The organism is Streptomyces sp. NPDC058685 (genome assembly GCF_042714725.1).
Classification (GTDB): Bacteria; Actinomycetota; Actinomycetes; order Streptomycetales; family Streptomycetaceae; genus Streptomyces.
Genome location: NZ_JBHXSL010000032.1, coordinates 1 through 57,671, shown reverse-complemented (window position 1 = coordinate 57,671; position 57,671 = coordinate 1). Strand labels below are relative to the sequence as shown.

The following is a 57,671-nucleotide window of genomic DNA, read 5'->3' as shown; positions in this document are numbered from 1 at the left end:
ACTTGTAGGTCTTGCCGTCGGGCGAGATCTCGGCCTTCGCGGTCGCGAGGTCCGGCACGAGCTCGGTGCTGCCCGCACCCGGCGCCGGCTTGAAGCTGACCAGCTGGCGGGTGTAGTAGCGGGCGAAGTCCCACATGAAGCCGTAGTAACCGCGCTGCGGGTCCCACGAGTCGGCGTCCTGGGTGCCGACGAACTTGAGCTCACCGCCCTTCGCGGTGGACGCGTTGGCGACCTTGCCGATGCCGGCGTTGAAGCCGGGCGTCTTGCCGGCTCCGTCCTTGTCGTCGTTCTTGTTGCCGCCACAGGCCGTGGTGGTGAGCAGGGCCGCGAGCACGACAGCCGTGCCTGCGGCAAGCCTGCGCTTCGACGTGCGATGGGTTGTCACGATGCTCGCAACCTCCGTAGTAGTCACGGCCCTTGAGGGCCGCGGGTTCTGGGCTATCGCTCCTGACTGGTGGCAGGGGCTGTGGTCCGCAGGGCTTGCGGTGGTTCAGCGGGATCCCTTGGGATCCAGCGCGTCCCGTACGCCGTCACCGAAGAGGTTGAAGGCGAGCACGGTGATGAAGATCGCCAGACCCGGGATGATCATGAACACCGGGTCGTCCTCGTATGTGCGTACGGCCGTCTGGAGCATCTCGCCCCAGGACGGGGTGGGCGGCTTCACTCCGACGCCCAGGAAGCTCAGCGCTGCCTCGGTGAGGATGTTGGTCGGGATCATCAGCGTCGTGTAGACGGTGATCGGCGCGACCAGGTTCGGCAGCAGCTCACGGAAGAGGATGTAGGACCGGCCGGCTCCCAGGCTGCGCGCCGCCTCGACGTACTCGCGTTCGCGCAGCGACAGGGTCTGGCCGCGCACGATGCGGCCGATGTAGGGCCAGCCGAAGAAGCCGATCACCAGGACCAGGACGGCGATGCGCAGTCCGGAGCCGGAGAACCCGAGCAGTTCGTTCGGGGTGACGGAGATCAGGGCGATGATGAAGAGCAGCTGCGGGAAGGCGAGCAGAAGGTCCATGACCCGGCTGATCGCCGCGTCCACCCAGCCGCCGAAGTAGCCCGCGATGACACCGAAGAGGGTGCCGAGCGAGACGGCCACGAAGGCGGACAGGAAGGCGACCAGCAGCGAGATACGGGCGCCGTAGATGATCCGGCTGAAGACGTCACGGCCGTTGACCGGCTCGACTCCGAGCAGGAAGTCGGAGCTGATGCCGCCCCAGCTTCCGATCGGAGTGCCGAGGAGCGGGTCGATCTGGTCCTCGTGCAGTTCCTCCGGCGGGTGGCCGAACGCGTCCACGATCAGCGGAGCGAGGAGCGCGACCAGGACCAGCAGGAGCACCACGACCCCACCGGCCAGCGCTACCTTGTCCCGCTTGAGGCGGACCCAGGCGATCTTCCAGGGTGAACGCCCCTCGATGTCCTTCTGCGGGACATCGGCGGCGACATCGACGGCCGCGGTCTCGGCCGCGCTCGTGTCGTGCAGTGGTGCCGTCATCGTGGTGGGGACCCCTCTCGGCCGGTGGTGACCGACCCATGCCCGCCGCTGTAGCGGCTTCGTTCACATCAGTGGTGCAGTTGTGTGTGGTGCGAGGAAAGCTTGAAGAAGCAGGTCGTACACGGGACCGAAGGGTCCTTGTTGCGGGGAGTCTTCAACGCTGCCGCGATCACCCGCCAGACCCCTCGGGGAATGTTTGCGTAAACGTGATGAGGGAAGCAGGTTTCCGTTATACGGACGGGACCGCCGACTGAGCGGAACGCCAAACAGCCCATATGGGACGGAAGTTCACCGATGCACCGCCCGTCACGCAGAGGCGGCTCATTCGAATACAAGGTGCTTCACGGGTTGCGCACACACAATCCGACCAGAACATCCGCGCGGGGCATGGAAAGAGGACGAATTCGCCCTCGGGAGCAGCGTGGTGGAAAAACGGCCGGGGCCGGTCGGTTCAGTGGCCGTGGGGCGGCGGATAGCCGTAACCGCCGCCCTGCGGGGCGCCGTGCGCATCACGGTCGTAGAACGGCCGGGAGTTGGCCCGCAGCCACATCGTGACGGGGTCGTACTCGTCGGACATCGCGACGGTGGACACCGGCAGCCCCTCCGGGACGGCCGCGATCGACTGCTGCATCATCGTGCGGACCGCGTCCACCGACTGCCGCCCCGTGTCGTACAGATCGAGACCGATCGCCAGATACGGGGCGCCGAGCGCGGGCTGCACCCAGGCGCGGCGCAACGAGCGGACGGCCGGGGTGCGGTGGGCGTTCTGCGAGAGCAGGGCGTAGAACTGCGGGATCTCGATGGCCGGCTCGGACAGCCGCAGCGGTCCCGCGGGCATCCGGTCGAGGCCCGTGGCGATCCTGCGGAGATCGGGCCAGGGGATGCCCACACCGCCGCCGGGGGCGTGCGGATTGAGCCAGATCCCCCAGCGGTCGGGGTAGAGGGCGCGGGCGATGTCGAGGCCGCCGACGACCTCGTGCGCGCGGTTCCAGCCGGAGACGGCGAGCTCCTGGGCGGAGGTGACGCAGGGGGCGTAGCCGACGCCGTCGACCTCCATGTTCCCGTACTGGGCGTCGGGCGAGCCCGCACGGCCGTGCCAGAGCAGCATCCAGACCTGGCCGCTCGCCGGGTCCGCCAAGGCCTTCAGCAGCGCCTCGTACGCGTCGTAGCGTCCGGGAGTCACCTGGCGCAGCATGTGCTCGACCTGCCCGGCCGCCGCGGTGCCTGACGCACTCACTCTGGGTTCCGCCCCTCTTCGCATCACGATTCAGCAGGCCATGAAACCAGCTTAATCGGCCGTTTCGACACCGACTTGACGACTACACGTGCTCTCGTTGGTAGAACGGCCGCACCCGCGCCAGCATCCAGTCGGCGACGGGGTCCTGGGCGACGTCCAGCAGGACGAGGCTGACCGGCCAGCCGACCTGGACCCTGCCGAGCGCCCGACCGAGGGCGTCCATGGGCGCGTTGCTGCCGACCGCGTCCCAGTCGGACAGCTGCACACCGATGAACAGCGTGGGCGGATCGCCCTCGATGGACGCGAGCGCCCGCCGGGCGGTGACGACGACTCCGGACTCCTGGAACTCCCCGGCCGCGGCGGCCAGGAAGTCGACGGGCTCCTCCTGCCAGTCCGGCTCGAACAGCCGTACCCGCCCGCCGCTCGCCCCGGCCTGCGGCCCGCCCGGTTCGTGCCGTCCGGCCCGGCAGAGTTCGGCCACGGCGGACGGCGGCAGCGGGGTGCCGACGACACCGCCCGGGTTGACGGCGATGCCGAGCTGCGGGGGCAGCCCGCGGGCGAACTCGCGCGCGGGCGCCACGGTGAAGGGCATATGGCTGCCCACACAGGTCAGGAACTGGTGCTCGGAGCTGAAGACCGGCACATACGCCTGCCCGTCGATCTCGGTGGTGGGCAGATCGAGGTTCGGACTGTCCGGGCCGCCGCCGTTGGGCAGCGGCACCCAGAGGAAGCTGCGGCCGAGGACCTCCACGAGCCGGCCCCCGGCGGCCGGGTTGCCGAGCGAGGCGCCGAGCACCTCTTCGAGCTCGTTCGCCGGCCAGCCGCCGGACGGATGCGGATGCGCCTGTCCCGGAATGGTCATGTGCTGGTCTCTCCCCCGGCTCTCCTCTGTGCTTCCCCCGACCCTAGTGCGCGCACCGGCCGGGCCGGGGACGGGGCCGGGCGATCACTCCTCGCCGAAACCGACCCGTGACAGCACGGTCGCCGCGTCCCGGTCGAGCAGCACCGCCGAGGCGCAGCCGACGGGCAGCTTCCCGGCCTCCGCGTCGCCGATCAGCCGGCCCACGGCCCGCTGGTGCCGGGCGAAGGCGTAGCCGGACACCCCGCGGCCCCGCGCGCGCTGTCCCTGCCGGGCGATGCCCGGGGAGACGTCGAGGAGGACGAGGTGGAGCGCGCTGCCGCGGCGCCGCGCCTCCCGGCCCAGCCAGCGCCGCACCCAGGTCTGGGTGCCGCAGTCGTGCACGACCACGCTCTCGCCGGAGCGCAGGGCCCGGCGCAGGCCCGCGTAGTGGGCGAGGCGGACGAAGGGCCGGTAGACGGCGTACGGGAGGAGCCTCGGCATCCTCGCGTCCCACCGGTCCCGCGTGTCCTGGGAGTCGATCCGCCGGCCGCTCGCCGCGCGCCTGATCAGTGTGGACTTCCCGCTGCCGGGCAGGCCCGACACCACCACGACGTCGCCCGCGGCGAACCGCAGGCTGTGCGGGCTGCGGCCCGCGCGGTCCCGCAGGTCACGCAGCACGGGCGCCGCCCTCAGGGCGTCGCCGACCTCTCGGGCGGGTACCTGCGGCGGCGCAGGCACTCCCGCGGCGGTCGCATATGCACCGGACTGCTGCAAAGTCATCACCCTCCCCCTGTCGGGTCACCCCACACACTTGCCCATGGAGCGTAAAGAAATGGTAATGCGACGAGGTCGATTTGCCGCTGAGGAGCGCCGCGCCGTCCGCAGAAAGCTTCGGAGCCGTCCGCTCCGTCCCCGTGGCCTCCGGCCTGGGGGGAAGCCGTTCGGCGCGATGCGTGCAATGATGTGCCCGCCAACTGCATACCGGCCGCTTGAATCCACGCGGGAGAGTCCTGGCCACTGTGTGCGCCGGGCGCCGAAGGAGCAAGTCCCTCCCTTGAATCTCTCAGGCCCCGTACCGCGTGTGATGAGGCAGATCTGAAAAGCGAGCCGCGTTCGAGTGGCTCCACCCAAGGTGCAAGTCACGACCACCAGTACGCGTGGTCGGGACGAACCTCTCAGGTTCCGATGACAGATGGGGAGGATTGTCCTCGCCGGCCATGCCCTGGGAGTCACATCCATGACCAGTTCCCCCCGTCTCACCGCCCTCGATGCCCTGCATCGCTCGCTGGGCGCGACCATGACCGACTTCGCGGGCTGGGACATGCCCCTGCGGTACGCCAGTGAGCGCGACGAGCACACCGCGGTCCGCACCCGCGCCGGTCTCTTCGACCTCTCCCACATGGGCGAGATCACCGTCACCGGCCCGCAGGCCGTGGACCTGCTGAACTACGCGCTCGTCGGCAACATCGGCACCGTGGGCACCGGCCGTGCCCGCTACACGATGATCTGCCAGGAGGACGGCGGCATCGTCGACGACCTGATCGTCTACCGCCTCGCCGACACCGAGTACATGGTCGTCGCCAACGCGGGCAACGCCCAGATCGTGCTGGACGCGCTGACCGAGCGCGCCGCGGGCTTCGACGCCGAGGTCCGTGACGACCGCGACGCGTACGCGCTGATCGCGGTCCAGGGCCCCGAGTCGCCCGGCATCCTGCAGTCGCTCACCGACGCCGACCTCGACGGGCTGAAGTACTACGCGGGCCTGCCCGGCACCGTCGCCGGCGTCCCGGCGCTGATCGCCCGTACCGGCTACACCGGCGAGGACGGCTTCGAGCTCTTCGTCCAGCCGCAGTACGCGGAGAAGCTGTGGCAGGCGCTGACCGAGGCGGGCGCCCCGGCCGGACTGATCCCGTGCGGGCTCTCCTGCCGCGACACGCTGCGCCTGGAGGCGGGCATGCCGCTGTACGGGCACGAGCTGACCACGGCGCTCACCCCCTTCGACGCCGGCCTCGGCCGGGTCGTGAAGTTCGAGAAGGACGGCGACTTCGTCGGCCGTCAGGCGCTTCAGGCCGCCGCCGAGCGGGCCGAGACCGCGCCGCCGCGCAAGCTCGTCGGCCTGATCGCCGAGGGCCGCCGGGTGCCGCGCGCCGGGATGTCCGTGGTCGCCGGCGGCCAGGTCGTCGGCGAGGTCACCTCGGGCGCCCCGAGCCCCACGCTCGGCAAGCCGATCGCGATGGCCTACGTGGACGCGGCCCACGCCGCGCCGGGCACGGAGGGTGTCGGGGTCGACATCCGCGGTACCCATGAGCCGTACGAGGTCGTCGCGCTGCCGTTCTACAAGCGCCAGAAGTGATCGTCCGCACTCCCCCCTCGTTTCCCAGCACTCCCCCGCGTACAGGAGAATTCAGGCCATGAGCAACCCCCAGCAGCTGCGCTACAGCAAGGAGCACGAGTGGCTGACGGCCGCCGAGAACGGCGTGTCGGCGGTCGGCATCACGGAGCACGCGGCCAACGCGCTCGGCGACGTGGTGTACGTACAGCTCCCGGACGTCGGCGACACGGTGACCGCGGGCGAGACCTGCGGTGAGCTGGAGTCGACCAAGTCCGTCAGCGACCTGTACTCCCCGGTCAGCGGTGAGGTCACGGAGACCAACGAGGACGTCGTCAACGACCCGTCGCTGGTGAACACGGCCCCCTTCGAGGGCGGCTGGCTCTTCAAGGTGCGCGTCTCGGAGGAGCCGAAGGATCTGCTCTCCGCGGACGAGTACACCGAGTTCTCCGGCAACTGACCACCCTCACGACAGGGACTGTGATTCCGCGATGTCGATTCTGAACACCCCTCTTCACGAACTGGACCCGGACGTCGCCGCTGCTGTCGACGCCGAGCTCCACCGTCAGCAGTCCACCCTCGAGATGATCGCCTCGGAGAACTTCGCTCCGGTCGCGGTCATGGAGGCCCAGGGCTCGGTCCTCACCAACAAGTACGCCGAGGGCTACCCCGGCCGCCGCTACTACGGCGGCTGTGAGCACGTCGACGTGGTCGAGCAGATCGCCATCGACCGCATCAAGGCGCTCTTCGGCGCCGAGCACGCCAACGTCCAGCCCCACTCGGGCGCCCAGGCGAACGCGGCCGCGATGTTCGCGCTGCTGAAGCCGGGCGACACGATCATGGGTCTGAACCTCGCGCACGGCGGGCACCTGACGCACGGCATGAAGATCAACTTCTCCGGCAAGCTCTACAACGTGGTCCCGTACCACGTCGACGCCACCGGCCAGGTCGACATGGCCGAGGTCGAGAAGCTCGCCAAGGAGTCCAAGCCGCAGCTGATCGTGGCCGGCTGGTCCGCGTACCCGCGTCAGCTGGACTTCGCCGCCTTCCGCCGGATCGCGGACGAGGTCGGCGCCTACCTGATGGTCGACATGGCGCACTTCGCGGGCCTTGTCGCCGCCGGGCTGCACCCCAACCCGGTGCCGCACGCCCATGTGGTCACCACCACCACGCACAAGACGCTCGGCGGCCCCCGCGGCGGTGTGATCCTGTCGACGCAGGAGCTCGCCAAGAAGATCAACTCCGCGGTCTTCCCCGGCCAGCAGGGCGGCCCGCTGGAGCACGTCATCGCGGCGAAGGCGGTCTCCTTCAAGGTCGCGGCCGGTGAGGAGTTCAAGGAGCGCCAGCAGCGCACCCTGGACGGCGCCCGCATCCTGGCCGAGCGTCTCGTCCAGGCCGATGTGACCGAGCACGGCGTCTCGGTCCTGTCCGGTGGCACGGACGTGCACCTGGTCCTGGTGGACCTGCGCAACTCCGAGCTCGACGGCCAGCAGGCCGAGGACCGGCTCCACGAGCTGGGCATCACGGTCAACCGCAACGCGATCCCGAACGACCCGCGGCCGCCCATGGTGACCTCGGGCCTGCGGATCGGCACCCCGGCGCTGGCCACCCGCGGCTTCCAGGACGAGGACTTCCGCGAGGTGGCGGACATCATCGCCGAGGCGCTGAAGCCGTCGTACGACAGCGACGCCCTGCGCGCCCGGGTGTCCGAGCTCGCCGCGAAGCACCCGCTGTACCCCGGTCTGAAGTAATTTCGTACTCTTTTCGACAGGAAACCTCGGGGCACCGCGCACACTGGGCTGTGAGCGCGGTGCCCTCCCCCTTGTTCCGCCTTGTTCCGCGCCTGCTCGCACCACCCCGGCAGACAACGGCGTCTACCAACGTTCTAGGAGTCACCCCGTGGCCATCTCGGTCTTCGACCTGTTCTCGATCGGCATCGGCCCGTCCAGCTCCCACACGGTCGGCCCGATGCGCGCGGCCCGTATGTTCGCCCACCGTCTGAAGAACGAGGGCGTGCTGGACCGGACCGCCACCGTACGGGCGGAGCTGTTCGGCTCGCTCGGCGCCACCGGCCACGGCCACGGCACCCCCAAGGCCGTCCTGCTGGGTCTGGAGGGGCACTCGCCCCGCACCGTCGACGTCGAGTCGGCGGACGGCGAGGTGGAGCGCATCCGCACCGAGAGCCGGCTGCGGCTGCTCGGTGTGCACGAGATCGACTTCGACTTCGACGAGCACCTGGTGCTGCACCGCCGCAAGACGCTGCCGTACCACGCCAACGGCATGACGGTCTTCGCCTACGACAGCGAGGGCGCGAGCCTGCTGGAGAAGACGTACTACTCCGTGGGCGGCGGCTTCGTCGTGGACGAGGACGCCGTCGGCGAGGACCGGATCAAGCTCGACGACACCGTGCTGAAGTACCCCTTCCGCACCGGCGACGAGCTGCTGCGCCTCACCCAGGAGACCGGCCTGTCCATCTCCGCCCTGATGCTGGAGAACGAGAAGGCCTGGCGCACCGAGGAGGAGATCCGCGAGGGTCTGCTGGAGATCTGGCGGGTGATGCAGGCCTGCGTCTCGCGCGGCATGTCCCGCGAGGGCATCCTGCCGGGCGGCCTCAAGGTCCGCCGCCGCGCCGCCAACTCCGCCCGCCAGCTGCGGGCCGAGGGCGACCCGCTGGCCCGCGCGATGGAGTGGATCACGCTGTACGCGATGGCCGTGAACGAGGAGAACGCGGCGGGCGGCCGGGTCGTCACCGCGCCCACCAACGGCGCCGCGGGCATCATCCCCGCCGTGCTGCACTACTACATGAACTTCGTGCCCGGCGCGGACGAGGAGGGCATCGTCCGCTTCATGCTCTCCGCCGGCGCGATCGGCATGCTGTTCAAGGAGAACGCCTCCATCTCCGGCGCCGAGGTCGGCTGCCAGGGCGAGGTCGGCTCCGCCTGCTCGATGGCCGCGGGCGCGCTCGCGGAGGTGCTCGGCGGCAGCCCCGAGCAGGTCGAGAACGCCGCGGAGATCGGCATGGAGCACAACCTCGGTCTGACCTGCGACCCGGTCGGCGGACTGGTGCAGATCCCCTGCATCGAGCGCAACGGCATGGCCGCGGTGAAGGCCGTGACGGCGGCCAAGATGGCGATGCGCGGCGACGGCAGCCACAAGGTGTCCCTCGACAAGGTCATCAAGACCATGAAGGAGACCGGCGCGGACATGTCGGTGAAGTACAAGGAGACCGCGCGCGGCGGACTCGCGGTGAACATTATCGAGTGCTGAGAGCCGCGACCGCGGCACCACAGTACGGCCCCCGGCGCTCCGCCGGGGGCCGCGCGTGTGTCCGCTGCGTCAGGCCTTGTTCAGGTGGGCCCAGAACTCGTCGAACGACAGGAGCTTGTCCTTGTCGGTGTCCTGCGCGGCGATCACGGCCTCGGCCACCGACTCGGTGACGTTCCAGTCACCCATCTGTGCCATGGCCGACTTGTACTCGGCCGCGGTGATGAAGCCGTCGCCGTCCGCGTCGTAGCGATCGAACGCCTTGCGTGCTTCCTCGATGTCCGCCACGGGTCCACCCCTTCTTGGTGCATTACTGACGGGGGTCAGATTATCCGCAGGGCGCCTCACCGGTTCCGGCGGCCGTCCCCGACCATGGACGGATGAGCGACGAGCTGGCACGGATACTGGCGGCGGCCGCGCGCGGGGACTTCCCGCCGCCGGACGGAGCGACCCGGGTGATACGGCAGCCGAGCGCGCGGGACGCCGGGGTGATGGCGTTCACCGCGCACTCGGTGATCTTCACGGACGAGGATCCGGCATGGGTGCGGGCCGAGTTGGCGGCCACCGACGCCGACCGGCTGGCGGCCGCGATGAACCCGTCGTTCCTGGCCGCCCTGATGGCCCGGACGGGCCGCTCCACGAACACGATCGACCTGGTCACGGTGGCGGGCGCGCTGCCGGGCGGACCGGACATCCCCTTGCGGGAGATCGAGGATCCGGACCACCCGCGGGTGGCGCGGGCCCTGAAGGTCCGGGACGGCGTACGGGTGTGGGCCGCGGACGGCGGGGTGCTGGTGCTCGGCCGGGGAGTCGCCGGCCGCTGGGAGTGCGCCGTCGAGGTGGACGAGGAGGTCCGCGGGCGGGGTCTGGGCGTCGCGCTGGCGCGAGCCGCCCGCCATCTGGTGCCGGACTCGGTGGTGTGGTCGCAGCAGTCGCCGGGCAACGCCCGCAGCGTGCGGACGTTCCAGACGGCCGGCTTCCGTCCGGTCGGCTCCGAGGCGCTGCTGACCGCCAACTGACAGGGCATCACATCATATTCCGCAGAGCGGAAGATGTTTTTCGGTCCCACCCGGAGCGGATTCCGCCAAACCCGCGGCCCCCTTCGTCACTCTCCGCCGTCGGCGGCTAACTTCATGGCGTCGCCGCCACACCAGGAGCACAGGGCTCCCAGGGACAAGCGGCGCAAGGGTGATGTCATCAGTGACGATCACAACCGACTCCTTCACGGTCCGCCCCTTCACCCCCAACTGCCGTCTCCTGGTGGACGAGGGCGACCATGTCCTGATCGGGGTCTCCCCCGGCAACAGCTACTTCTCCGCCCGGCGCATCACCGAGCTCGCCCGCTGGGCCGCGCCACGCTTCACCGCGGTGGACTTCGTCTACGCCGATCTGCATGTGGCCTCCGTCTTCGCCGCCCTCGGCCACGCCCCCGAGCAGGCCGTCCGGCGCGCGTCCAAGGAACTCAAGGCGGTACGCCGGCGGATCCTGGGCGGCGTGGAGGCCGCGGGCCCACCGGGGCGGCGGATCGGCGTGCGGGCGCTCTCCGAGTTCGCCGGCGATCCGGTGTACGCGCTGCTGCACCGTCGGGTGCGCCACTTCCTCGCCACCGACGAGGAGTTCCGCAAGAGCTGCGACCGCATGGTGCGGCAGTTCCTGGCCCCCAGGATCGGCGAGGGCGGGGCCGTCACACCCGAGCAGCGCTCCGCGTGCCTGGACTACATCGCCGCCGAGCTCCCCTTCTTCCTCGACACCCCGGGGATCCTCGCCGTCCCCTCCTCCGTCTCCTGCTACCACGCGCTGATGCCGCTCACCGAGCTGCTCTTCGGCAAGGGCGGCGGACTGCGGGCCGCCCGCAACCAGGGCTACGCCGTCGTACGGCCGGACGGACCCGGAAGGAGCGCGGACGATGGACACCGGACAGCTGCAGCTTGACTTCCCGCTCTCCCGGCGGGGCGACGTGCTTCCCGCGGAGTGCGCCGCACTGCGCGAGAAGGCGCCCGTGGCCCGGGTGCGGACCCTCACCGGCGATCAAGCCTGGCTGGTGAGCAGCCATGCCCTGGCCCGCCAGGTCCTGGAGGACGACCGCTTCGGTCTGAAGGAGACGGCCTGCGCGGACGCCCCGCGGCAGTACGCCCTCACCATCCCGCCCGAAGTCGTCAACAACATGGGGAACATCAACAGCGCCGGGCTGCGCGGCGCGGTGATGCGTTCGCTCAACCCGCGTGCGGACGACGGACTGCGCGGCTGGCTGCGCACCCGGGCCGACGAGCTGATCGAGGGGCTGCTCGCCGAGGGGCCGCCGGTCGATCTGCGGGCCGCCTTCGCCGACCCGTTCTCGGCGGCGCTGCACTGCAAGGTGATCGGGGTCCCGTTCCGCGACTGGCGACGGCTGATGTCCGGGCTCGACATCGCGTTCATGACCAGCGCCCGGCCCTTCGACGGGGCCGGACTGAACTGGTACAAGGACCTCGACTACATGGTCGAGCGGCTCAATGTGCCGGAGGCGGAACGCACCGGTCTGCTCGGCCGGCTGGCGGCGCTGCGGGAGGACGAGGAGTCGGCGCATCTGACCGACGAGATGCTCGCGACCGTCGCCGTGTCGCTCTTCGGCGCGGGCGCCGTCTCCACCTCCGCCTTTCTGCTGCTCGCCGTCGTCGCGCTGGTGCAGCGGCCGGAGCTGATCGGGTACCTGCGGGACCATCCGGAGCGGATGGGGCCCGCCGTCGAGGAGTTGCTGCGGTGGAACCTCTCCATCGGCGACGGACTGCCGCGGCTCGCCCTGGAGGACGTGAAGCTCGGTGACGTGCTCGTCCGCAAGGGAGAGCTGGTGCTCGTCCTGGTGGAAGGGGCCAACTTCGACCCGGAGGTCTTCGAGGACCCGGACCGTCTGGATCTGGAGCGCACGCCCAACCCGCATCTCTCCTTCGGCGGCGGACGGCACTTCTGCCCGGCCTCCGCGCTGGGCCGGCTGCACGCGGAGACGGCGCTGACCGCGCTCGTGACCCGGCTGCCGCGGATGCGGCTCGCCGTGCCCGAGGAGCAGTTGGTGTGGCGTACGGGCTTCATCAAGCGGCTGCCGGAGAGGCTGCCCGTGCTGTGGTGACACCCGCGCGCCCCGGTGCCCGGCGAGGTGCCGGGACCGGGGCGCGGCGGCGCCGGGGTGACGGCGTCAGCGGAAGACGCCGGTGTGTCCGAGCGAGTAGCGGCCGGGCTGCGGGTACACGGCGAGCCCGTGCGGCCCGCTGCCGACGGGGATACGGGCGAGCTGCTTGCCGCTCGTGGTGTCGATCGCGTACACCTCGGCGTCGTAACGGCCGGACAGCCACAAGACCTTGCCGTCCGCCGAGACACCGCCCATGTCGGGGCTTCCCCCGCCGGGCAGCCGCCACTTCTTCGTCAGCCGGTTCCGCGCGAAGTCGAAGACCGAGACGGAGCCCTCGCCGCGGTTGGGGATGTACATCTCCCGGGAGTCGCGGCTGATGTAGAGACCGTGGGCGCCCTTGCCGGTGGGCAGCAGCACCGGGGTGGTGAACTTCTCGCCGTCCAGCACCCAGACGCCGTGCGCCACCATGTCGGCGATGTAGAAGGTCCTGCCATCCGGGGAGATCTTCACGTCCTGCGGCATCGCGCCGGTGAACGGCAGCTTCTGCCGGCCGATGACCTCCATCCTCTCCGTGTCCACCTTGAGCAGCTCGGCCGAGAACTCGCAGGAGACGATGAAGTAGCGGCCGTCGGCGGAGAAGTCGGCGTGGTTGACGCCGTAGCAGGGGACGGGCGTGGTCTTCAGCGGGGCCATGGTGTGCGGGTCGCGGAAGACGAGCTGACGGTCCAGCGAGGCCATCACGACGGCGTACTTGCCGTTGGGCGTGAAGTAGAGGTTGTACGGGTCGTGCACCTCCACCGGCTTGCCCGCCGCTCCGGTGGCCGGGTCGATGGGCGTGAGCGTGTGGCCGCGGTTGTTGTTGACCCACAGCGTCTTCAGGTCCCAGGACGGGACGACGTGCTGCGGCTGGTTGCCGACGGGGATCGTGTCGATGACCTTGTAGGTCCTCGGGTCGATGACCGAGACGGTGTTGGAGTTGGTGTTGGGGACGTAGACCCGCGAGGGGAAGCCCTTGACCGCGGGCGAGAACATGCCCGGCCGGTCCGCGGCGTAGACGTCCTTCGGGTTCAGCACCGGCGGCATGCCGGGCAGCGCGGCCGGGACCGCCTTCCTCGGCGGTGCGGGGGGCGGCGGCGCGGTGGTGCTGCTGTCGGCCCGCGTCGGGCCGGCGGGCGAGCCGCAGCCGGCGAGGAGGGCGAGGAGGGCGCCGGCGACGACCGCGCCGGCCCGTCGCGTGGCAGGGAGTCTCGGGTGCATCAGCTCAGCAGCTCCGTGGTGGTGACCGCGTGCAGGCCGCGGCGGTCGAGTTCGGCGAGCAGGGCGGGGAGGGCGGCGACCGTGTCCGGGTAGCCCAGGTGCAGGCTGACCACCGAGCCGGGCCGGATCTGCCCGGCGACGTTGCGGGTCACGGCCGTCGCACCGGGCGAGGTGAAGTCCAGCGAGTCGACGTCGTACGAGAGGACATGCGGATAGCCGGCCCTGCGCGCGAGCCGGACGAGCAGTGGGGTGGCGTACTGGGCCCGGGAGGGGCGGAACCAGGTGCCGATCGATCCGGTGAGCCTGCGCAGCCGCTGTGCGCAGTCGGTGATCTCGGCGTAGGCGTCGGCCTCGGACATCTCCGAGATGCTCAGATGGCGCTGCGTGTGGTTGCCGAGGTCGTGTCCGCCGTCGAGGATCCGCCGGGCCAGCTCCGGGTACTGGTCGAGCCAGCTGCCGACGGCGAGCACCGTGAGCCGGGCCCCTGCCCGCTCGGCCTCGGCGAGCACGGCCCGGGTGACGGCCGGGTCGCCCTGGCCGTGGAAGGTCAGGGCGACCCGGTCACGGTCGCGGGGACCGTTGCGGATCTGCGCGGGCTGCCCGGGAAACCGGCGCGCGGCGGGAACGGGACGCGTGCCGCGTGCCGACGGGGCGGGGGCGGCGGGCGGTACGGGCTTCCGGGCTTCCCCCGGGTTCTCGGGCTTCACCGGCTGCGCCGTGGGAGGACCGTCGTCGGTGCAGCCCGTGGCGAGGGCGCCGGCCACGGCCGCTCCCGCTCCTGCGCGCAGCGCGCCGCGACGGTCGATCAAGGTCACGAAAAGGCACAGTAGGTGCTCATCGGACAAAAGATAACGATTGCATCAGAAAGGCTCACCCGTCCGGCCCGCACCCAAGGGAGGTCCGGGCCAAGGCAACCGGCGAAACACCTGATCCAGCTCCCATTAACTCGATATTTACCAGGTGGGTGGCCCACCTCACCTATGATTCACTTCTCCTTGGTCAATATTTGCCCGATTATGCCGGAGTAGGAGTTTTTGGCATCGAGTCGCCCGTCTGCCATAGTCGGAAACACGACCCCCATTGACCCGGGCCAGGTCGTCTTCGGACGCCGTGGAAACACCCCCCCGTTCCACGGCGCCGTGCAGAAGCCCCCGACGCGCCGCACCCCGGCCCGTACGGGGGTTTCTGCGTGGCGGCACGCAAAAAGGGGGCCGCACCGATGGCGCGGCCCCGCGTCAGGAGGAGAGGCGGTCCGTCACCCGCATCTCGAACCAGGTGGTCTTGCCCCGCGGCAGCAGATCGACGCCCCAGCGATCGGAGAGCTTGTCGACCAGGAAGAGGCCGCGCCCGCTGGTGTCCAGCTCCTGGACGGGCATCAGACAGGGCAGCCCGCGCGAGGGGTCACGGACCTCGATCCGGATCCAGCCGCGGCGGCGCAGCATCCGCAGGCCGAAGACCCGTGCGCCGGTGTGCCGCACGGCGTTCCCCACGAGCTCCGAGACCAGTAAAACGGCGTGCTCCGCGGTCTGGGCGGAGAGCGCCCACTGGCGCAGCACCACGCACTGGGTCAGCCGGCGCGCGGTGGCGGCCGACTCGGGGCGCGAGGGCAGCCGGACCTCTTCCTCGGTGGGGTCACCGAACAACTCGATGACTTCGAGGGTCTGTTCGCCCTCGGCCACAGGCATCCAACGCGCTGCGGTGGCACTGCCGCGCTGCCGCATGTGTTCCACACCTTCGAGGCCCGCCATGCTCCCATCATGGCCGCAACAGGCGGCCCGCGTGGCTGTTCCCGCGGAATAGAACCCCAGGAACGAGGCATTCCGAAAAGACCAACTGGCATATGACTCCGGCGACATACGGGTGCATTCACCCCGCCTGAGCTGCACTGACGCACGGTCGGCGAATGATCACCGAGCGCAGCGGGCGTACGCCGCTTAAGTCTGCCTTAAGGTCCGGTTAAGACCCACACATGGTTGACGGGGCACTCGAAGGTGTCAACTGACCAGAATTCAGAGGAACTTGGCCTTGCCCGGGCCTTCCTCCACAAAACTGCGCATACCGCGCTCGCGGTCCTCCGTCGCGAACAGGCCTGCGAACCAGTTCCGTTCGATCGCGAGGCCCGTCTCGATGTCCGTCTCCAGACCGGCGTCGACGCACTCCTTCGCGGCCCGCAGCGCCAGGGCGGGTCCCTGGGCGAGCTTCGCGGCCCAGGCGTGCGCCTGCTCGTAGACCTCGGCGGCCGGGACCACGCGGTCGACGAGCCCGATCGCGAGCGCCTCCTCGGCCTTCACCTGGCGGCCGGTGAAGATGAGGTCCTTGGCCCGGGACGGGCCGACCAGCCGGGACAGCCGCTGGGTGCCGCCGGCGCCCGGGATCAGCCCCAGCAGGATCTCCGGCTGACCGAGCTTGGCGTTGTCCGCCGCGATCCGGAAGTCGGCGCAGAGCGCCAGCTCGCAGCCGCCGCCGAGCGCATAGCCGGTGACGGCCGCGACGACGGGCTTGGGGATACGGGCGACCGCGGTGAACGACTCCTGGAGCGCACGGGACCGCACGACCATCGCCGCGTGATCCATGACCTGCATCTCCTTGATGTCCGCGCCGGCCGCGAACACCTTCTCGCCGCCGTAGAGGACGACGGCACGCACGTCGTCCCGGCGGCCCGCCTCCTCGGCGAGCTCGCGCAAACGGTTCTGGATGGCGATGTCCAGCGCGTTCATCGGCGGGCGGTCCAGCCGGATCGTGCCGACACCTTCGGAGACCTCGAGATTCACAGTCGTCATGCAGGCAGGTTAACCGGCGCTAACGACAACGGACCCGGTGCTGTCGGTCACAGCACCGGGTCCGCCGCACGGCGTCGAGGAGGTCCGGCCTCCCCGGGGAGGGCCGCTACTTCGTCCAGTCCGCCCAGGACATGTTCCAGCCGTTCAAGCCGTTCTCCGGGGCGATCTGCTTGTCCTTGGAGTTCTTCACGATCACGACGTCGCCGATGATCGAGTTGTTGAAGAACCAGGCGGCCGGCGTGCCCTTGTCGTAGCCGCCGCGCACGTCGCGCAGACCGACGCAGCCGTGGCTGACGTTGGCGGAGCCGAAGGTGCCCGACGAGGCCCAGTAGTTGCCGTGGACGAAGGTGCCGGATGTCGACAGGCGCATCGCGTTCGGGACGTCCTTGATGTCGTACTCACCGCCGAAGCCGACGGTGGCGCCGTTCATCCGGGTCACCTTGTACTTCTCGCTGATGACCATCTGGCCGTTGTACGTCGTCGTGGACGGCGCGCCCGCGGTGATCGCGACGTTCTTGATCTGCTTGCCGTCCCGGACCACCGTCATCCGGTGGGACTTGGCGTCCACCGTGGAGACCTGGCTGCGGCCAATGGTGAACTTCACCGTCTTGACCTGCTTGCCGTACACGCCCGGCCGTCCCTCGACGCCGTCCAGGTTGAGCTTCACCGTCACCTTGGTGCCGGCGGCCCAGTACTTCTCCGGCCGGAAGTCGAGCCGGTCGTTGCCGAACCAGTGACCCTCGATCGGCACCGACGGCTCCGCGGTCACCTTGATGGCCTTCTCGACGGCCTCCGGGCTGGTGATGCCCCGGGTGAAGTTGATGGAGACCGGCATGCCGACGCCGACCGTGGAACCGTCCTCCGGCGTGTACTGCCCGATGAAGGTGTTCTTCGGTACCAGCGTGGTGAACGTGGTGTCCTTCGCGGACTCACGGCCGTCCGAGTCCTTGGCCACGGCGTGCACCTTGTACTTGGTGGAGCCGGCCAGGTGCTGGAGCGGCTGCCAGGAGGCGCCGTCCGCCGCGACCTTGCCCTCGATCGGGGTGCCCTTGTCGTCCTGCACGGTGACCGTGGTCAGCTTGCCCTCGGCCGCGGTGACCTTCAGCGCTCCGCTGGTGGCGACCGACGTGGCGCCGTCCTTGGGCGCGATGGTCACGACCGCCTGGGAGGCGGAGTTCCCGACCTTGCCCCCGTCCTTCTTCCCCTTGTCGGCGTCGCCCTTGCCGGAGCCCCCGCCCCCGCAGGCCGTCACGAGCACCAGCAGTGCCCCGACGACAAGAGCCAGCAACGCGGAGCCTCCACGCCCCCGCCCGGCACCGACCGATGCCCCCGATATCGGCTGCCCGTTCACCACGGTCTCTCCCCTCGCACGGCCTGGCCCCGCCACGGCCCGCACCCCCGCGCACCTCACGCACGCACTTCGCTAGATAATCACACCGCGGGTTGTTGAATCTTCCCGCGATTGTCACCGTTCAGTCCCAACGTGTTGGCCGGGCTCGGGGGATGGCGTGCAGGCCGTGAGGGGTGCGGGCCGTGCAGACCGTGATGGCTGCGCGAGGCCGCGGGGCGCGAGCCGTGGGGGCTGTGCTCGGGCCGCAGGGGTCAGCGCAGTGCGGAACCTTCCTTCCACCGCTTCCAGTCCAGGTTCCAGCCACTGAGCCCGTTGCCGGGATCGACCTGCTTGTCGGGCGAGTTCACCACCTCGACCACGTCGCCGATCAGCGTCCGGTCGAAGAACCAGCCGGCGGGGGTGTCCGAGCTCCCGCCCTTCACGTCCCGCAGACCGACACAGCCGTGGCTGACGTTGGTCGAGCCGAACGTCTCCGGCGCGGCCCAGTAGTTGCCGTGCAGGAAGGTGCCGGAGTCGGTCAGCCGCATCGCGTGCGGCACGTCCTTGATGTCGTACTCCCCGCCGTAGCCGACGGTCCTGCCGTCCATCCGCGTGACGTCGTGGAGCTCGCTGACGACCATCTTGCCGTTGTACGTCGTGGACTTGGGCGCCCCCGCGGTGATCGGCACGGTCGCCAGGACCTCGTCGTCCCGCCGTACCTCCATCGTCTTGGCCTGCGCGTCGACGACGGAGACCTGGGAGCGGCCGATGGTGAAGGAGACCTTCTTCTGCTGGATGCCGTAGGAGTGCGGCGCCGCCTGCACATCGCGCAGCCGCAGATCGATCGTGACCTTCGTGCCCGGCTTCCAGTACTCGCGCGGCCGGAAGTCGAGCCGGTCCTTGCCGAACCAGTGGCCCGCGATCTCGACGGGGGGCTCGGAGGTGACCCTGATGGCCCGTTCCACGGCCTCCCTGTTCCGGATCTCCTTGTTGAAGTCGAAGGAGACGATCATGCCGGTGCCCACCGTCGCCCGGTTCTCCGGTTTGAAGTAGCCGATGAAACGGCGGTCGGGGACCTCGGTGGTGAACGTGGTGTGCCGGGCCGAGCGGCGGCCGTGGCCGTCGAGGGCCAGGACGTCCACGCTGTACTTGGCCGCGAGGCCCAGCCGTGCGCCTCCGTTCGGCTTCCACCGCAGACCGTCGTCCGAGATCCGGCCGGGGATCTCGGTCGGCGCCTCGTCCTCGATCTGCGTCACGGTGACCCGTTCGAGCCGTCCGCTGCGCAGTGTCACTTCGAGCGGCCCCTTCGGATCCACCCCCTTGGCGCCGTCCTCGGGAATCACCCGAATGGCCTCCTCGGGGGACCGCGGCTTGCTGCTGATGTCGAATGCCCCGCCGGTGCAGCCGGAGAGCCCGGCCGTCAGTCCTGCGCATGTCAGGGCAATGGCCATGCCTCGCCCGGCCCGCTTCAGTACGTGTCTCACGACCACCCAACGACCGCCCCCCTCCAGGGGAAACGTGGGCGGGGGTCATGTTGGGACATCAGCAGCGAGGGAAGAACAGGTGGGAGGACCACGCGCGGGGCGTCACGGCCGGGACTCCGTGACCGCCGGGGGACGTGGCCCGACGAGCCGCGGGAGGCCGGCAGGTGACGAGCGCAGCCGAGCAGGAGACAGCGCAGCAGGAGGGGGTGCGGGCCGACGGGCCCGTCCCCCTCCGGGCAGCCGGCGTCAACGGCCGCCGGGCGGAGCCCGGTGCGCCCGGGCCGTCGGTGTGGCCCGGGGCACCGACACCACTCGGTGCCCGCTTCCGGGTGGGGCCGGACGGGGTAGCGGGAACCAACTTCGCACTGTGGGCGGGCGGGGCGGAGGCCGTGGAACTGTGCCTGTTCGACGAGGACGGCGTCGAGACCCGCGCGCCGCTGACCGAGCTGACCCATGAGATATGGCACGGCTTCGTCCCGGGGATCCACCCGGGCCGGCGGTACGGCTACCGGGTCCACGGCCGCTGGGACCCGTGGACCGGAGCACGCTGGAACCCGGCGAAGCTGCTCCTCGACCCCTACGCCCGGGCGGTGGACGCGGGCCGGGGGAACGACTGGGGTGCGCTGCCGCCCGAGGTGTACGGGCATGTCCGCGACTGGCCGCAGCAGCATGTCGCCGACACCGTGCGCGACGACCGGGACTCGGCGCCGTACGTCCCCAAGGGTGTCGTGGTGCACGACGACGACGACTGGGCGGACGACCGCCGGCCCAAGACGCCGTGGGCCGACACGGTCATCTACGAACTGCACGTGAAGGGCTTCACCAAGCTCCACCCGGACATCCCCGAGGAGCTGCGGGGCACCTACGCGGGCCTGGCGCATCCGGCGGCCGTCGACCATCTGGTCCGGCTCGGGGTCACCGCCGTCGAACTGCTGCCGGTGCACCAGTACGCCCACGAGGACCATCTGCTCAAGCGCGACCTGCGCAACTACTGGGGCTACAACTCCATCGGCTACTTCGCCCCCCATGCCGCCTACTCCTCCAGCGGGACGCGGGGCGAGCAGGTCGGCGAGTTCAAACGGATGGTACGCGCGCTGCACGCCGCCGGGATCGAGGTCATCCTCGACGTCGTCTACAACCACACGGCGGAGGCGGGCGAGCTCGGCCCGACGCTGTCGCTGCGCGGGATCGACAACCGCGGCTACTACCGGCTGCATTCGGACCCGCGTGCCTATACGGACTACACCGGCTGCGGCAACACCCTGCACGTGGTGCAGCCCCATGTGCTGCGGCTCATCACCGACTCGCTGCGCTACTGGGTGACCGAGATGGGCGTCGACGGGTTCCGTTTCGACCTGGCGGCGGCGCTCGCCCGGTCGATGCACGACGTCGACATGCTCTCCCCCTTCCTCGCCGTCATCGCCCAGGACCCGGTGCTGCGCCGGGTGAAGCTGATCGCCGAGCCATGGGACGTCGGCAGCGGCGGCTATCAGGTGGGTGCGTTCCCGCCCCTGTGGACGGAGTGGAACGACCGCTACCGGGACGCGGTGCGCGACTTCTGGCGCGGCTCGGTGCCGGACGTACGCGACCTCGGGTACCGGCTGTCGGGCTCCAGTGATCTGTACGCCTGGGGCGGGCGGCGGCCGTACGCCTCGGTCAACTTCATCACCGCGCACGACGGATTCACCCTGCGCGACCTGGTGACGTACGAGCACAAGCGCAACGAGGCCAACGGCGAGGGCAACCGCGACGGCACCAACGACAACCGGGCCTGGAACTGCGGCGCCGAGGGCGAGACGGACGATCCGCTCGTCAACGCGCTGCGCAGGCGCCAGATCCGCAATCTGCTCACCACCCTGCTCGTCTCCACGGGTGTGCCGATGCTGGTCGCGGGCGACGAGATGGGGCGTACGCAGGGCGGCAGCAACAACGCGTACTGCCAGGACAACGAGGTCAGCTGGGTGGACTGGTCGCTCGCCGCAGAGCCCGGCCCGAAGAGCCTGCTGGACCTCACCACCCGGCTGCTGGCGCTGCGCCACGCGCATCCGGTGCTGCGCCGGCGCGCCTTCTTCTCGGGCCGGGCCCATGCCGCCGACGGGCTGCGGGATCTGGCCTGGTTCACGTCCAAGGGCACGGAGATGACCGAGGGCGACTGGTACGCCCCGGCGTCCACGCTGGCGCTCTATCTCTCGGGCCGTGACATCCCCGGTCGTGACGCCCGGGGTGCGGAGGTGACGGACGACAGCTTCCTGGCGATCCTGCACGGGGCGGACCGTCCGACGGACTTCCGTCTGCCGGGCGCGCCCTGGGCGCAGTCCTACGAGGTGGTCGTCGACACCTCCTGGGAGGAGCAGGAGGCGGCGCCGGGAGTCGTGTACCGGGGCGGGGAGACGGTGAGCGTGGGGGCGCGGTCGGTGCTGCTGCTCAGAGCGAGGATGTGAGGGAGTCCCGGGGCGGCGTCCGGAAGATGGGTGCACGGGGCACCGGCCGCCGGTGAGTGGCCGGTAATTCGGGTGAGCGCTGTCAGTGGTGAACCGTAGGCTCACCCCTGATGTCGACACCACATGCAGCCACCGAGGACCGGTCAGCCGTGCGTTCGTTGCTGCGGTTGTGGCCCTATGTACGACCGGTGCGTACGCGCCTGTTCAGCGCGGCTTTCGTCGCCGTCGTCGCCTCCTGTCTCGGCCTGGTCATCCCGCTCGTCCTGAAGTGGATCGTGGACGGCCCGGTGGCGGACCGCGATCCGGGCGGGGTGTGGCTCGGGGCGCTCGCCCTGCTGCTGCTCGGGATCGCCGAGGCCGTGCTGTTCGGCTTCCGGCGGTGGCTGGTGGCCCGGCCGCTGGCCGGGGTCGAGGCGTCGATGCGCGCCGATCTCTACCGGCATCTCCAGCGGCTGCCGGTGGCCTTCCACGACCGCTGGGCGTCGGGGCAGCTGCTCTCCCGGGGCACCACCGACCTGATGCTGCTGCGGATGTTCCTCGCCTTCCCGCTGACCTTCCTGCTCGTCAACGCGACGACGATCCTGGTCGGCTATGTGATCCTGCTGGGCCAGGACTGGACGCTCGGGCTGGTACTGATGGCGCCGATCGTGCCGCTGGTCGTGCTCTGTTCGTACTTCGAGTCCCGCTACGCCGTCGTCGCCCGGCGGGCACAGGACCAGGTCGGCGATCTGACGACGGTGGTCGAGGAGAGCGTTCTCGGCATCCGCATCATCAAGGGCTTCGGCCGCCACCGCAGCCAGGCGCACGCCTTCCGCGAGCTCTCGCAGCGCCTGCGCGGGACCGAGCTGGGCAAGGCCCGCCTGCTGGCCGGGATCTGGGCCCTGATCACCACCATCCCCGAGATCACCATCGGCGCCGCGCTGGTGCTGGGCACGGTCCAGGTCGCGGACGGCGGTCTGTCGGCGGGCACGCTGGTGGCGTTCCTGTCGACGGCACTGGCGCTGCGCTGGCCCGTGGAGTCGATCGGTTTCCTGCTGGCGATGAGCCAGGAGGCGGCCACGGCGACCGAGCGGTACTTCGAGGTGATGGACGCCGGGAGCGAGTCGGACGTGCCCGCGGCGACGGGTCCGCCGGCCGCCGGCGGGGACGGGCTGTGCTTCGAGGCGGTCGAGTTCCGCTACCCGGACGCGGCCGCCGACGCCCCGCCGGTGCTCGCGCGCATCGATCTGCGAGTGAGGCCCGGCGAGACGATGGCCCTGGTCGGCGGGACCGGCAGCGGAAAGACCACGCTGACCGCGCTCGTCCCCCGGCTGCACGAGGTGACGGGCGGCCGGATCACGCTCGACGGCGAGGACATCGCCGCGATGCCGCGCGAACGGCTGCGGGAGCTGGTGTCGGTGGCCTTCGAGGAGCCGACCCTCTTCTCCGCGAGCGTCGGCGAGAACGTCCTGATGGGCACGGACGGCGCGGGCGCACCGGAGCTGGAGCGGGCGCTGGAGGTGGCACAGGCAGGCTTCGTGGCATCCCTCCCGCACGGCTGGGACACCCAGGTCGGGGAACAGGGGCTGAGTCTGTCGGGCGGTCAGCGCCAGCGGCTCGCGCTGGCGCGCGCGGTGGTCGGCCGCCCCCGTTTCCTGGTGCTGGACGATCCGCTGTCGGCGCTGGACGTCCACACGGAGGCGCTGGTCGAGGCGGCACTGCGGCGGGTTCTCCAGGACACGACGGCCCTGGTGGTCGCGCACCGGCCCTCCACGGTGCTGCTGGCCGACCGGGTGGCGTTGCTGTCGCAGGGACGGATCGCCGCGGTGGGCACGCACCAGGAACTGCTGCGTACGAACGCGGAGTACGCCTGGCTGATGTCGGGGGCCGACGGCGCGGATTCCGGCCCCGACGGCGCGCAGACCGTCGCCGGGGCAACGCACGGCGCCCGCGCCTTCGACGACCGGCTCAGTGAGGGGAGCGCGCGATGACCGCGACCACGACGACGACCGCCGCCGGTGCCGGTCCCGCCGGCGGCAGCGGCGCCCCCGTCGAGGGCGATCCCTTCGACCGGGACGACCTCCCGACGGCCAGGGGCGCGACCGGCGTCCTCCTGCGGTCGCTGCTCGCGCCGCACCGGGCGCGCGTCGTGCGCGTCGCCCTGCTCCTGCTGCTCCAGCAGGCCGCGGTGCAGGCCGGGCCGCTGCTCGTGGCGTACGCGATCGACCGCGGTGTGCCGGCGTTCCGGCGCGACGACTACGGCCCGCTGATCCTGGTGGCCGTCGGCTACGCGGTCTGCTCGTTCGGCGCGGGGCTGCTCCAGTACTCCTTCATCCGGGCGTCCGCCCGGGTCAACCAGGACGTCCTGCTCGATCTGCGCGGCCGTATCTTCCGGCACGCGCAGGCCCTCAGCGTCGACTTCCACGAGCGCTACACCTCGGGGCGGCTGATCTCCCGGTCGACCACCGATGTCGAGTCGCTGCGCGAATTGCTCAGCGAAGGGCTCCAGGAGCTCATCAACGTCATCCTCGCCTTCGTCTACATCTCCGTGATGCTGCTGTGGCTGGACCTCGGGCTGGGCGGGGTGGCCGTCGCCTCGTTCGTCCCGCTGTATCTGCTGGTACGGCTCTATCAGCGCCGGGCCAGGGCCGTCTTCGCCCGCCGCTCCACCGCGATCGCCGCCGTCATCGTGAAGTTCGCGGAGACGATGAACGGCATCAGGCCGGTGCGGGCGTTCCGGCGCGAGCAGGCGAACGACGCCGCTTTCCGGCAGCTCAACGACCGCCACGGCAGGATCAACGGCGATGCGCTCCTGGAGATGGCGCGCTATGTCGTCGGCTCGCGGCTCGTCGCCAACACCGCGGTCGCCGGGATTGTGCTGTGGGGCGCGTACCGGGTCGCGGACGGGACGCTCGCGCTCGGGGTGCTGGCGGCGGCCGTGCTGTATCTGCGCCGGCTCTACGACCCGATCGACCGGCTGGGGATGTTCCTCAACTCGTATCAGTCCGCGGCCGCGTCGCTCGAGAAGATCGCGGGCCTGCTGGCCCAGACCCCCTCGGTCCCGCAGGCCGCGGCCCCCCGCCCGCTGCCCGCGCTCGCCGGTGACCGGCCGGGCCGTGAGGTCGTGTTCGACGAGGTGCGCTTCGCCTATCGCACGGGTGGCGAGGTACTGCCCCGCTTCGATCTGACGATCCCCGCCGGCCAGACCGTCGCGGTCGTCGGCACGACGGGTGCCGGCAAGTCCACGCTGGCCAAGCTGCTGGCCCGGTTCTACGACCCGACGGAGGGCCGGGTCCTCCTCGACGGCGTCGATCTGCGCGACCTGGAGACACCCGAACTGCGGCGAGGGGTCGTGATGGTCACCCAGGAGGCGTTCCTCTTCTCCGGCACGGTCGCCGAGAACATCGCCGTGGGACGCCCGGACGCCACCCGCGAGGAGATCGAGCGGGCGGCGCGCGCGATCGGCGCGCACGAGTTCATCAGCGGCCTGCCGGACGGCTACGACACGGACGTACGCAAGCGGGGCGGCCGCATCTCGGCGGGCCAGCGGCAGCTGGTGGCCTTCGCCCGTGCGCTGCTCGCCGACCCGTCGGTACTGATCCTCGACGAGGCGACGAGCTCGCTGGACATCCCGGGCGAGCGCGCGGTGCAGCGGGCGATGGACACGGTGCTGCACGGGCGTACGGCCGTGGTCATCGCCCACCGGCTGTCCACGGTGGAGATCGCGGACCGGGTGCTCGTCATGGAGCACGGCCGGATCGTCGAGGACGGCGCTCCGGCCGATCTCGTCGCGGGCACGGGCCGGTTCGCGGAACTGCACCGGGCGTGGCGGGACAGCCTCGTCTGAGGCGGTGTGCCCCCGGCGGCATCCGGTGGATGCCGCCGGGGGCGGACGCCGCGGAGTCGGTCAGGGAAGCAGCTTGTTGACGGCCGCGGTGCCTTCCTCGGCCATCTTGCGCTCCGCCCACTTCAGGTTCGCGGGGGTGACGTCCCGTCCCGAAGCCAGCACCAGGTCCTCGGGGGTCACCTCGCCCTCGGCGCCGGTGCGCAGTCTCGCGTCGGGCGTCACGTCGCCGGGTGACGGCCGCTGCGACTCGGGTTGTGTGCTCATGTGCTGCCTCCTTGTGTGCTCCATGGGGCTCGCGGCCCCCTGGGGCGTCCCCTCTCGGGGTCGCCGGCCGTCAGCGACGGCCGGCGATGGTCTCCTCGACCCATGTGCGCAGGGTCGCGGCGGGCGCCGCGCCCGCCTGGCGGGCGATCACCTCTCCGTCGTCGAGCAGGAGCAGGGTCGGTACGGCCTGCACCTGGAACCGCTGGGCGATGCGGGGGGCCTGGTCGACGTCGACCTTGACGAGCTTGATCCGGCCGGCGAGTTCGTGGGCGACCTGTTCGAGAGCGGGGCTGACCATGCGGCACGGTCCGCACCAGGTGGCCCACAGATCCACCAGGACGAACGGGGTGGCCTTCTCCGCGACGTCCGCGAAGTCGTCGTCGCCGGCGTCGGTGATCCACGGCAGGTCGGCCCCGCACTTGCCGCACCGGGGGCGCCCGTCGGCGGACGCCGGCACCCGGTTCCTTCCGCCGCACCGGGTGCAGGTGACCGTTGCGCTCGTGACCGCGGCCACCGGACTCACGCGGCCTTTCGCACGTCGGCGGGGTCGGTGCCGCCGTAGGTGACGATCAGTTCGCCGTTCTGCGCGTCGACCCGGATCTCCGATCCGTCCTGCACGTCACCGCGGATGAGGGCCCGGCCGATCAGCGTCTCGACCTCGTGGGAGATGTACCGGCGCAGCGGCCGGGCTCCGTAGACGGGGTCGAAGCCCTGCTGGGCGATGAGTTCGACGGCGGGCTCGGTGAGGTGGACGGTGATCTGCCGTTCGGTCAGGCGCCGGCGCAGGTCGGCGAACTGGAGCTCGACGATGTGTTTGATCTGGTCCATGCCCAGCGGCTTGAACAGCACGACGTCGTCGATACGGTTGAGGAATTCGGGGCGGAAGTGGCTCTGCAGTTCGCCCATCACCAGGGCGCGTGCTTCGGGTTTGATCTCGCCGTCGGCGCTCACTCCGTCCAGCAGATAGGTCGAGCCGAGGTTGGACGTCATGATGACGACCGTGTTGCGGAAGTCGACGGTGCGGCCCTGGGCGTCGGTGATACGGCCGTCGTCGAGGACCTGGAGCAGGGTGTTGAACACATCGGCGTGGGCCTTCTCCACCTCGTCGAACAGGACCACGGAGTACGGCTTGCGGCGCACGGCCTCGGTGAGCTGGCCGCCCTCCTCGTAGCCGACGTATCCGGGCGGCGCTCCGACCAGCCGGCTCACGGTGTGGCGTTCCTGGTACTCGCTCATGTCGAGGCGGATCAGGCTCTCCTCGCTGTCGAACAGGGCGGCGGCGAGTGTTTTGGCCAGCTCGGTCTTCCCGACGCCGGTGGGGCCGAGGAAGACGAACGAGCCGATGGGCCGACGCGGGTCGCGGATGCCGGCGCGCGCCCGGATGATGGCGTCGGTGACGAGTTTGACGGCCTCGTCCTGGCCGACCACACGCTCGCCGAGGATCTCGTCCAGTCGCAGCAGCTTCTCCCGCTCGCCCTCCTGGAGGCGGGTGACGGGGATACCCGTCCAGGCGGCGACGATCTCGGCGATCTCGTCCTCGGTGACGACCTCGCGCAGCAGCCGGCTGTCGCCCTGCTTGGCCGCGAGTGCCTCCTCCTCGGCCGCCAGCCGCCGCTCCAGCTCGGTGAGCCGGCCGTAGCGCAGCTCGGCCGCGCGGTTGAGGTCGTAGACCCGTTCGGCCTCCTCGGCGTCCTGGCGGACCTGTTCCAGTTCCTGCCGCAGTTCCTGCACGCGCCGGATGGCCTGGCGTTCGGCCTCCCACTGGGCGTGCATGGCGTCGGACTCGGAGCGCAGATCGGACAGTTCGCGGCGCAGTTCGTCCAGGCGCTTGGCGCTCGCCGGGTCGCTCTCCTTCTCCAGCGCCGCCTCCTCGATCTCCAGCCGGGTCACCCGGCGGGTGATCGAGTCGAGTTCGGCCGGCATGGAGTCGATCTCGGTCCGCAGCCGGGCGCAGGCCTCGTCGACCAGGTCGATGGCCTTGTCCGGCAGGAAGCGGTCGGAGATGTATCGGTGGCTGAGGGTCGCGGCGGCGACCAGCGCGGTGTCCTGGATCTTCACGCCGTGGAAGACCTCCAGGCGTTCGCGCAGCCCGCGCAGGATGGAGACGGTGTCCTCGACGCTCGGCTCGTCCACCACGACCTGCTGGAAACGGCGTTCGAGGGCCGCGTCGGACTCGACGTACTTGCGGTACTCCTCCAGCGTGGTGGCCCCGATCATGTGCAGCTCACCACGGGCCAGCATGGGCTTGAGCATGTTGCCCGCGTCCATGGCGCCCTCGGCGCCACCGCCGGCTCCGACGACGGTGTGGAGTTCGTCGATGAAGAGCAGGATCCGCCCCTCCCCGCCCTTGACCTCGCTCAGCACGGCCTGGAGACGCTCCTCGAACTCACCGCGGTACTTCGCGCCCGCCACCAGCGAACTCATGTCGAGGGCGAAGATCGTCCTGTCACGCAGCCCGTCGGGCACATCGCCGCGGACGATCCGCTGCGCCAGACCCTCCACGATCGCGGTCTTCCCGACCCCCGGATCACCGATCAGGACGGGGTTGTTCTTCGTCTTACGGCTGAGGATCTGGATCACACGCCGGATCTCCTCGTCACGGCCGATCACCGGATCCATCCTGCCCGTCCGCGCCTCCGCCACCAGGTCACGGCCGTACTTCTCCAACGCCTCGTAGGAACCCTCGGGCGTCGCCGAAGTCACCCGCTGATTCCCGCGGATACGGGTCAGGGCGGACAGGAAACCGTCCTTCGTCACACCGTTCTCGGCGAGCAGACGCCCCGCACCCGTCGCGGACCCCTCATCGACCAACGCCAGAACGAGATGCTCGACCGACACGTACTCGTCCTTCAGCCGCTTGGCCTCCCCCTCCGCCGCGTCCAGCAGCTTCGCCAGCCGCTGCGTGACGAACACCTGCCCCGGAGTCGCACCGGGACCGGTCACCTTCGGCCGCCGCGCCAACTCCGCGGACACCGCCGAACGCAACGCCTGAGTATCGGCGCCCGCCTGATCGAACAGCCGTGGAATCAGCCCGTCCGGCTGGTCGAGAAGAGCCAGCAGCAGATGCTCGCCGTCGACCTCGGTCTGATTCAGCCGGCCGGCGATCGTCTGCGCCTCCTGCAAAGCCTCCTGCGACTTCTGGGTGAGCCGGTTCATATCCACGATTCGTCCCTCCTCGAACTGGTCTCGCTACGCCGCAGCGCGTCCTCGAGTTCGGCGATCCGGTCGAGCAGATCGAGCACCAGGCCGATGGACGCGTAGTTGAGGGGGAGCCCGGCCCGCAGCCGCTGGATACGTGCCAGGGTCGCGGGAGCGGTCGGCGCGAACCGGAGCTCTCCACGGCTGTCGCGGGTCGCCGTCACGAGGCCGAGGCTGACGAACCGCCGTACGAGGTCGGGGTGGAGACCCGAGCGCCGGGCGACGGTGTCGAGGTCGAGCCGGCGCGCGGGCACCATCGCATGGCTGCGGACCCGCACATCGAGGTGTTGTGGCGGTGCTGCCTTGGTGCGGCTCGCTCCCCCGGGTGCCGGGGCGGCTGCGGATCGCGGGTCGTTGCTCATCCTGGCTTCCTCGGGTCGAAGGTGGACACGGCCGCCAGCTTCTCGAAGAGCTCACGCTCCTCGTCGTCGAGCTCGGGCGGCACCATGATGCGGATCTCGGCGTAGAGATCTCCGTCGGGGCCGCGCGGGTTGGGCATGCCCTCGCCGCGCAGCCGCAGCCGGCGGCCGCTGGAGGAACCGGCGGGCACCGTGACCCTGGCCGAACCGGTGGGGGTGGGGACCGGCACGGTCGCGCCGAGCGCCGCCTCCCAGGGGGTCACCGGTACCGCGACATGGATGTCCCGGCCCTCCAGGCGGAACTGTGCGTCGGGCTTGATCCGGACCCGCAGGAGCAGGTCGCCCGCGGGTCCGTCCCCGCTCCCCCGTCCGCCCTCCCCGGCGAGCCGGATGCGCTGCCCGTCGACCACTCCGCGCGGGATGTTCACGTCATAGGTCCGCTGCCCGTCCGGGCCGGCGAGGGTGATGCTCCGGTGACCGCCCCGGTACGCCTCCCCGACGCTGAGCTCGATCTCCGCCTCCTGGTCGGCGCCGGGTACCGGGCCGAAGCCCCCGCCGCCCGCACCGCGCCCGAACATCCCGCCGAACAGGTCCTCGAAGTTGATGCCCGAATCGTCGAACCCCTGGCCGCCGCCGGTGCTGTAGCGGACCCGGCCGCCTCCGCCCGGCCGGCCGTACGAACCTCCGCGCGCGCCCGCCCCCGCGGCCACCCGCTCGTCGTAGTCCTCCGGGACCTGCCGGAAGTTCTCGCCGAAACGGTCGTAGCGCTGCCGCGTCCTGGGGTCGGAGAGCACGCTGTACGCCTCGTTGATCTCCTTGAAGCGCTCCTCGGACTGCGGGTCCTTGCTGATGTCGGGGTGATGCTTGCGCGCCAGTTTGCGAAACGCCTGCTGGATCTCGTCGGAGTCCGCGTCACGCCGCACCCCGAGCACGTCGTAGTAGTCACGGGCCATGGAGGGCCTCACTCCTGCCGTTTCGCGACGACCACGGAAGCGGGCCGCAGTTGGCTCTCACCCGCGCCGTAGCCGGGACGTACGACCTCGACGACCGTGTTCGGCTCGGCGCCCTCCGCCTCGACGACGCCGACGACCTCGTGCTCGGCCGGGTCGAAGGGCACCCCCGTCCGGTCGTCGCGGGGATAGCCCAGGCGGGTCAGCACATCAACAGCCTGGTCCCGTACGGCTTTGACGCCTTCGAGCACGGGAGAGGAATCGGACCCGGCATGGGCGAGGGCCAGTTCCAGATTGTCGAGCACCGGCAGCCAGGCCGCCGCGGTACGGGCGCGCTCGGCGCCGCGCTCGCGCTCCAGCTCCCTGGCATGGCGTTTGCGGAGATTGTCCAGATCGGCGAGGGCCCGATGCCAGCGGTCCCGGAGGTCGGCCAGCTCGGCGGTGCGGTCGTCCGCCTCCGGCACCTGCCGGGGCTCCGCGGAGTCCGGCCGGTCGTCGGACCGCTCCGGCGGGGTGGCGCCCAGCTCGTCCGGGGACGTCACCGGCCCCTGTTCGGTGGACATGACCGCACCTCAGCTCTTGTCGAATTCGGCGTCGATCACGTCGTCCTCGGACCCGCCGGGACTCGCGGCTCCGGCGTCGGCCCGGTCCTGCCCGGCTGTCTCCGCGCCCGCGGGCTGGGACGCCAACGAGGCGTAGATCTGCTGGAGTTCGGAGGTCAGCGGCCTGACCTTGTCCACCGGCGCCGACTGCTGCACGGCCTCGCGCGCTTCGGTGACGAGCATCTCGGCCCGCGCCTTCTCGTGCGACGGCGCGGCGTCGCCCATCTCACCGAGGCGTCGTTCGACCTGGTACGCGACGGCGTCCAGCTCGTTGCGGGCGTCCACGGCCTCGCGCAGGGCCTGGTCCTCCCCGCGGTGCCGGTCGGCCTCCTGGACCATCCGTTCGACCTCGCTCTGGTCGAGGTTGGATCCCTCGCTGATGGTGATGCTCTGTTCCCTCCCGGTGTCCTTGTCGCGCGCGGTGACGTTCAGGATGCCGTTGGCGTCGACGTCGAAGATGACCTCGACCTGCGGCTCGCCGCGCGGTGCGGGGCGGATGTCGGTGAGCTGGAAACGGCCGAGGACACGGTTGTCCGCGGCGAGTTCGCGCTCGCCCTGGAGGACGACGATGTCGACCGCGGCCTGGTTGTCCTCGGCGGTGGAGAAGGTCTCCGTACGGCGGACGGGGATCGTCGTGTTCCGCTCGATGATCTTGGTCATGACTCCGCCGCGGGTCTCCACACCCAGGGACAGCGGGATGACGTCGAGCAGCAGAACGTCCTGGACCTCGCCCTTGAGCACACCGGCCTGGATCGCGGCGCCGAGCGCCACGACCTCGTCCGGGTTGACGCTCATGTTCGGGTCCTTGCCGCCGGTGAGGCGGCGGACCAGCTTCTGCACGGCCGGGATTCGCGTCGATCCCCCGACCAGGATGACCTCGTCGATGTCGTTCTCGCTGACCTTGGCGTCGGCCATCGCCTGCTTGACGGGTTCCAGGGTCCGCTCGACCAGGTCCGCCGTGATCTGGTCGAACGTGGAGCGCATGACCGTCTCGGTGAGGTGCTTGGGGCCCTCGGCGTCCGCGGTGATGAACGGCAGATTGACCTGGGTCTGGGTCACCGAGCTCAGTTCCGTCTTGGCCTTCTCCGCCGCTTCGAAGAGCCGCTGGAGCGCCTGCGGGTCCTTGCGCAGGTCGATGCCGTTGGACTGCTGGAAGTTGTCGGCCAGGTGGTCGACGAGGCGGCGGTCGAAGTCGTCGCCGCCGAGGTGGCTGTCGCCGGAGGTGGAGCGCACCTCCACCACGCCGTCGCCGACGTCCAGGATGCTCACGTCGAAGGTGCCGCCGCCGAGGTCGAAGACGAGCACGGTCTCGTGCCCCTTCTTCTCCATCCCGTAGGCGAGGGCGGCGGCGGTCGGCTCGTTGATGATCCTCAGGACATCGAGGCCCGCGATGCGGCCGGCGTCCTTGGTGGCGGTGCGCTGCGCGTCGTTGAAGTAGGCGGGCACCGTGATGACGGCCTCGGTGATCTTCTCGCCGAGCTGCTTGCTCGCGTCGTCGACGAGCTTGCGCAGGACCAGGGCGCTGATCTCCTCGGGCGCGTACATCTTGTCGCGCACCTTGAAGCGCGCGACGCCGCCCTCGCCCTCGACGACGTCGTAGGCGACGGCCTTGGCCTCGTCGGAGATCTCGTCGTAGTGGCGGCCGATGAACCGCTTGGCCGAGTAGATCGTGCCCTTGGGATTGAGGATCGCCTGGCGGCGGGCCAGCTGTCCCACCAGCCGCTCCCCGTTGTCGGAGAAGGCGACGATGGAAGGCGTCGTGCGGGTGCCTTCGGCGTTCGGTACGACAGTCGGTTCACCCCCTTCCCACACGGCTATCACCGAGTTGGTGGTGCCCAGATCGATTCCGACTGCCTTACCCATGAGGAACTCCTTCGCCTGGCACTTCCCGGCATCCGCCCGTACCTGGGGGGCGTTTCCGTTGGGGGTGGGGCTGTGGGACGGCGTTCCGCGCGGTCCCGCCGTCACGCGGTGCGGGCACATGCCGACCCGGCTCGTGGCCACGGGGGCAGGCGTACGGCATCGGGCCGTGCCTCCGCCGGCGCGACGAACGGCCCCGGAGCATCGCCTCGGAGGGCATCACCGCTCGGTGTCTGCTCGCCCCCTCATCGTACCGAAAATGCCCAAATCGGATGAAACGCACAATTGCTGGCATGCCCGGTGTGGAAGACGGTATGCCCGGTGCCGCGAACGAGTTGGACCGAGCGAACCGCTCCGCGGGGCCGGGGACCGGCTACGGCGGGCCCGAGCCGTTCAGCCAGAAGGCTCCGTAGACGGCACCCGCCGCGGTCATCGTGGCCAGCGTCGCCCAGAGGTACGCGGTGCGTGACCGGGCGAGCACCACCGCGAGCGGCAGCAGCAGCGGAAAGGCCGGCATCAGAAGGCGCGGCTTCGAGCCGAAGTAGCCCGAGGCACCCAGCGCCAGCAGCGTGACGACGGCCGAGTACACCACCAGAGCCACCGGCTGGCCCTGCCGCAGGCCGATCCGGTGCGGCCACGCGGCCAGCAGGAACAGCAGGACGACCACGACGGCTGTCACGACGCCCGAGTGGGCGGAGGAGGAGAGGAAGCGGGCGAAGGCGATGCCTCCGTCGAAGCCGTTGCCCCAGCCCGCCTGCACATCGAGATATCCGAGCACATGACCCTGCCGGTGCCCCACCCACAGGACGAAGCCCGCGGCGCCCAGCGGCGCGATCACGCATCCCGCGGCCATGGCGGGCAGCGAGTCCGGGAGCCGGCGCCTCGTGCGCAGACTGTCCACCGTCGCCGGCAGCGCGGCGACGAGGAGGGCGGCGCACACGGCCAGCCCTATGGGTCGCGTGAGGCCCGCGAGAAGGGACAGCATTCCCGCGGTGATCCATCGTCCGGTGAGGACGGAGTACAGGGACCAGGCCGCGAGGGCGACGAAGAGGGACTCGCTGTACGCCATGGACTGGACGATCCCGACGGGCAGGGCCGCCCAGAGGCCCACCAGGACGAGACCGGCCCGAGGGCCGTGCACATGGCTCGCCACGGCGAAGATCCCCCACGCGGCCGCCACCGAGGCCAGGGCGCTCACCACGAGTCCCGCGTCGGGCAGGCTCAGCGGGCTCACCGCCGACAGACCCTCCTCCAGCCAGGGCAGCAGGGGGAAGAAGGCCATGCCGGACAGGCTCCGCCCGTCGGGCGCCTGGAGGGTGAAGTCGTAGCCGTGCTCGGCGACGCGGGTGTACCAGAGCGAGTCCCAGCGCCTGCTCAGCAGGACGTGGGCGCTCTTGCCGGTGGCCGCCGACCAGAGGGCCAGGACGACGAGGCCGAGGCAACGGATCGCCACGAAGAGCGCGAGCGAGGGCCGGGCGGCGCGAAAGCTGTTCCGTAGCGCCGCCAGGCGGGCGGCGACGAGGTCGCCGGGTGCGCGGAGCGACGGACGGGACGAGGTGATCGACATACAGCCTTCTGGGAGACGCCGTGGAGCGGGCAGGACGGACCATTGAACCCCGGGGCTGCCGCGGAGACCTATTTCGACGGTGCGCGGTCCCTTCCTTCCGGGGTGCGCGGACCGGCCCCGATCGCGCCGTCGGCGCAGCGGCCGCTCGGGCCCCATGCGCACCGTCCGTCTCTTCCCCCGGCACGGACCGTCCGCTGTCCGGCCCCACGTGCCCGTCCCCGCGCGGGCCGTCCCCTCTCCGCCGTACACGCTCCGTCCACGCACGTGACCCCCCGGCCAAGCACGCGGACGCGTCCCTCCGCCCGGCACGCAGCCACCACGACCCGCGCCCACCCGCGTATGTGATCGTGGGCGGCATGACGACTGATGCGACACCGGACCCGGCTCCGGAGACGGTGGTGGTGCCCGAGCTCTACGTCGGCTACCCCGGTGTGGCCTTCGGGGGCTTCGTGGCGGGGCTGCTCGCCGAACGGTCCGGCGCGGGCACCGTACGGGTCGACTTCCGCGGGCCCGTGCCGGTCGGGGTGCCGGTTCCGATCTCCGGGACGACGGACGCGGGCTGGGCACTGGGTCCCGCGGACCGTCCGCTGGCGACGGCGCGCCCCGCCGGACCCGACGACCGCCGGACCGAAGCGCCGCCGGCGCCCGGGTGGGACGAGGCGGTCGCCGCCACCGAGGCCTTCCGGGCGGCGCCGCCGCCGGGAATGGTCGACTGCTTCGGCTGCGGGCTGGACCGTACGCCCGACCGCGGGCTGCGCCAGCACTGCACACCGGTCCCGGGCCGCGACGTCGTCGCCTGCGGCTGGATCCCCGACCCGGCGCTCGCGGACTCCGACGGGCTGCTGCCGCCCGAACTGGTGTGGGGCGCGCTGGACTGCCCGGGGAACTGGGCGGGACGGCTGCTCGGGACCCAGCAGGCGGGTGCGGTGACGGCGTCCCTGACCGCCACACTGCTGCGCCCGGTGGCCGCGGCGGCGCCGCACGTCTCGTACGCCTGGCTGCGCGAGGAGTCGGGCCGCAAGCACACCATGGGCGTCGCCCTGGCAACGGCGGGGGGCGAGCTGTGCGCGGTCGCCGAGGCCCTGTGGCTGGATCCGCGACCGCCGGCCGCGTGACCCCGCGGGCCCGCCGACCGCCTCCGGACGGGCAGGTCCGAAAGGACGCGACGAGGGGCGCGGAACGCGCCACACTTCGGGGCGTTCGCCGCGGGCGGCGCGTACCCTCCCCCGGCCTGTCCGTTCGAACGGAACGCACACAGGTTTGATGTCGGGATTGTCGGCGGCTCAGGGCTTGTACGCCCGCCGGCCGGCGCCCCGGTGATGATCGACGAAACGTTCGCTTAACGAACATGACCAAACGGGCACCGGACGAAATCCGGCCAACTTGTTGACGCGGTCCTGACAGGACCCGTTCACCCCTGCGACTCTTCCCCCGTTCCACGCACCACATGCTCCGCAGGCTCTGCCCGGACGACCCCACCCAGTCGTCCGGTACCCCCCTCGCAGAAGGAGTTCGCGTGAGACCCACGCCTCGCCGGCGCACCACAGCGACCGGAGCGCTCATAGCCACCGCGGCCCTCCTTGCCGTCGGATTCCAGGCCGGACCCTCGTCGGCCGATCCGGCGGCATCCGCCGTTCCGGCATCGGCGCAAGCAGGGAAGGCCGACCCCGGCGCCCTGCCGCTGAGCCTGAGCCCCGCCCAGCGCGCGGAGCTCATCCGCAAGCAGAGCGCCACCACGGCGGCCACCGCGGCCGAACTGGGCCTGACCGCCCAGGAGAAGCTCGTGGTCCGGGATGTCACCCAGGACCGCGACGGCACCACCCACACCCGCTACGAGCGCACCTACGCGGGCCTGCCGGTCCTCGGCGGCGACCTCGTGGTCGCCGAGAGCAAGGCCGGCGCCACCGAGTCGGTGACCAAGGCCTCGAAGACGGTGCTCAAGGACGTCGACACCAGCGCCGACGTGACACCGGCCGCCGCGGAGAAGCAGGCACTCGGTCTCGCCAAGGCCGAGGGCTCCACCAAGACCGACGCGAACCGCGCGCCGCGCAAGGTGGTCTGGCTGGCGCAGGGCAACAAGCCGGTCCTCGCCTACGAGACCGTCGTCGGCGGCCTCCAGCACGACGGCACTCCGAACGAGCTGCACGTCGTCACCGACGCCACCACGGGCAAGAAGATCTACGAGTGGCAGGCCGTCGAGAACGGCACCGGCAACACGCAGTACAGCGGCCAGGTGACCCTCGGCAGCACGCAGTCCGGGTCCACGTACAACCTCACGGACGCCGGACGCGGCAGCCACAAGACGTACAACCTCAACCGGGGTACGTCGGGCACCGGCACGCTGTTCTCGGGTCCGGACGACGTCTGGGGCAACGGGCAGGCCTCCAACCTGGAGACCGCCGGCGCCGACGCCGCCTACGGCGCGGGTCTCACGTGGGACTACTACAAGAACGTGCACGGCCGTTCCGGCATCCGGGGTGACGGTGTCGGCGCGTACTCCCGCGTGCACTACGGCAACAACTACATCAACGCCTTCTGGCAGGACAGCTGCTTCTGCATGACGTACGGCGACGGCGCGGGCAACGCCAAGCCGCTCACGTCGATCGACGTCGCCGCGCACGAGATGACGCACGGTGTCACGGCGGCCACCGCGAAGCTCGTCTACAGCGGTGAGTCCGGCGGCCTCAACGAGGCGACCTCCGACATCTTCGCGGCGGCGGTGGAGTTCCACGCCAACAACACCCAGGACAAGGGCGACTACCTCGTCGGCGAGAAGATCGACATCAACGGCGACGGCACCCCGCTGCGCTACATGGACAAGCCGAGCAAGGACGGCGCGTCCAAGGACGCCTGGTACTCGGGCATCGGCGGCATCGACGTGCACTACTCCTCGGGCCCGGCGAACCACTGGTTCTACCTGCTCTCCGAGGGCAGCGGCGCGAAGACCGTCAACGACGTGAACTACGACTCGCCGACCTCCGACGGTCTGCCGGTCACCGGCATCGGCCGGGAGAAGGCCGCGCTGATCTGGTACAAGGCGCTCACCACGAAGTTCAACTCGACGACGAACTACGCGGCGGCCCGTACCGGCACGCTCGCGGTCGCGACCGAGCTCTACGGCGCCACCAGCGCCGAGGTCAAGTCCGTGACCGACGCCTGGGCCGGCATCAACGTCGGCGCCCGTCCCGGCGGCGGCGACCCCGACCCGGGCGGCGTCTTCGAGAACAGTGCCGACGTCGCGATCCCGGACAACGGTGCCGCGGTCACCTCGACGGTCAACGTCACCGGCCGCACCGGCAACGCCCCGGCCGCGCTGAAGGTCGGCGTGGACATCATCCACACCTGGCGCGGCGACCTGGTCGTCGACCTGGTGGCGCCGGACGGCACGGTGTACCCGCTGAAGCCGTTCAGCTCCTCCGACTCGGCGGACAACGTCCAGACCACCTACACGGTCAACGCCTCCTCCGAGGCGGCGAACGGTGCCTGGAAGCTGCGGGTCCAGGACCGGGCGCGGCTGGACACCGGCTACATCAACAGTTTCAAGCTGACCTTCTGATCCTTCGGGATCATCGGTCGCACAGCCGCCCGGGGTGGATGTCCACCCCGGGCGGTTTCGCGTGTCCGGCGCCTGATGTTCGGTCAGCTGGGGTTGCCGGCGTGGGTGAGCGTCTCCCAGCCGACGAACAGGTTGTTGGACCCGGCGGGCCGCTGCTGCTCGGTGAGCCTCTGGGTGTTGCTCATGTCGATGCCCATACGGGTGTGCAGGGCGTTGAACCCGACCTCGGTGACCGGCCCCAGCTTGTCCTTGAGGCTGCCCTTGCAGAGGTTGCCGGGAACCGGGGTGCCGAGCTGGTACTTGGCGTGCAGCCCGAGCGCGTGCCGCAGCCGGTCGGCGATCTCGGGGTAGAGGTCCTGGCCCTGGATGCGGGTGGTCTCGGCGAAGTGCGAGATGGCGGAGAGCCCGTAGCCGGTGTGGGTCAGATCGCGGCAGGTCTCCTGGCTGAGCCCGTCCATGAAGGTCGACTGGCCCTGCCAGTAGCCGATGATCTTGTCCCGGGTGTTGAGGCCGGACCCCGGCGCGGTCTTGGGCAGTGCGCCGTCGGAGGCGATGTAGATGTACGCCGGGACCCGGCCGCGGAACGTGGTGACGGCCTTGTCGTACGCCGTGCGGTCCTCCAGGAAGACCGCGATGCCGATCGCGGCCTCCATCATGCTCAGCTCCCAGTTGCCGTTGGAGTGCGAGCCGTTGATGACCTCGGGCAGGTAGACGTTGCGCAGCATGGTGCCGAAGCGCGCGGAGTTGGGCCAGGAGCTGTAGGTGTACTTGATGATCTCGGCGGCCCGCGGCCACGAGGAGCCCGCCCAGCCGGTCTGGAGCGGGGCGTTGCTGTTGGTGTGGTCCTTGATCACGGCGGACCAGGCGTCCATGATCTGGACGGCCTTGGCGGCATAGCGGCTGTCACCGCTGATGTACCAGGCGAGCGAGAGGGTGTACGCGGCGATCGCGTCCTCGCGCTCGTCGGTGCATCCGTTGTTGGGGTTGGAGTACGAGCCGCACTCGACGACCGCGCGGGGCTTGGCGGTACGCGAGAGCGAGGCGTATTTGCTGCCCATCATCTGGTCGTAGGCGCCCTTCCAGGGCTGGGCGTTCGCCTGGACCTTGGCCTTGACGAAGTCGAGCTGGGGGCGGCTGACGAGCACGCCGGGGTGGGTGAAGGCGGCCGGGGCCGCGGCAGCGGCGGCCGTCTTCACGGTGCCCCGAGGGGCCTCCTTCACGGCGGAGGCCGGGGATATGAGGGTGGCGGCGAGCACGCCGGCCAGCGCGGTGGACAGGGCGAGCGCGAGCGTTCGCGGCCTGCGCAGGGCGTGGGAGGTGGATCCGGTGCGCATGGGGATGCCTTCCGGGTGGGGGGCGAAGGTTCCAACAGGGTTCACTCATATGAACGTTGAGCGCGAGAGTGAACGCGATGGTGGACCAGGAAACTAAAGGCATCCCATGTGCACGTCAAGACACTGAGTTCACGTCATGAAGAAAGTGTGCCCGGCCGCATCGCGGCCGGGCACACAGCACAAACGCTCCCGAAGGAGCAGGGGTCAGCGCATCAGTACGCCCGCGCCCTCCCCCGTCGCCTCCGTGGGAAGGGCCACCAGACCCAGATCCGCGCTGGCCGCGAGCAGCCGGTGCGCGGGCAGGATGCGGACCGTGTAGCCGAACGGGCCCGTGCGGTCCAGCGCGAGCGGACCCTCGTACACCCAGCGGCCCTCCATGTCCGGGCCGCTCGCCGGTTTCAGCGGGAAGGTCTGGGCGTCGGCGATCGCGTCGTCGGAGTCCACCCGGCCCGCCACCGCCTGCACTTCCACGTCGTCCGGCTCCAGGTCGCCGAGCGCGACCCGCACCCGCAGCCCGAGCGTGGCGCCCAGCTCCGCCGTGCCCTCGGACGCCGGCTGCTCCGACGCCTCCACATGGTCCACAGCGACCCGCGGCCACGCGGTCCTCACCCGCCGCTTCCAGGAGGCCAGTTCGCGTGCGCTCTCCGCGCCCAGCGCCCGATGGGCCCGGGCCGCCGGTGCGTAGAGGCGCTCGACGTATTCGCGCACCATGCGCCCCGCCAGCACCTTGGGGCCGAGGGTGGTCAGCGTGCGGCGGACCATCTCGATCCACCGCGAGGGCAGGCCCTGGTCACCGCGGTCGTAGAAGCGCGGGGCGACCCGGTTCTCGATCAGCTCGTAGAGGGCCGCGGCCTCCAGGTCGTCACGGCGGTCGTCGTCGGTGGCCGCGCCGTCCGCGGTGGGGATCGCCCACCCGAAGTCCGGCTCGAACCACTCGTCCCACCAGCCGTCCAGCACCGACAGGTTGAGGCAGCCGTTCAGCGCCGCCTTCATCCCGCTGGTGCCGCAGGCCTCCAGCGGCCGCAGCGGATTGTTCAGCCAGACGTCGCAGCCGGGGTAGAGCTTCTGCGCCATGGCCATGCCGTAGTCGGGCAGGAAGACGATGCGGTGCCGCACCCGCGGGTCGTCCGCGAACCGCACCAGCTCCTGCACCAGCCGCTTGCCGCCGTCGTCCGCGGGGTGGGCCTTGCCGGCCACGACGATCTGCACCGGCCGGGTGGGATGCAGCAGCAGCTCCATCAGCCGGTCGCGGTCGCGGAGCATCAGCGTGAGCCGCTTGTACGACGGCACGCGGCGGGCGAACCCGATGGTGAGCACGTCCGGGTCGAGGACGTTGTCGACCCAGCCCAGCTCCGCCCCGTCCGCGCCCCGCTGCCGCCAGGACGCGCGCACGCGCCGGCGCACCTCGGTCACCAGCTGCTCCCGCAGCTCGCGGCGGAGCCCCCAGATGTCGGCGTCGGGGATGTCGGCGACGGCGTCCCAGGGCCCTGTGTCACCGACGGACATGGCGTCCTCGGCGCGGTCCGCACCGATCCGGCGCGCGCCGAGCCGGAACACCTCGGGCGCCACCCAGGTGGGCGCGTGCACGCCGTTGGTGACGGAGGTGATCGGCACCTCCTCGGCGTCGAAGCCCGGCCACAGGCCGGCGAACATGCCGCGGCTCACCGCGCCGTGCAGGGTCGAGACCCCGTTGGCGCGCTGGGCCAGCCGCAGTCCCATGACGGCCATGTTGAAGAGGTTGGGCTCGCCTCCCGGATAGGTCTCCATGCCGAGCTGGAGGATCTTCTCCACCGGGACCTCGGGCAGTTCGGCGTGCTCGCCGAAGTGGCGGGCGACCAGCTCCCGGTCGAAGCGGTCGATGCCGGCCGGCACCGGGGTGTGCGTGGTGAACACGGTCCCCGCCCGTACCGCTTCGAGAGCCGCCTCGAAGTCCAGGTCCCTGCCGCCCTGCTCGGCGGCCCGGCCCAGTTCGCGGATGCGCTCCAGGCCGAGGAAGCCGGCGTGCCCCTCGTTGGTGTGGAACACCTCGGGTTCCGGGTGTCCGGTGAGCCGGCAGTACGTCCGCACCGCCCGCACTCCCCCGATGCCCAGCAGCATCTCCTGGAGCAGCCGGTGTTCGCTGCCTCCGCCGTACAGCCGGTCGGTGACGTCGCGCTCGCCGAGGCCGTTCTCCTCGACGTCCGAGTCGAGCATCAGCAGCGGCACCCGGCCGACGTGGGCGACCCAGATGTGCGCCCGCAGCGAGCGTCCGCCGGGCAGCGCGAGGGACACCCGTGCCGGAGTGCCGTCCTGTTCCCGCACCAGGGTGACCGGCAGCTCGTTCGGGTCGAGCACCGGATAGTGCTCCAGCTGCCAGCCGTCGCGGGAGAGGGACTGGCGGAAGTAGCCGTGGCGGTAGAGCAGTCCGACGCCGATCAGCGGTACGCCGAGGTCGCTCGCGGCCTTGAGGTGGTCGCCGGCGAGGATGCCGAGACCGCCGGAGTACTGCGGGAGCGCGGCGGTGACGCCGAACTCCGGAGAGAAGTAGGCGACGGCGGCGGGGAACTCCGGCCCGCCGTCGCCGGAGGTGCCGCTGTGCGTCTGGTACCACCTGCGTCCGTGCAGATAGTCGTCCAGATCGGCGGCCGCGGCGGCCAGCCGGTGCAGAAAGGGTTGGTCCCCGGCCAGCTCCGCCAGCCGGGAGGCGGACACCGAGCCGAGCAGCCGCACGGGATCGCCTCCGGCCGCCCGCCACCCCGCGGGGTCGACGGCCTGGAAGAGGTCTCGGGTCTCGGTGTGCCAGGACCAGCGCAGATTGCGCGCGAGATCGCTGAGCGGGCGCAGCGGTTCGGGGAGGACGGGGCGGACGGTGAATCGACGAATGGCCTTCACGGGTCCCACCTTCGCAGGGGAGGTACGCATCCGAGGGGACGCACGGCGGTGTGCGTCTCTCCGTCATGCACGACGTTAGTCGCACCCCGCCCTCCGCAACCACGGCGCGCGGAGCCCGGTGGATGCTCGCCGGGGCATTCAGCGCCGGGCGCGCACCGTGGGGCCGTAGGGGGAGCCGAGGTTGACCGTGGTGGGATCGAAGGCTCCGGTGGCGGCGTACCGTGCGGCGATCTCGTCCCGCTCCGCCCGCGGGATCACCTCGTCGATGTCGGTGAAGCCGCCGGGGGCGCGCTCGTGGGCGAGGTTGATGACCACCTCGGGGCCCAGCCTGCGGTTGGCCCGCTGGAGTTCGGTCATGGCGGGCCTTCGGTCGGCCTCGTACGCGGCCAGCGCATCGACCGGGTCGGGGTGCTGGGCGAGGGCGTGGGCGAGAGCGCGGCCGTCGACGACCGACTGCGTCGCCCCGTTGGAACCGATGGGGTACATGGCGTGGGCGGCGTCCCCGATCAGAGTCGTACGGCCGTGCGACCAGCGTTCGAGCGGTTCGCGGTCGACCATCGGGTACTCGAACGCGGCGTCGGCCGCGTTCAGGACCTCCTCGACGCCGACGCCGTCGAACTCCCACCCCCGGTAGTGGTGCAGAAACCTGCTCAGGGGGACCGGGCGGTTCCAGTCGCCGCGCGGGTTCGCGCCGCCGGCCGTGTCGGCGGGCATCGCGAGCGCCCAGTTGACCAGCACCTCGCCGGTGTCCGGGTCCGGTTCGGTCATCGGGTAGACCACGGCCTTCTGCCGGTCGTCGCCGGCGATGACCATGAAGCGGCCGGCCCGCTCGGCGGGCAGCCGGGACACCCCCCGCCACACGAGCATGCCGTTCCACGGCGGATCGCCCTCACCGGGGTTGAGGGCCGCGCGGACGGTGGAGCGGATGCCGTCGGCGCCGATGAGGACGTCCGGTTCGAGGGAGGCACTGCCCCGGCGCCCGCCGTCACGGTGCTCCAGCTGCACCCGGGGGCGGCGGCCGCCGCCCAGCGCTTCGACGGCGGTCACCCTGACTCCGCCCACCACGGCCCCCGTCCCGAGCCGTTCGCGCACCGCGTCGCCGAGGGCGCCGAGGAGTTCGTCACGCTGGATGGACAGCTGCGGCCAGTGGTACCCGGCGCCGGTGCCGCGGGGCTCCCGGGAGACGAGTGAGCCGCTGCGGTGGTAGTAGCGCAGCTCGCGTGTGGCGAAGGAGCGTTTCTCCAGACGTTCGAGCAGTCCGAGCGCGTCGAGTTCGCGTACCGCGTTCGGCATGAGGTTCAGCCCGGCGCCGACCGGCCGGCTCTCGTGCACCGCCTCGACGACGGTGACCCGCCGGAAGCCCGCGGTGTGCAGGGCGAGCGCCGCGGTGAGGCCGGCGATGCCGCCGCCGGCGATCATGAAGTGGGTCATGGGTCGGGTCTCCTGGGACGTCGTCAGGCAACGGGGGCGGGCGGGCGCTCGACGGACCGGCGTACGAGCGTCTCGTTGTCCCGGGTCAGGTCGAGCACCGACCGCAGCAGCTCGATCGGGGCGCCGCCGCTGCCCGTCTCGTACTGCCGCACCTCCTCGCTGTAGGCCTTGCGGGCGATGGTGAAGTGGCGGGCGCGGAAGGTCTTGAGGATGCGCAGCACACGGGCGAGGGAGACCGCGGACCGGGCGAGCTGCGGCGGCAGCCGGTCGGCCTCCTCCCAGCTGATGGCGGCGGAGAGCTTGGAGACCGCGGAGACGCCGCCCCGGTGCGTGGCGTAGTGGTCGCGCCAGGACGGGAGGCTGTAGCGCACCGACTCGTCGAGGAAGTCGTCGTACGCCGGGCTGCTGCGGTCGCACTGCCACAGCGTCAGATCGACCAGCCACAGCGGCACCTGGGCGGCGGCGGGGCCGAGGTAGTCGGCGCCCGCCACGTCGATCTCCTCGAAGTAGCAGCGCATCTCCTTCGCGAAGAAGACCGGGGAGACCTGGGCGACGGTGAAGTCGATGGAGTCGACCATGGACCGGACGTGCCGGGCGGTGCGGTCCAGGGCGCAGGCGAACCCGGGGTCGTACGGTTCGAGGCGGGCGAGTTCGGCGCAGGTGTCGAGCGAGGCGACGAGGCCGGGGAACACCATCCGGACGGCTTCCTGGAGGTGGGCCTCCATCGGGTCGCCGGTGTACATGCGCTGACGGTCGCCGAGCGGGTTCCAGGTCGTGTAGTGGTGCACGGTGTCGCGCGGCACCATGTCGGTGCGCCGGCCGAGTTCTTCGAGCACCGGCAGCGCCTCGGGCACGGCGGTCAGCGGCTGTACGCCGTGCCGCTTGAGCGAGCCGAGCAGGATGCCCAGATCCCGCATGGCGGCGAGGGCGTCGGTGACGCCGAGGGCCGCCAGCCGGTCGGCGACGGGCAGGACGGTGCGCAGGGCGACGGTGAGAGCAGCGGTGTCGGCGTCGGCGTTCATCGCCGGGACGGCGGCGAGCAGGGCGTCGGCTCCCAGCGGGTCGGCGGCGCGTATCTCGGCTATCCGGTAGCGCGGATCGCCGCTTCGTTCTATTCCGGGCGCGACAAGGTCGTACAGGGTCAACGGAGGTCCCCCTCGGACAACGTCAGATCAACAGGTGGGATGCGGAGGTGTCGGCGCCGCGCGGTCACCGGGCGCCGTCGCCGCATGCGTGCCGGACCGCTCTGACCGGCGCGCTCTACCGGACTTGCTCTACTCCACGGCGCCGCCGACGCGGTCCTGCTGCGCCGGGGGCGTCGCGGGACCGGGGACGGGCGCGGACAGCGGCAGCCTCAGGGTCAGCAGGGCGGCGAGGGCCGCGAAGGCCGCGCCGGCGAGCAGCGCGGCACGGAACCCCTCGGTCTGCGGTACACCGCCGTTCGTGGTGCCCGCGGTGGCGACGGCGACCAGGACGGCGAGTCCGAGCACCGAGCCGAACTGCTGGCTGGTGTTGACGAGTCCGGAGGCGAGTCCCGTCTCGTCGGGCGCCGCGTCGGCGGTGGCCGCCACATTGGTGGTGACCATGACCAGCGGCAGCGCCACACCGATGACAAGGGTGGGCGCGAGGACCGTGGAGGCGAACGGGCCGTCCGCGGACAGCGCGAGCGCCAGCCAGAGCGTGCCCGCGACGAGTGCGGCGAAGCCGACGGTCATGGTGCGCCGCAGCCCCAGCAGGCCGATGAGCCGGCCGGTCTGCGGAGCGACGGCGACGACGACCAGCGACAGCGGCAGCAGGGCGAGACCCCCGGCCAGCGGGGAGCGGTCGAGCACCGTCTGGAGGAAGAGACTGACGAGGAAGAACATCGGGAACAGCGTCATCTGCGCCAGTGCGGCGAGGATGTTGGCCAGCCGCAGCGTGGGCCGGCGCAGCACGGCCGGCGGGACCAGCGGACGTGCCGTCCTCGACTCCCGTACCGCGAAGACCGCGAGCAGGAGCAGGCCCGCACCGCCGGCGCCGAGGGTACGGGGATCCGTCCAGCCCGCCTCCCCCGCGCCGACCAGGGCGTAGGCGAGGAGTCCGAGGCCGCCCGTGGCGGTGAGCGCGCCTGCGAGGTCGAAGCCCCGTACGGCGCCGCGACCACCGCCGTCCAGCAGCCGCAGCGCCGCCCCGCCGAGCGCCGGCGCGACGAGCACACTGAGCCAGAACGTGGAACGCCAGCCGAGGAGATCGGTGAGCACGCCGCCGAGCACGGTGCCCAGCACGCCGCCGAGGCCACCCATCGCGGCGAAGGCGCCGAGCGCCCTGTGCCGTCCGGGCCCGTCCGGGAACAGCCCGAGCAGCAGGGCGAAGGCGGCCGCCGCGGCGAGCGCCGCTCCGGCCCCCTGCACCGCCCGCGCCGCGATCAGTGCCCCGGCGCTGCCGGCGACCGCGCCGGCCGCGGACGCGGCGGCGAGCAGACCGAGTCCGGTGAGATACACCCGCCGGTGACCGAGCAGATCGGCGGCCCGGCCACCGAGGAGCAGCAGCCCGCCGAAGGTGATCAGATAGGCGTTGGCCACCCAGGACAGGCCGGCGGAGCCCGACCCGAGATCGTCGCCGACCGACGGCAGCGCGACATTGATGATCGCCGTGTCCATGATCAGCAACAGCTGGGTGGAGGCCAGCAGGGCGAGGGCCGCGCCCGGACGGCCGGAGGTCACTGGCCGGTCCCGAGGCCGTAGCCGTCGAGACAGGCCTGCGCCAGGTTCTCGCATGCCTCGGCCCCGCCCGCCCAGGTCTGCATGGTCAGATACACGTGCGGGGCGCCGTGGTAGAAGCGCTCGTACTGCTCGTGGCGGGCGGCGAACTCCGAACCGAGCGCGTCCCAGGCCAGCTTGAGCAGCTTGATCCGCTCTTCGGCCGCGGTGCCGGGCGCGCGCAGATACTTCGTCACCAGCGGACCGAGCTCGGGGTGGAGCAGATCCTCGGCGGAGGCCGGCAGCTGGATGACCGCCCCGCCGGCCAGCTGCTTGATCTCCCGCACGGCGCGCGGATACAGCTCGCCGGCCATGATGCGCTGCGCGTAGGAGATCTCGGTGCCGGGCGCGACCCCGCCGCGTCCGCCGTCGACCGGCTCGCAGGAGGCCTCGGCGGCCAGGACGAACGCCTTGGCCTGGGCGACCATCCCGAGCAGCCGTCCCACCGCCTGGGTGACGGGCGGCAGCTTGTAGGTGCCATTGGTACGTGTCATCAGAAGGGCGAGACCGGTCAGGAACTCGAGCTTGGTCCAGAAGCGGGTCGACGCCTGGTGGACGAAGTTGAGGTAGGCCGGCGTCTGCCACCACATGGCGGCGGTGGCGTCCACGTTCCGGTACGTCAGCACCCGCTCCCAGGGCACGAAGACGTTCTCGCAGACGAGCAGCGAGTCGTTCTCGTCGAAGCGGGAGGAGAGCGGGTTGTCGAAGACGCCGCGCGCCTGGGCCTCGTAGGAGGTGCGCGAGACGAAGGTCAGGCCGGGGGTGTCCGTGGGGACCGAGAAGGACACGGCGTGGTCGGCGTCCTCGGGGGCCAGCGGCTCGATGGTGCCGACGACGACCTCGTCCGCGAACACCGCACCCGTGCCGATCATCTTGGCGCCGCTCACCACGATCCCGTCGTCCTTCTCGGCGACGACCCGGATCACGAGGTCGTCCTCGCCCTCGCCGGAGTGCGGGTTGGTGATGGTGAACGCGCAGTACAGATCGTCGTCGGCGAGCCGCCGGTGGAGGGCGAGGGCGTTGTCCGCGCCGTCGAAGGAGCCGGTGGTGAAGACCTGGGGCACGGCGGCGAACGCGGCGGCCCCGCCGGCCATGTAGTCGGGCGTACGGCCGAGGAAGCCGAAGCTCGCCTCCGACCAGACCTTGTAGGCCGCGCGCCGCGCGACGAGGTCCTCCCGGCTGCGGGGCACGGTGTAGGCGCGGTGCACGCCGTCCACGGTGAGCACGTCCCGGTGCTCGTCGGACTGTGCGAGGTCGTAGAGGTGTGCGACGGACGCCGCGGTGTTGCGGAAGGCTCGGTGGCGGGTCACGTCCTTGACGCGCTCGCCGTCGAGCCACACCTCGCGCCCGTCACGAAGAGCTGCGAGGTATTCCCGGCCGGACCTGGTCAACGTCTCTCCTCGAACGGAATGTCCCCCGACACAGCCGAGCCTCGCCCCCGGTACGGACACGGGGCAATGAACGACCGTCCAGCGGTGATTAAGAACCGGCCAGTCATGCAGCTGAGAAGCTTCCGGTCCGGTACTCCCCCGGCGTCGTGCCGTACCACTTGCGAAAGGCCAGATGGAAGCCCACGGCGCTCTGGTAGCCGACGCGCTGCGGCACCGAGGACTGCGGGAGCGAGGTTTCGGTCAGCAGCCGCGCCGCCTCCTGCATCCGCCGCCCCGTCAGATGGCGGGCGGGGGCCTCGCCGACCAGCTCGCGGAAAGCGGCGGTGAAGGCCGAGCGCGACATGCCGACCTCGCGGGCCAGCGACTCGATGGTCCACGGCTCGGCGAACCGGGTGGCGATGATGACCATGGCCCTGCTGATGCCGGGATGGCGCAGCACCGGCAGCGAGGAGGGGTTGTCGGCGAGTTCGCGCAGCAGCGGCCGCAGAGCGAGGACGAGTGCCATCTCGAAGGCGCGCAGGGTGACCAGCCGGTCGCCGGGGCCCACGGGACGGTCGGTGGCGGCCAGCAGCCGCAGGGTGTCGCGCAGCAGCGGTTCCCTGTCGACCTGGGAGCTGTCGAGCACCAGCGCCCACGGCAGCGCCTTGTAGAGGCCGGTGGCCGCGGACTCGTCGTAGTGGAGTCCGGCGCACAGCAGTCGGCTCTCCGCGCCCCCGCCCTCGATCCGGATCTCGCCGGAGGTGCCGGGCTCGCGCTCGGGCAGCACGGTGCCGAGCGCCAGGCCCCGCCGTCCGGGTACGTCGGAGAGCCGGTGCGCGGTGCCGGTCGGGAAGAGAGCGAGGTCGCCGGTGTGCAGCTGGAGGGGGGTCTGTCCCTCGCCGGTGATCCAGCAGCCGCCCTCGGTGATGAAGTGGAGCACCGCGCAGCCCTGCTCCGCGTCCCCCTCGATGGCCCAGGGTGCGCTGACATGCCAGCGGCTGTCGAACACCCCGGTCAGACGCAGGGGTTTCAGCAGCTCGCTGAGGAGGTCGTCGCCTTCGGTCTCAGCGTCCATTGGACGATCCTTCAACCCCCGCCCCGGTTTGTTAATTGATCGGCCGAAGCCACCGAGGCGAGCCTGGAAGAGCCGTTCACGGCAGCAGCCACACCCTATCGAAGGGCTCTTGAGACTCATGTCCGATCACATTCCGATGCGCGTAGCGGTCGTGGGGGCGACCGGCTTCCAGGGGGGCGCCACGGCCCGTCTGCTGACGGAGCGGGACCATCGTGTGCGCACGCTGAGCCGCCGGCCCGAGGCGGACCGGCCGGCGCTGCCCGGCGTCTGTGTCGTGGACGGCGACCTCGGACGGTACGAGGACGTGCGCCGGCTCTTCGCGGGGGCCACGCACGCGGCCGTGGTGCTGCCGCTGGTGTACCAGGCGGAGAAGGTGATGCGGTACGCCCAGCACATCGCGAAGGCGGCACGCGAGGCCGGACTGCGGCGGCTCGTCTACAACAGCAACACGCGCGTCCCGGACCGCAGCACCAATGTCGTGGCCTTCGAGACCCGGCGGCTGGCCGAGACGGTGTTCCGCGAGAGCCTGGCGCAGACCGGGGTGGAGCTGGTGGTGGTCCGCCCGCCGGTCTATCTGGACAACCTCTTCAGCCCGTGGAACGGTCCGGCGCTGGTGAACGAGGGCGTTCTCGCCTACCCGCTCCCCGCCGACACGCCGACCGCCTGGATCTCGCACCGGGACCTCGCGGAGGCGGTGTACGCGGCCCTCACGGTGGACGGCGTCGCCGGCCGTGCGTTCGACATCGGCGGCTCCCGGACCCTGACCGGTCCGGAACTGGCGGAGGCTTTCGGCCAGGGTCTGGGCCGTTCGGTGCGGTATGTGCCGCTGGATCCCGGCGTGTTCGAACAGGGCCTCGCGCAGATCCTGGGCGCCGAGTCGGCGGCCGGGGTCGCCGGTATCTACCACTACATGGCCGCCGCACTGGAACCCGGTCTGATGAGGGGTGATGACGGTGCGTCGGCGTCCGCGCTGTCGCTGAAACCGGCGCCCGTCGACGAGTGGGTGGCCCGTCAGCCGTGGCAGACGTGGTCGGGCGAGCCGTCGTGAACGGGCGGCCGGAACCGAGCTGGGGAACCTGGCTCGCGACGTAGCCAGAATCGAACGGAGTGCGAACGGGGTGCGGGTGGTCACGCGATGCGTGGGCACCCGCACCCCGTTCCGCCGTTTCGTTCCCTTGTGCGGCCACCTACGTCCTAGTAGTTAACAAACCACCGGATTGCCCACCCGAAAAGCGTGGGAAGGCTCACCCGGTACGTGCGCGACCGCACTCCCTGAGCGACAGGTTTCAGCCCACCCGAGTGAACGCGGACAGGAGCGGCCATGCCCGCAGCACGCCAGCCGTCGACTGACCAGCTACAAAGAACAGGCAAAACAAGCATTAGTAGACAATCCGCTCAATCTGTCCTGTCCGAAGAGCCCTCAGGTGAGCCCATGATCGGTCGCATCCCTGTCCTGGACGTCAGTCCCCAAGTCGACTGCGGGAGGAGGCCCGCCAAAGCGGTCGTCGGCGAGACCTTCCAGGTCGCCGCCACCGTCTTCCGCGAAGGACACGACGCGGTCGCCGCCAATGTCGTGCTGCGAGACCCCACCGGCCGACCCGGCCCCTGGACCCCCATGCGGGAGCTCGCTCCGGGCACCGACCGCTGGGGCGCCGACATCACCCCGGACACGGAGGGCCGCTGGAGCTACGCCGTGGAGGCCTGGAGCGACCCGGTGGCCACCTGGCGCCATCAGGCCGGCATCAAGGTCCCCGCCGGCATCGATACCGCGCTCGTGCTGGCGGAGGGCGCCGAGCTGTACGAGCGGGCCGCGGCCGGCGTGCCCAAGGGCGACGGGCGCGAGGCCGTGCTCGCCGCCGTCGACGCCTTGCGCGACACCACGCGCTCGTCGGCCGCCCGGCTCGCCGCCGCCCTGGCACCGGACGCCGCCGCCGCGCTCTCCCGTCACCCGTTGCGCGAACTGGTCACCATCTCCCGCCCGTTGCCGCTCCTTGTGGAGCGCAAGCGGGCCCTGTTCGGCTCCTGGTACGAGCTGTTCCCGCGCTCCGAGGGGGCCGTCGTCCCCGAGGACGGCCCGCCCGTCTCCGGCACGTTCCGCACGGCCGCCGAACGGCTGCCCGCCATCGCCGCCATGGGTTTCGACGTGGTCTATCTGCCGCCGGTGCACCCCATCGGGACCACCTTCCGCAAGGGCCCCAACAACACCCTCTCCCCCGGCCCCCACGACGTCGGCGTCCCGTGGGCCATCGGCTCCGCGGACGGCGGCCACGACGCGCTCCACCCCGACCTCGGCACCTTCGAGGACTTCGACCACTTCGTCGAGACGGCACGCGGTCTGCGGATGGAGATCGCCCTCGACTTCGCGCTCCAGTGCTCGCCCGACCACCCCTGGGTGACCGAGCACCCCGAGTGGTTCCACCACCGCGCCGACGGCTCGATCGCCTACGCCGAGAACCCGCCGAAGAAGTACCAGGACATCTACCCGATCGCGTTCGACCGGGACATGCGCGGACTCGTCCAGGAAACGCTCAGGGTGCTGCGTTTCTGGATGGAACACGGTGTACGGATCTTCCGCGTGGACAACCCTCACACCAAGCCCGTCGTCTTCTGGGAAAAGGTGATCGCGGACATCAACCGGACCGATCCGGACGTGATCTTCCTGGCCGAGGCGTTCACCCGGCCGGCGATGATGCACACCCTGGGGGCCATCGGCTTCCAGCAGTCGTACACCTACTTCACCTGGCGTACCGGCAAGCAGGAACTCACCGAGTACCTCACCGAGCTCTCCGGCGACGCCGCCTCGTACATGCGTCCCAATTTCTTCGTGAACACCCCCGACATCCTCCACGCCTACCTCCAGAAGGGCGGCCGTCCGGCCTTCGAGGTGCGTGCGGTGCTCGCGGCGACGCTGTCGCCCAGCTGGGGTGTGTACGCCGGCTACGAGCTCTGCGAGAGCGTGCCGGTGCGGGAGGGCAGCGAGGAGTACCTGCACTCGGAGAAGTACCAACTCCGGCCGCGGGACTGGGAGTCGGCCGAGCGCGAGGGCCGCTCCATCGCCCCCCTCATCACCAGGCTCAACCGGATCAGGCGCCGCCACGGCGCCCTCCAGCAGTTGCGCGACATCCACTTCCACCCCGTGGACAACGACGCGGTGATCGCCTATTCGAAGAAGTCCGGTCCGAACCCGGGCGACACCGTGATCGTGGTCGCCAACCTCGACCCCCACCACACCCAGGAGGCAACGGTCTCGTTGGACATGCCGCAACTCGGACTCGGCTGGCACGAGACCGTACCGGTGCGCGACGAGCTCACCGGCGAGACCTATCACTGGGGCAGATCCACCTATGTGCGCCTCGAGCCGGGCAGCACGCCCGCGCACATCGTCGTTCTGCGACCGTCCCCGCCGATCGGAGGGTCACCCACATCATGATCGTCAATGAGCCCGTCCACGACACGTTCGAGGACACTCCCGCCAAGGACCGCGATCCCGACTGGTTCAAACGGGCCGTGTTCTACGAAGTCCTCGTGCGGTCCTTCCAGGACAGCAACGGAGACGGCATCGGCGACCTCAAGGGCATCACTGCCAAGCTGGACTATCTGCAATGGCTGGGGGTCGACTGCCTCTGGCTGCCGCCGTTCTTCAAATCCCCTCTGCGGGACGGCGGTTACGACGTCTCCGACTACACGTCGGTCCTCCCCGACTTCGGGGACCTCGCCGACTTCGTCGAGTTCGTGGACGCCGCCCACCAGCGCGGTATGCGGGTCATCATCGACTTCGTCATGAACCACACCAGCGACCAGCACGAGTGGTTCCAGGAGTCCCGCAGCGATCCCGACGGCCCCTACGGCGACTACTACGTCTGGGCCGACGACGACAAGCAGTACCAGGACGCCCGGATCATCTTCGTCGACACCGAGACGTCCAACTGGACCTTCGACCCGGTCCGCAAGCAGTACTACTGGCACCGCTTCTTCTCCCACCAGCCGGATCTCAACTACGAGAACCCGGCGGTGCAGGAGGAGATCATCTCGGCGCTGCGGTTCTGGCTCGACCTGGGGATCGACGGCTTCCGGCTGGACGCCGTGCCGTACCTGTACCAGGAGGAAGGCACCAACTGCGAGAACCTCCCCGCCACGCACACGTTCCTCAAGCGGGTGCGCAAGGAGATCGACGCGCACTACCCGGACACGGTGCTCCTGGCGGAGGCCAACCAGTGGCCGGAGGACGTCGTCGACTACTTCGGCGACTTCTCCGCGGGCGGCGACGAATGCCACATGGCGTTCCACTTCCCGGTGATGCCGCGGATCTTCATGGCGGTACGGCGCGAGTCCCGCTACCCGGTCTCGGAAATCCTGGCCAAGACGCCGGCGATCCCGCAGAACTGCCAGTGGGGCATCTTCCTGCGCAACCACGACGAGCTCACGCTCGAGATGGTCACGGACGAAGAGCGCGACTACATGTACGCCGAGTACGCCAAGGACCCGCGTATGCGGGCCAACATCGGCATCCGGCGGCGACTCGCGCCGCTCCTGGACAACGACCGCAACCAGATCGAGCTCTTCACCGCTCTGCTGCTGTCGCTGCCCGGCTCGCCGATCCTGTACTACGGCGACGAGATCGGGATGGGCGACAACATCTGGCTCGGCGACCGGGACGCGGTGCGCACGCCGATGCAGTGGACCCCCGACCGGAACGCGGGCTTCTCCTCCAGCGATCCCGGACGGCTCTATCTGCCGACCATCATGGACCCGGTCTACGGCTACCAGGTCACCAACGTCGAGGCGTCGATGAGCAGCCCGTCCTCGCTGCTCCACTGGACCCGCCGCATGATCGAGATCCGCAAGCAGAACCCCGCCTTCGGACTCGGCGTCTACACCGAACTGCCCTCGTCCAACCCGGCGGTGCTCGCCTTCACCCGCGAGTACAAGGACGACCTCGTGCTGTGCGTGCACAACTTCTCGCGGTTCGCGCAGCCCACCGAGCTCGACCTGCGGCAGTTCGGCGGACGGCATCCGGTGGAGCTCATCGGCGGAGTGCGGTTCCCGGCCATCGGCCAGTGGCCGTATCTGCTCACTCTCGCCGGCCACGGCTTCTACTGGTTCAGGCTCAGAAAGGACGCGGCGGCAGCCTGATGCCCAGGTAACGAGAGGTACCTCCTGCGGGGCGGTTTCCCCCGTCCCGCACCGGGCACTCTCCCCTTCATCCCCGCGCGCCGCCGGACAGCCACTGCTGTAATCCGGGACACTCTGCGCACATGTGGTGTACCCGGGGAAAGGACGCGAAGCCATGTCGGAGGCTGCATCCACCCGGACTCAGACCGCTCTTCTCCCGTCCCTCGCCCCCCTTCTGCACGCCTGGCTGCCACGGCAGCGCTGGTTCGCCGGAAAGGGCCATCCGGTCACCGGGTTCTCGCTCGTCTCGGCGACCGAGCTGCTGCCCCTGGACGGCACGGGACCGGGGCTGCTGCATCTGCTGGTGGACGTGCAGCAGCCGGGCCTGCCGGCCGACGCACCACAGGACTGCTACCAACTGCTCCTCGGCGTACGCGAGACCCTGCCCCCGCACCTCGCACCCGCGCTGATCGGGCGCCCGGCGGACGGCCCGCTGGCGGGCCGGACGGTCTACGAGGGCCTGCGCGACCGGCGGCTCGCCGAGATCGTCCTGGAACGGCTGCGCCGGCCGGGGCAGCTCGGACCGCTGCGCTTCGCCCGGTTCGAGGGCGCGCCGACGATCCCCGGATCGCTGGTCGCCCGCCCGCTGGAGGCCGAGCAGTCCAACTCGTCGCTCGTGTACGGCGACGCGTACATCCTGAAGTTCTTCCGCCGGGTCCAGCCGGGTCCCAACCCGGACCTGGAGCTGCCGCTGGCGCTCGCCCGCGGCGGGTGCGACCGGGTTCCGGCGCCCGTGGCCTGGTACGAGGCACGGCCCCACAGCGGTTCGGCGGCGTACACCCTCGGAGTGCTCCAGCCCTTCCTGCGCGGTTCGCAGGACGGCTGGCAGCTGGCGCTCGACGCGTTGAACAAAGGTTCCTCCTTCACCGCGGAGGCCCGCTCGCTGGGGCGCGTCACCGCCGAGGTGCACACCGCTCTCGCGGACGAACTGCCCACCGTCATGCTGCGCCGTGCGCAGACGGAGCACCTGGCGGCCTCGATGAACCGGCGTCTGGAGGAGGCCGCGCAGGCGGTACCGGCCCTGCTGCCGTACGTGCCCCGGCTGCGGACCGCCTTCGACGCGCTGGCCGAACTCGGCCGCGACGGCCGGGCCTGGCGGGCCCAGCGGGTGCACGGCGATCTGCATCTGGGCCAGACCCTGTACGGCGGTTCGCGGACCGGGAACGAGTGGTCGGTCATCGACTTCGAGGGTGAGCCGGCCCGGCCGCTCGCCGAGCGCCGCAAGCCCCAGCCCCCGGTGCGCGACATCGCCGGCATACTCCGCTCCTTCGACTACGCGGCCCGCACCCACCGCCCCTGGAACCCGGCCTGGGCCGAGCTCTGCCGGGCGGCGTACTGCGAGGGCTACGCCGAGGCCGCCGGCACCGATCCGCGCGCCGAGCCCGAACTGCTGCGGGCGTACGAGACGGACAAGGCCGTGTACGAGGCCGTCTACGAGGCACGGCACCGCCCCGACTGGCTGCCGGTGCCCATGGCGGCCATCGACCGCCTGGCCGCCACCCCCTGAACCCACCGCGCCCAAGGAGGCCGCCCCCGTGACCGCCCGACCCCCCTCCCGAAATTCCTCCGGATCCGAAGCGACCAAGAAGCCGGCCGCGGCCGGCAGGGCCGACGCCCGCGCGAAGACGGCCGACGCCCGCGCGAAGGAGGCCGCCACGCCACCGCCGCGGGCCGGCGGCAGTCATGGCGTGCGGGCGGCCCAGCCTCTCGCGGAGGGCGACAGGGAGCGGCTGCTGAGCGGCGGGCACCACGACCCGCACGGGCTGCTCGGCGCGCACACGGTGCGGGGCGGCGTCGAACTGCGCGTGCTGCGCCCCTTCGCCAGGACCGTGACCGTGCTCGCCAAGGGCCTGCGGGCCGAGCTGCACGAGGACGGCGACGGCCTGTTCTCCGGCGTCCTCCCGCTGCGCGAGGCTCCCGAGTACCAACTGCTCGTCACCTACGACGGCGAGGGGGGCACGGGTTCGCACGAGGTCGAGGCCCACGACCCGTACCGCTTCCTGCCCTCGCTCGGCGATCTCGATCTGCATCTGATCGGCGAGGGCCGGCACGAGGAGCTGTGGCGGGCGCTCGGCGCGCTGCCGATGACCCACCAGGGCGTCACCGGCACCCGGTTCACCGTGTGGGCCCCGAACGCCCGCGGTGTGCGGGTCGTCGGCGACTTCAACTACTGGGACGGCGCCGGATTCCCGATGCGCTCGCTCGGCTCGACCGGCGTGTGGGAGCTGTTCCTGCCGGGGGTGGGCGAGGGCGCTCTCTACAAGTTCCAGATCATGCGCCCCGACGGCTCGCACACCATGCGGGCCGACCCGATGGCGCGCCGCGCCGAGGTGCCGCCCGCCACCGCCTCGATCGTGACCGAGTCCCACCATGTGTGGCGGGACGAGGAGTGGATGGCCCGCCGCGCGGACCGGCCGGTGCACGAGGCGCCGTTCTCGGTCTACGAGGTGCATCTGCCCTCCTGGCGCCCCGGTCTGACGTATCGCCAGCTCGCGCTCCAGCTCCCCGCCTATGTGAAGGACCTCGGGTTCACCCATGTCGAGCTGATGCCGGTGGCGGAGCATCCGTTCGGCGGCTCCTGGGGCTACCAGGTCACCGGCTTCTACGCCCCGACCTCCCGGATGGGCACCCCCGACGACTTCCGCTATCTGATCGACGCCCTGCACCGGGCGGGCATCGGTGTGCTGATGGACTGGGTGCCGGCGCACTTCCCGCGTGACGACTGGGCGCTCGCGGAGTTCGACGGCCGCCCGCTGTACGAGCACGAGGACCCTGCCCGCGCCGCGCACCCCGACTGGGGCACCCTCGAGTTCGACTACGGCCGCAAGGAGGTCCGCAACTTCCTGGTCTCCAACGCCGTGTACTGGTGCGAGGAGTTCCACATCGACGGGCTGCGGGTGGACGCCGTCGCCTCGATGCTCTACCTCGACTACTCCCGCGAGCACGGCGAGTGGTCGCCCAACGAGCACGGCGGGCGGGAGAACCTGGACGCGGTCGCCTTCCTCCAGGAGATGAACGCCACGGTCTACCGGCGCTGCCCCGGCGTCGTCACGGTCGCCGAGGAGTCCACGGCCTGGGACGGCGTCACCCGGGCGACCCACCATGTGGGTCCGGGCGGCTTCGGCGGGCTGGGCTTCGGACTGAAGTGGAACATGGGCTGGATGCACGACTCGCTCGACTACGTCTCGCACGAGCCGGTGCACCGCAAGTTCCACCACCACGAGATGACGTTCTCGATGGTGTACGCCTACAGCGAGAACTACGTGCTGCCGATCTCGCACGACGAGGTCGTGCACGGCAAACAGTCACTGGTGAGCAAGATGCCCGGCGACTGGTGGCAGCAGCGGGCCAACCACCGCGCCTATCTGGGCTTCATGTGGGCCCACCCGGGCAAGCAGCTTCTGTTCATGGGCCAGGAGTTCGCCCAGGGGGCGGAGTGGTCCGAGAGCCACGGACCGGACTGGTGGCTGCTCGATCCGTCGTACGCCGCCGAGGCGGACCACCACGGGGTGCGGAAACTGGTCCGCGATCTGAACGGCGTGTACGGCGCGACGCCCGCGCTGTGGCAGCGCGACACCGACCCCGAGGGCTTCTCCTGGGTGGACGGTGACGCGGCCGAGGACAACGTCTTCGCGTTCCTGCGCTTCGACACCTCGGGTGCGCCGCTGCTCGCGATCAGCCACTTCTCCCCGGTGGTCCGCCACGAGTACCGCCTCGGGGTGCCGGACTCGGTGACCGCCTGGACGGAGGTCCTGAACACGGACGCGGCGCGGTACGGCGGCTCGGACATCCTCAACCCCGATCCGCTGAAGCCGGAGTCGACGCCCTCGCACGGCCGTCCCTCCAGCCTCCAGCTCACGCTGCCCCCGCTCGCCACGGTGTGGCTGCGGCCCGCCGAGGACGTGTAGGACGGAGCGAGGGGCGGCCGGGCGCGTTCCGCGCC

At 70.9% G+C, this 57,671-nt stretch carries 44 protein-coding genes and 1 riboswitch (1 of these 45 running past the window's edge); of the genes, 17 read left to right on the top strand and 27 right to left on the bottom strand.

The window, feature by feature from the left end:
- The 5 genes from ACFWU3_RS23965 to ACFWU3_RS23945 all read right to left on the bottom strand — a co-directional run.
- A protein-coding gene (locus ACFWU3_RS23965; protein ID WP_384441145.1) for an ABC transporter substrate-binding protein crosses the window boundary here: on the bottom strand, positions 1 to 385 show its beginning. It extends 1,394 nt beyond the left edge of the window; 385 of the gene's 1,779 nt are visible here — the first part of the coding sequence; its start codon is at positions 383 to 385; its stop codon lies beyond the left edge, outside the window.
- A gap of 105 nt (positions 386 to 490) precedes the next feature.
- A complete protein-coding gene (locus ACFWU3_RS23960; RefSeq protein ID WP_384441142.1) occupies positions 491 to 1,489 on the bottom strand; it encodes an ABC transporter permease in 999 nt (332 codons plus the stop codon).
- A 451-nt stretch (positions 1,490 to 1,940) separates the two neighbouring features.
- The gene (locus ACFWU3_RS23955; protein ID WP_384441139.1) at positions 1,941 to 2,726 is read right to left on the bottom strand and encodes an enhanced serine sensitivity protein SseB C-terminal domain-containing protein; all 786 of its coding nucleotides are present in this window, start codon (positions 2,724 to 2,726) and stop codon (positions 1,941 to 1,943) included.
- Positions 2,727 to 2,808: 82 nt separating this feature from the next.
- The gene (locus tag ACFWU3_RS23950) at positions 2,809 to 3,588 is read right to left on the bottom strand and encodes an enhanced serine sensitivity protein SseB (protein WP_384441136.1); all 780 of its coding nucleotides are present in this window, start codon (positions 3,586 to 3,588) and stop codon (positions 2,809 to 2,811) included.
- A gap of 84 nt (positions 3,589 to 3,672) precedes the next feature.
- Positions 3,673 to 4,347, bottom strand: a complete 675-nt coding sequence (locus tag ACFWU3_RS23945; protein WP_384441133.1) for an AAA family ATPase — start codon at positions 4,345 to 4,347, stop codon at positions 3,673 to 3,675.
- Positions 4,348 to 4,557: 210 nt separating this feature from the next.
- Positions 4,558 to 4,655, top strand: a riboswitch (glycine riboswitch).
- 149 nt (positions 4,656 to 4,804) lie between these two features.
- Here ACFWU3_RS23945 and gcvT point away from each other — a divergent pair.
- From gcvT to ACFWU3_RS23925, 4 genes are all read left to right on the top strand, one after another.
- Complete coding sequence (gcvT, locus tag ACFWU3_RS23940) at positions 4,805 to 5,920, top strand: glycine cleavage system aminomethyltransferase GcvT (RefSeq protein WP_384441130.1); 1,116 nt, start codon at positions 4,805 to 4,807, stop codon at positions 5,918 to 5,920.
- 58 nt (positions 5,921 to 5,978) lie between these two features.
- On the top strand, positions 5,979 to 6,356 hold the full coding sequence (gene gcvH, locus ACFWU3_RS23935; RefSeq protein WP_313943963.1) for a glycine cleavage system protein GcvH: 378 nt from the start codon (positions 5,979 to 5,981) through the stop codon (positions 6,354 to 6,356).
- A gap of 31 nt (positions 6,357 to 6,387) precedes the next feature.
- The gene (gene glyA, locus ACFWU3_RS23930) at positions 6,388 to 7,647 is read left to right on the top strand and encodes a serine hydroxymethyltransferase (RefSeq protein ID WP_384441127.1); all 1,260 of its coding nucleotides are present in this window, start codon (positions 6,388 to 6,390) and stop codon (positions 7,645 to 7,647) included.
- A gap of 148 nt (positions 7,648 to 7,795) precedes the next feature.
- The gene (locus ACFWU3_RS23925) at positions 7,796 to 9,163 is read left to right on the top strand and encodes an L-serine ammonia-lyase (RefSeq protein WP_384441124.1); all 1,368 of its coding nucleotides are present in this window, start codon (positions 7,796 to 7,798) and stop codon (positions 9,161 to 9,163) included.
- A gap of 69 nt (positions 9,164 to 9,232) precedes the next feature.
- Here ACFWU3_RS23925 and ACFWU3_RS23920 read toward each other — a convergent pair whose 3' ends face one another.
- Positions 9,233 to 9,448, bottom strand: coding sequence for an EF-hand domain-containing protein (locus tag ACFWU3_RS23920; protein ID WP_384441121.1), 216 nt, complete (start codon positions 9,446 to 9,448; stop codon positions 9,233 to 9,235).
- A gap of 92 nt (positions 9,449 to 9,540) precedes the next feature.
- Here ACFWU3_RS23920 and ACFWU3_RS23915 point away from each other — a divergent pair, with 92 nt between their 5' ends.
- The 3 genes from ACFWU3_RS23915 to ACFWU3_RS23905 all read left to right on the top strand — a co-directional run bounded on the left by ACFWU3_RS23915 (position 9,541) and on the right by ACFWU3_RS23905 (position 12,263).
- A complete protein-coding gene (locus ACFWU3_RS23915) occupies positions 9,541 to 10,179 on the top strand; it encodes a GNAT family N-acetyltransferase (RefSeq protein WP_384441118.1) in 639 nt (212 codons plus the stop codon).
- Positions 10,180 to 10,360: 181 nt separating this feature from the next.
- Positions 10,361 to 11,092: a tRNA-dependent cyclodipeptide synthase gene (locus ACFWU3_RS23910; RefSeq protein ID WP_384441115.1), complete on the top strand. Its 732-nt coding sequence runs from the start codon at positions 10,361 to 10,363 to the stop codon at positions 11,090 to 11,092.
- Positions 11,067 to 12,263, top strand: a complete 1,197-nt coding sequence (locus ACFWU3_RS23905) for a cytochrome P450 (protein ID WP_384441112.1) — start codon at positions 11,067 to 11,069, stop codon at positions 12,261 to 12,263. The genes ACFWU3_RS23910 and ACFWU3_RS23905 overlap by 26 nt, the downstream gene beginning before the upstream one ends.
- Positions 12,264 to 12,329: 66 nt before the next feature.
- Here the strand turns inward: ACFWU3_RS23905 and ACFWU3_RS23900 are convergent, their stop codons facing one another.
- The 6 genes from ACFWU3_RS23900 to ACFWU3_RS23875 all read right to left on the bottom strand — a co-directional run bounded on the left by ACFWU3_RS23900 (position 12,330) and on the right by ACFWU3_RS23875 (position 19,114).
- Entirely contained in the window at positions 12,330 to 13,520 is a 1,191-nt protein-coding gene (locus tag ACFWU3_RS23900) for a YncE family protein (protein WP_384441109.1), read from the bottom strand.
- Positions 13,520 to 14,335: a polysaccharide deacetylase family protein gene (locus ACFWU3_RS23895; protein ID WP_384441106.1), complete on the bottom strand. Its 816-nt coding sequence runs from the start codon at positions 14,333 to 14,335 to the stop codon at positions 13,520 to 13,522. The genes ACFWU3_RS23900 and ACFWU3_RS23895 overlap by 1 nt, the downstream gene beginning before the upstream one ends.
- A 420-nt stretch (positions 14,336 to 14,755) precedes the next feature.
- Complete coding sequence (locus tag ACFWU3_RS23890) at positions 14,756 to 15,268, bottom strand: ATP-binding protein (RefSeq protein WP_384441102.1); 513 nt, start codon at positions 15,266 to 15,268, stop codon at positions 14,756 to 14,758.
- A 261-nt stretch (positions 15,269 to 15,529) separates the two neighbouring features.
- On the bottom strand, positions 15,530 to 16,300 hold the full coding sequence (locus tag ACFWU3_RS23885; protein WP_313943973.1) for an enoyl-CoA hydratase-related protein: 771 nt from the start codon (positions 16,298 to 16,300) through the stop codon (positions 15,530 to 15,532).
- A gap of 106 nt (positions 16,301 to 16,406) precedes the next feature.
- A complete protein-coding gene (locus ACFWU3_RS23880) occupies positions 16,407 to 17,651 on the bottom strand; it encodes an Ig-like domain-containing protein (RefSeq protein WP_384441211.1) in 1,245 nt (414 codons plus the stop codon).
- A 251-nt stretch (positions 17,652 to 17,902) separates the two neighbouring features.
- Positions 17,903 to 19,114, bottom strand: coding sequence for an Ig-like domain-containing protein (locus ACFWU3_RS23875; protein WP_384441097.1), 1,212 nt, complete (start codon positions 19,112 to 19,114; stop codon positions 17,903 to 17,905).
- Positions 19,115 to 19,278: 164 nt separating this feature from the next.
- On the opposite strand from ACFWU3_RS23875, the gene glgX reads away from it, so the two are divergent.
- The 3 genes from glgX (at position 19,279) to ACFWU3_RS23860 (ending at position 25,381) form a co-directional block, all read left to right on the top strand.
- Positions 19,279 to 21,555 (top strand): glycogen debranching protein GlgX, encoded by a 2,277-nt coding sequence (glgX, locus tag ACFWU3_RS23870; protein WP_384441095.1) that lies wholly within the window; start codon positions 19,279 to 19,281, stop codon positions 21,553 to 21,555.
- Between the two features lie 110 nt (positions 21,556 to 21,665).
- Positions 21,666 to 23,525 carry an ABC transporter ATP-binding protein gene (locus ACFWU3_RS23865; RefSeq protein WP_384441091.1) on the top strand — a complete coding sequence of 620 codons (1,860 nt, stop codon included), beginning with the start codon at positions 21,666 to 21,668 and terminating at the stop codon, positions 23,523 to 23,525.
- The gene (locus ACFWU3_RS23860; protein ID WP_384441088.1) at positions 23,522 to 25,381 is read left to right on the top strand and encodes an ABC transporter ATP-binding protein; all 1,860 of its coding nucleotides are present in this window, start codon (positions 23,522 to 23,524) and stop codon (positions 25,379 to 25,381) included. The genes ACFWU3_RS23865 and ACFWU3_RS23860 overlap by 4 nt, the downstream gene beginning before the upstream one ends.
- A 60-nt stretch (positions 25,382 to 25,441) precedes the next feature.
- Here ACFWU3_RS23860 and ACFWU3_RS23855 read toward each other — a convergent pair whose 3' ends face one another.
- The 8 genes from ACFWU3_RS23855 to ACFWU3_RS23820 all read right to left on the bottom strand — a co-directional run bounded on the left by ACFWU3_RS23855 (position 25,442) and on the right by ACFWU3_RS23820 (position 34,181).
- Complete coding sequence (locus tag ACFWU3_RS23855) at positions 25,442 to 25,645, bottom strand: hypothetical protein (RefSeq protein ID WP_313943978.1); 204 nt, start codon at positions 25,643 to 25,645, stop codon at positions 25,442 to 25,444.
- Positions 25,646 to 25,715: 70 nt separating this feature from the next.
- Positions 25,716 to 26,159, bottom strand: coding sequence for a thioredoxin (gene trxA, locus ACFWU3_RS23850; protein ID WP_384441208.1), 444 nt, complete (start codon positions 26,157 to 26,159; stop codon positions 25,716 to 25,718).
- 5 nt (positions 26,160 to 26,164) lie between these two features.
- Positions 26,165 to 28,807 (bottom strand): ATP-dependent chaperone ClpB, encoded by a 2,643-nt coding sequence (clpB, locus tag ACFWU3_RS23845; RefSeq protein WP_384441085.1) that lies wholly within the window; start codon positions 28,805 to 28,807, stop codon positions 26,165 to 26,167.
- A complete protein-coding gene (locus ACFWU3_RS23840) occupies positions 28,798 to 29,205 on the bottom strand; it encodes a chaperone modulator CbpM (RefSeq protein ID WP_384441081.1) in 408 nt (135 codons plus the stop codon). Before ACFWU3_RS23840 ends, clpB begins: the two co-directional genes overlap by 10 nt.
- Positions 29,202 to 30,155 carry a DnaJ C-terminal domain-containing protein gene (locus ACFWU3_RS23835; protein WP_384441078.1) on the bottom strand — a complete coding sequence of 318 codons (954 nt, stop codon included), beginning with the start codon at positions 30,153 to 30,155 and terminating at the stop codon, positions 29,202 to 29,204. Before ACFWU3_RS23835 ends, ACFWU3_RS23840 begins: the two co-directional genes overlap by 4 nt.
- 8 nt (positions 30,156 to 30,163) lie before the next feature.
- Positions 30,164 to 30,715, bottom strand: coding sequence for a nucleotide exchange factor GrpE (locus ACFWU3_RS23830; protein WP_384441075.1), 552 nt, complete (start codon positions 30,713 to 30,715; stop codon positions 30,164 to 30,166).
- Between the two features lie 9 nt (positions 30,716 to 30,724).
- On the bottom strand, positions 30,725 to 32,617 hold the full coding sequence (gene dnaK / locus ACFWU3_RS23825; protein ID WP_384441072.1) for a molecular chaperone DnaK: 1,893 nt from the start codon (positions 32,615 to 32,617) through the stop codon (positions 30,725 to 30,727).
- 370 nt (positions 32,618 to 32,987) lie between these two features.
- On the bottom strand, positions 32,988 to 34,181 hold the full coding sequence (locus ACFWU3_RS23820; RefSeq protein ID WP_384441069.1) for a hypothetical protein: 1,194 nt from the start codon (positions 34,179 to 34,181) through the stop codon (positions 32,988 to 32,990).
- Between the two features lie 356 nt (positions 34,182 to 34,537).
- On the opposite strand from ACFWU3_RS23820, the gene ACFWU3_RS23815 reads away from it, so the two are divergent.
- Together ACFWU3_RS23815 and ACFWU3_RS23810 are read left to right on the top strand one after the other, a co-directional pair.
- A complete protein-coding gene (locus ACFWU3_RS23815) occupies positions 34,538 to 35,296 on the top strand; it encodes a hypothetical protein (protein WP_384441066.1) in 759 nt (252 codons plus the stop codon).
- A gap of 401 nt (positions 35,297 to 35,697) precedes the next feature.
- Positions 35,698 to 37,737, top strand: coding sequence for a M4 family metallopeptidase (locus ACFWU3_RS23810; protein ID WP_384441063.1), 2,040 nt, complete (start codon positions 35,698 to 35,700; stop codon positions 37,735 to 37,737).
- 83 nt (positions 37,738 to 37,820) lie between these two features.
- Here the strand turns inward: ACFWU3_RS23810 and ACFWU3_RS23805 are convergent, their stop codons facing one another.
- From ACFWU3_RS23805 to ACFWU3_RS23775, 7 genes are all read right to left on the bottom strand, one after another.
- Positions 37,821 to 39,071 carry an alginate lyase family protein gene (locus ACFWU3_RS23805; protein WP_384441060.1) on the bottom strand — a complete coding sequence of 417 codons (1,251 nt, stop codon included), beginning with the start codon at positions 39,069 to 39,071 and terminating at the stop codon, positions 37,821 to 37,823.
- Positions 39,072 to 39,275: 204 nt separating this feature from the next.
- Entirely contained in the window at positions 39,276 to 41,942 is a 2,667-nt protein-coding gene (gene glgP, locus ACFWU3_RS23800; RefSeq protein WP_384441057.1) for an alpha-glucan family phosphorylase, read from the bottom strand.
- 138 nt (positions 41,943 to 42,080) lie between these two features.
- Positions 42,081 to 43,373 (bottom strand): flavin-dependent oxidoreductase, encoded by a 1,293-nt coding sequence (locus ACFWU3_RS23795; protein ID WP_384441054.1) that lies wholly within the window; start codon positions 43,371 to 43,373, stop codon positions 42,081 to 42,083.
- 23 nt (positions 43,374 to 43,396) lie between these two features.
- A complete protein-coding gene (locus ACFWU3_RS23790) occupies positions 43,397 to 44,518 on the bottom strand; it encodes a monodechloroaminopyrrolnitrin synthase PrnB family protein (RefSeq protein ID WP_384441051.1) in 1,122 nt (373 codons plus the stop codon).
- A 129-nt stretch (positions 44,519 to 44,647) separates the two neighbouring features.
- Entirely contained in the window at positions 44,648 to 46,075 is a 1,428-nt protein-coding gene (locus ACFWU3_RS23785; RefSeq protein ID WP_384441048.1) for an MFS transporter, read from the bottom strand.
- Positions 46,072 to 47,502: a 4-hydroxyphenylacetate 3-hydroxylase family protein gene (locus ACFWU3_RS23780; RefSeq protein WP_384441045.1), complete on the bottom strand. Its 1,431-nt coding sequence runs from the start codon at positions 47,500 to 47,502 to the stop codon at positions 46,072 to 46,074. Before ACFWU3_RS23780 ends, ACFWU3_RS23785 begins: the two co-directional genes overlap by 4 nt.
- 103 nt (positions 47,503 to 47,605) lie before the next feature.
- Complete coding sequence (locus ACFWU3_RS23775) at positions 47,606 to 48,556, bottom strand: AraC family transcriptional regulator (protein WP_384441042.1); 951 nt, start codon at positions 48,554 to 48,556, stop codon at positions 47,606 to 47,608.
- A gap of 118 nt (positions 48,557 to 48,674) precedes the next feature.
- On the opposite strand from ACFWU3_RS23775, the gene ACFWU3_RS23770 reads away from it, so the two are divergent.
- The 5 genes from ACFWU3_RS23770 to glgB all read left to right on the top strand — a co-directional run bounded on the left by ACFWU3_RS23770 (position 48,675) and on the right by glgB (position 57,636).
- Complete coding sequence (locus ACFWU3_RS23770; RefSeq protein ID WP_384441039.1) at positions 48,675 to 49,604, top strand: SDR family oxidoreductase; 930 nt, start codon at positions 48,675 to 48,677, stop codon at positions 49,602 to 49,604.
- Positions 49,605 to 49,988: 384 nt separating this feature from the next.
- On the top strand, positions 49,989 to 51,986 hold the full coding sequence (locus ACFWU3_RS23765; RefSeq protein ID WP_384441036.1) for an alpha-1,4-glucan--maltose-1-phosphate maltosyltransferase: 1,998 nt from the start codon (positions 49,989 to 49,991) through the stop codon (positions 51,984 to 51,986).
- On the top strand, positions 51,983 to 53,689 hold the full coding sequence (treS, locus tag ACFWU3_RS23760; RefSeq protein ID WP_384441033.1) for a maltose alpha-D-glucosyltransferase: 1,707 nt from the start codon (positions 51,983 to 51,985) through the stop codon (positions 53,687 to 53,689). The genes ACFWU3_RS23765 and treS overlap by 4 nt, the downstream gene beginning before the upstream one ends.
- Before the next feature lie 154 nt (positions 53,690 to 53,843).
- Complete coding sequence (locus tag ACFWU3_RS23755) at positions 53,844 to 55,235, top strand: maltokinase (protein WP_384441030.1); 1,392 nt, start codon at positions 53,844 to 53,846, stop codon at positions 55,233 to 55,235.
- 28 nt (positions 55,236 to 55,263) lie between these two features.
- Complete coding sequence (gene glgB, locus ACFWU3_RS23750; protein WP_384441027.1) at positions 55,264 to 57,636, top strand: 1,4-alpha-glucan branching enzyme; 2,373 nt, start codon at positions 55,264 to 55,266, stop codon at positions 57,634 to 57,636.
- Positions 57,637 to 57,671 lie beyond the last annotated feature (35 nt).

Coding starts and splice junctions, on each gene's coding strand:
- ACFWU3_RS23960 (WP_384441142.1), bottom strand. CDS start 1,489: ATGACGGCACCACTGCACGACACGAGCGCGGCCGAGACCGCGGCCGTC.
- ACFWU3_RS23950 (WP_384441136.1), bottom strand. CDS start 3,588: ATGACCATTCCGGGACAGGCGCATCCGCATCCGTCCGGCGGCTGGCCG.
- ACFWU3_RS23945 (WP_384441133.1), bottom strand. CDS start 4,347: ATGACTTTGCAGCAGTCCGGTGCATATGCGACCGCCGCGGGAGTGCCT.
- gcvT (WP_384441130.1), top strand. CDS start 4,805: ATGACCAGTTCCCCCCGTCTCACCGCCCTCGATGCCCTGCATCGCTCG.
- gcvH (WP_313943963.1), top strand. CDS start 5,979: ATGAGCAACCCCCAGCAGCTGCGCTACAGCAAGGAGCACGAGTGGCTG.
- glyA (WP_384441127.1), top strand. CDS start 6,388: ATGTCGATTCTGAACACCCCTCTTCACGAACTGGACCCGGACGTCGCC.
- ACFWU3_RS23915 (WP_384441118.1), top strand. CDS start 9,541: ATGAGCGACGAGCTGGCACGGATACTGGCGGCGGCCGCGCGCGGGGAC.
- ACFWU3_RS23905 (WP_384441112.1), top strand. CDS start 11,067: ATGGACACCGGACAGCTGCAGCTTGACTTCCCGCTCTCCCGGCGGGGC.
- ACFWU3_RS23900 (WP_384441109.1), bottom strand. CDS start 13,520: ATGCACCCGAGACTCCCTGCCACGCGACGGGCCGGCGCGGTCGTCGCC.
- ACFWU3_RS23890 (WP_384441102.1), bottom strand. CDS start 15,268: ATGGCGGGCCTCGAAGGTGTGGAACACATGCGGCAGCGCGGCAGTGCC.
- ACFWU3_RS23885 (WP_313943973.1), bottom strand. CDS start 16,300: ATGACGACTGTGAATCTCGAGGTCTCCGAAGGTGTCGGCACGATCCGG.
- ACFWU3_RS23865 (WP_384441091.1), top strand. CDS start 21,666: ATGTCGACACCACATGCAGCCACCGAGGACCGGTCAGCCGTGCGTTCG.
- ACFWU3_RS23860 (WP_384441088.1), top strand. CDS start 23,522: ATGACCGCGACCACGACGACGACCGCCGCCGGTGCCGGTCCCGCCGGC.
- ACFWU3_RS23855 (WP_313943978.1), bottom strand. CDS start 25,645: ATGAGCACACAACCCGAGTCGCAGCGGCCGTCACCCGGCGACGTGACG.
- ACFWU3_RS23840 (WP_384441081.1), bottom strand. CDS start 29,205: ATGAGCAACGACCCGCGATCCGCAGCCGCCCCGGCACCCGGGGGAGCG.
- ACFWU3_RS23835 (WP_384441078.1), bottom strand. CDS start 30,155: ATGGCCCGTGACTACTACGACGTGCTCGGGGTGCGGCGTGACGCGGAC.
- ACFWU3_RS23830 (WP_384441075.1), bottom strand. CDS start 30,715: ATGTCCACCGAACAGGGGCCGGTGACGTCCCCGGACGAGCTGGGCGCC.
- dnaK (WP_384441072.1), bottom strand. CDS start 32,617: ATGGGTAAGGCAGTCGGAATCGATCTGGGCACCACCAACTCGGTGATA.
- ACFWU3_RS23820 (WP_384441069.1), bottom strand. CDS start 34,181: ATGTCGATCACCTCGTCCCGTCCGTCGCTCCGCGCACCCGGCGACCTC.
- ACFWU3_RS23815 (WP_384441066.1), top strand. CDS start 34,538: ATGACGACTGATGCGACACCGGACCCGGCTCCGGAGACGGTGGTGGTG.
- ACFWU3_RS23805 (WP_384441060.1), bottom strand. CDS start 39,071: ATGCGCACCGGATCCACCTCCCACGCCCTGCGCAGGCCGCGAACGCTC.
- ACFWU3_RS23795 (WP_384441054.1), bottom strand. CDS start 43,373: ATGACCCACTTCATGATCGCCGGCGGCGGCATCGCCGGCCTCACCGCG.
- ACFWU3_RS23775 (WP_384441042.1), bottom strand. CDS start 48,556: ATGGACGCTGAGACCGAAGGCGACGACCTCCTCAGCGAGCTGCTGAAA.
- ACFWU3_RS23770 (WP_384441039.1), top strand. CDS start 48,675: ATGTCCGATCACATTCCGATGCGCGTAGCGGTCGTGGGGGCGACCGGC.
- ACFWU3_RS23765 (WP_384441036.1), top strand. CDS start 49,989: ATGATCGGTCGCATCCCTGTCCTGGACGTCAGTCCCCAAGTCGACTGC.
- treS (WP_384441033.1), top strand. CDS start 51,983: ATGATCGTCAATGAGCCCGTCCACGACACGTTCGAGGACACTCCCGCC.
- ACFWU3_RS23755 (WP_384441030.1), top strand. CDS start 53,844: ATGTCGGAGGCTGCATCCACCCGGACTCAGACCGCTCTTCTCCCGTCC.